Origin of the sequence: Streptomyces sp. JJ36, from assembly GCF_021696945.1 — a bacterium.
Classification (GTDB): domain Bacteria; phylum Actinomycetota; class Actinomycetes; order Streptomycetales; family Streptomycetaceae; genus Streptomyces.
Genome location: NZ_JACYHE010000045.1, coordinates 1 through 47,397, shown reverse-complemented (window position 1 = coordinate 47,397; position 47,397 = coordinate 1). Strand labels below are relative to the sequence as shown.

Below are 47,397 nucleotides of genomic sequence, written 5' to 3'. Positions count from 1 at the left end.
TGAGGGAGCCCGCAGGTCCGCGAGGACCCGGCGACGCCCGGCCCGGCACCGCGGCGCCCCCGCAGACGCCCGGCCCGCGGCGGGCCCCGGACAGCCCGGCCGCCCCGCTGCCCAATCTCCTCCGCCATCTCTTCACCGACCCGCGTGCCCGTGCCGCCTTCCCCGAGTGGGAGCGGGTGGCCGACGCGCAGGTGGCGAGGTTCACGACGGACGTGCTGCCCGGCGACCCGCATGCCGCCGCGCTGGCCGACGAGCTGACGGTGACCGCCGGTGCGCCGTTCGCCCGCCGGTTCGCGGGGGCGCCGGCACTGCCGGACGCCGCGGAGGTCGTCCGTCTGGTGCACCCGGAGGCGGGTGAGCTGCGGCTGGCGCAGGAGCCGCTGGCGCTGCCCGACGGCGACGAGCAGCGGTTGCTCGTCCTGCTGCCGGCCGACGACGCCACCGCGGAGGCGCTGGACGGGCTGCTCCGCCGCGGCCCGGGAACGCTCCGCGTGGTCTCCGGCTGACGCCGCGGCGCCCGCGACGAGGCCCGGGCACCGCCACCGGCCGCCCACGACGCCCGCCCGACCGGGAGGGCCCCCGCCCGGCAGCCCGAGGGCGCACCTCGCCCCGGCTCCCACGCATGTGCCGCGGACGGCACCGGTACGGCGCCCGGGCCGGGGCACCGCGCGCCGCCGCGCGCCCCGCAGCCGGCGGCCCGCCCTGCGGGTGCGGACCCGTCCGCCCGTACAATCGGACCCACTGTGTCCGAGAAACTCCCAGCTACGCCGCCCTCCCCCCGTCCCGGGACGCGCATGTTCGCGCCCGGTGCCGGGCCCGCCCCCGACCCCGCGGGTGCGCACCACGAGCGCCGCATCCGCAGCTTCACCCCCCGCCGCAGTCGCGTCACGGTGGCGCAGCGCGCTGCGCTGCGCCGGCTCTGGCCGCGCTGGGGCGTGGACGTCGACGGGCTGCACGTGCTGGAACTGGAGAAACTCTTCGACACCCTGCCGCCGGACGCGCCCGTCGTCTGCGAGATCGGTTTCGGGATGGGCGAGGCCACCGCGGAGATGGCCGCCGCCGACCCGGACACCGGCATCCTCGCCGTGGACGTGCACACCCCGGGCCAGGGCAACCTGCTGCGTCTCGCGGAGCGGGACGGCCTGACCAACATCCGGGTGGCCAACGGCGACGCGATCATCCTGCTGTGCGAGATGCTCCACCCCGGCGCCCTCTCCGGCCTCCGCGTCTACTTCCCGGACCCCTGGCCGAAGAAGCGGCACCACAAGCGCCGGATCGTGCAGCCCGAGTTCCTGGACCTGGCCGCGCGCGCCCTGAAGCCGGGGGCGCCGCTGCATCTGGCCACCGACTGGGAGCCGTACGCCGAGCACATGCTCGAGGTGCTCACCGCGCACCCGGAGTTCGCCAACACCGCGCCCGGCGGCGGCTTCGCCGAGAAACCGCCGGAGCGGCCCCGTACCCGGTTCGAGGGGCAGGGGCTGCACAAGGGCCACACGGTGCGGGACCTGCTCTTCCGCCGCGTCTAGCAGGCGTACGCCGTCCGGTGCGGGCGCGTACGCGCGGGGCCCGCGCCCCCGTACGCGCGGGTCCGCGCCCGCGCTCGCTCCCCCGTACACCGGCGGCCCACCCCGCAGAGCGCACGCCCGTGCCCGCGGGCGCAGGGCCCGTCCGTACCCGCGGGCGATGCACGCCCGTGCGCGCCGGAGCGCACGCCCCTGCGCCCGGCACAGCCCCCACCCCGCTCCCCCGTCCGGGGGCGGCGAGGAACACCCGTTCCCGGCTAGGGTCGTCGGGTGCAGGACGAGGCAGACCCGCCGGGCACCCCCGCGGTCCCGGCGTACGAACAGCAGCCCCGCTTCCCGGCGATGCCGGCCACCCCGGCCGAGTGGCGGTACCACCCGCCCCGTACGCCGTCCTGGTGGCACCGGCACGGCCGCACCCTCCGCGCCCTGGCCGTCGTCGCCGTGCTGGTCCTGTGCGGCCTGGCGATCCTCGCCCTGGTCCGGGAACAGACCGGCACCCAGGGCCTCTTCGTCGGGCTCGGTCTGGCCGTGCTGCCGGTGCCGCTGCTGCTCGCCGCCTTCCGCTGGCTGGACGGCGTCGAACCCACCCCCTGGCGGAACCACGCCTTCGCCTTCGCCTGGGGCGCCTGCGCGGCCACCCTCGTCGCCCTGCTGGCGAACAGCTTCGCCACCGCCTGGCTGGCCGACTCCGTGCTGTCCGGACGGCCCGGACGGGCGGACACCCTGGGCGCCACGGTCGTCGCCCCCGTCGTGGAGGAGGTGGCGAAGGGCGCCGCGATCCTGCTGCTCTTCGTCTTCCGGCGGGCCGCCTTCACCGGCGTGGTCTCCGGCATCGCGCTCGCGGGCTTCACCGCGACCGGCTTCGCCTTCACCGAGAACGTCCTCTATCTCGGCACCGCCTACGTGGAGGACACCGCCTTCGGCGGGCCCACGGCACTGCACGAGTCGCTGACCGCTCTGACCTTCTTCGTCCGGATCGTGCTCTCCCCGTTCGCGCACCCGCTCTTCACCTCGTTCACCGGCGTGGGCCTCGGCATCGCCGCCGTCCTGGCCCACCGGCGCCGGGTGTGGCGCCCACTGCTGCCCGTGGCCGGGCTGCTCACCGCGGTGCTGCTGCACGCGGTGTGGAACGGCGCGGCCGGCACCCGCGACTCCACCTTCCTCTTCGTCTACGCCCTCTTCATGATCCCGGTCTTCGCCGTGGTGCTCTGGCTGGCCCTCTGGTCCCGGGCGGGCGAGCTGCGCACCATCCGCCGGGTGCTGCCCGCGTACGCCGCCGCCGGCTGGTTCTCCGCACCGGAGCCCTGGGCGCTGGGCTCGATGCGCGCCCGCTCGCTGGCCCGCGCCATGGCCCGCCGGGTGCACGGGGCCGCGGCCGCCCGTACGGTCCTGGAGTACCAGCACTTCGCCACCTCGCTCGCGCTGCTCCGGTCCCGCGCCGACTTCGGCGCCCCCGCACCGGACTTCGCCGCCCGCGAGCAGGAACTCCTCCACCACCTGTGGACGCGCCGCGCCCTGGCCGCGCCGCCCACCCAGAGCGCGGCCCGCGCCCTGGCGCCGCCGGTGCCGCTGGTGCCCTGGTGGGCCGCGCCGGGCCACCGGCCCTGGGGGCCGCCGGGCACGGGCGCCGGGCCCACGCCGTACGCCCCGCCGCCCGTGCCCGGCCCTCGTCCGGGCGGCCCGGCGCCCCCGGGGCACGACCCGTTCCGGCCACCGCCCGGCTGACGCGGGGCCCGTACGCCCGGCGCCGCGCCCGGAGGCGTACGGCGGCGTGCCGAAGGACAGGGTCACGCAGAGCACCCCGGTGACCTGCGCCTCTGTGGGCCTCCTCACTCTGTGGCCCCGGTCACGGGGACGCCGGCTCCGGATGTGTCCTGCATTACCGGAGACACCAGGCATGCCCGTCCCCGCACCGGGTACCGACGCCTGTGACCCCGGCCGACTCGTGATGCGGAAGGAGCAGGTGACGATGCTGATGGCTCACCCCGTGGTCCTCCGGAACCTCATCGAGCAGTACGAGGCGCTGGAGGTGCTGCACGGCGAGAACGGCACCCCGGAGGTCCGGCAGCGCATGGACGACCTGGCCTATAGCCTGTGCGTCGCCACCGGCACCAAGGACATCGACGCCGCGCTGGTAGCCGCCCGTCACCGGCTTCCCGGCGCCCGTCCCCTGGACGACTCGGTCCTTGCGTCCGCGGCCTGACCTTGCCGGCCGTACCGCCGCCCCGCGCGCGGAACGGCCGGGCACGTACCCGAGAAGAGGACGAACCCCGGCATGACCACCACCGACAGACCCCGCCCGGAGCTCCAGGACCGTCCGGGCACGCCGCCGGCCGGTGACGGACCGCAGGCGCCGATCTACGACAGCCTCATCGACGAGCACGGCGACGTGCTCTCCGAGGTGCGCAAGGTGGCCGAGGAACTCCAGCAGGAGGCCGACCGGGCGCTGGACTTCAGCATCGCCCGGTAACGGCCCGCCGCCGCACCGGCGGCCCCCCGGCCGGCCCGCAGACGGGCGGCATCCGGGGCCGTACCGCCGACGCCCCCACCCCCGCGGTGGGGGCGTACGCATGCCCGCGCGCCCCTCCCGGCCCCCAGTCGACCGGCACCGGGCCGGCAGCCACAGCGCACGCCCCGGAGCCCGGTCCGGCGGACACCGGGCGCACCCCGCGACCCCGCGGCCCTCGGGCCCGCAGCGTGCCGTACGCCCGCCTACAGCCCCGTCCCGACCAGCCCACTCCCGCCGAAGGGCTGCCACCCGAGCAGCGCCGACACCAGCAGCACCAGCCCCACGATCACCAGGAACACCAGCAGCGGCCGCGCCCCCTGCCGCGCGCCCCGTATCCGCCCGCGCGCCCGCGCCGAGGCCGCCCTCCCGCGCCCCACCCCCACCAGCCGCCGCTTCCAGTACACGAGCCGGTAGTAGTACTTCACACCCATGCCCCCATTCTCGGCGTCCGCCACGCCCGCCCGGTAGCCACCGGCACAGGCCGGCCCGGGCCGCACCCCCGGCGGGAGAAGGCGGAAATGTACATGCCCGCCACAAGTTCCTTTCTCTACGCTGGTGAACGGCGACTCCGATCCCCGGGGGACGGCGGGAAGGCGGAGAGCTCGTTCGCCGACACACCGGCAAGGGGAGATGGGCGAGGCCGAATACACGGAACTCGCCTCCCGGTACAACGGCGGCCCCTACTGGCTCAGCGACCGCGCTCAGGGCTACGGAGGCCGCTTCTGGCGCGACCTCGACCAGGCAAGGAACGCGTGGCGATGAGCCCGAGCCCCCCGGCGACCACAGCACCGGCGGACCGGAAGGCCCTGCGCTGGGTGTACGGCGTCCCGCTGGTGCTCCTGAACCTCGCGATGGCCGGCTCCTGCTTCTACGCCCTGGCCACCGAGCCCCGGGGCCCCTGGGACGAGGACGCCCTCACCGGGATCGAAGCGATGGCCTTCACCACCCTCGCCCTCGGCGTGCTCCCCCTCGCCCTGACTGCACTCGCCCTCCGCCGCCGCGTCCTGTCCCCCTGGTGGCTGGCCCCGCCCATGGCCCTGGCCCTGCTCGCCCTCGCCCGCTGGATCCACGTCACCCAGCAGTATCCGTAGCGCAGCGCTGCCACCGGCCCCGGTGTTCGATCCGGAAACCGGCACACGGCTGTCGGCAGTGTCTTCTAAGGTCGGCTCCATCCGCACGCTCTGGGGGGAGTCACCATGGTCGCCATGCCGCACGCTGCGCACCCCGCCGCGGGCATCTACGAGCGACTCATCACCGACCGGCTGCGTCAACGCATCGAGGAGATGCGGGAGGAGGGCCGGCGCGTCGCGGTGGAGCCCGTGGGGGCGGAGTCCTCCGCGCACGTGTTGGCCCGGCATGTCAGCGACGCCATCCGCGAGCTGCTGTCGGACATGACCCCTGCGGAGCAGGTGGTGGCCGCCAATCTCGTCCTCACGTCGCTCGGCAGCCTCGACGGGGCCGAGGAGTGGATCGACCTGGTCGCGGACGGCCCCCGACAGCTCGTGGCGGTCGAGGAGGCCGGTCCCACCCCGCAGTACGCCCAGCGCCCCGCAACACCGCTCTCCGAGACCGCGCTGCTCACCAACGCCCCCGAGGACCCCAGCCTGGGCTTCGAACTCCGAGCCGAGCTGGCCACGGCCGACCGGGTCGACCTGCTCTGCGCCTTCGTGAAGTGGCACGGGCTGCGCGTGTTGGAGCGCTCCCTGCAGGCCGCCCACGCCCGGGGCGTCCCCATCCGCGTCCTCACCACCACGTATCTGGGCGCCACCGAGCGGCGCGCGCTGGACCACCTCGTCGAGAAGTACGGCGCCGAGGTCAAGGTCAACTACGAGCTGCGCTCCACCCGCCTGCACGCCAAGGCGTGGCTCTTCCGCCGGGAGAGCGGCTACGACACGGCGTACGTCGGCAGTTCCAACCTCTCCCGGGCGGCCCTCCTCGACGGGCTGGAGTGGAACGTACGCCTCTCCGCCGTCGCCACCCCCGCCGTCCTGCGGAAGTTCGAGGCGACCTTCGACGCCTACTGGAACGACCCGGCCTTCGAACCGTACGACCCCGCGCGGGACGCCGGGCACCTGGACGACGCGCTGCTCCAGGCGGGCGGGAGGAACCGCGACGCCACCCGGGCGATCAGCCTTTCGGGGCTCGATGTGCGTCCGTACCCCCACCAGAAGGACATGCTGGAACGTCTGAAGGTCGAGCGGGAGGTCCACGGGCGGCACCGCAATCTCCTCGTCGCGGCCACCGGCACGGGAAAGACCGTCATGGCCGCGCTGGACTTCAAGGACCTGCGGCGGCAGTCGGGCAGAGACCTCCGTCTCCTCTTCGTCGCCCACCGGCAGGAGATCCTGCACCAGTCGTTGCGCACCTATCGCGAGGTGCTCAACGACGGCGACTTCGGGGAACTGCTGGTCGGAGGGGACATCCCGACGGCGTGGCAGCACGTGTTCGCCAGTGTGCAGTCCCTCAACGCGGAGCGGCTGAGCAGCCTTCCACCGGATCACTTCGACGTCATCGTGATCGACGAGTTCCACCACGGCGTCTCCCGGACGTACCGGCAACTGATCGACCACTTCACTCCCGTGGAACTGCTCGGGCTCACCGCCACCCCCGAGCGCATGGACGGCCGGCACGTACAGGACGTCTACTTCGACGGGCGGATCGCGGCGGAGATGCGCCTCTGGGAAGCACTCTCGAACGACCTCCTCTCGCCCTTCCACTACTTCGGCGTCGCGGACACCACGGACCTGACCGGGCTGACCTGGAAACGCGGCGGCTACGACACCGACGAACTCGACAAGCTCATCACCGGCAACACGGCCCGAGCACGTCTCGTGATCAAGGCGGTCGAGGAGAAGGTCGCCGACCCCGGCTCCATGCGCGCCCTCGGCTTCTGTGTCTCGGTGGCCCACGCGCACTTCATGGCCGACCAGTTCCGGCAGGCCGGTCTCACCGCCGTCGCCCTGGACGGGAGGACACCCGGGGAGGAACGGCGTCGGGCGCTCCGGGACCTCCGGCACGGCGACCTCCAGGTCGTCTTCTCCGTGGACCTCTTCAACGAAGGGCTCGACGTCCCGGACGTCGACACGCTCCTTCTGCTCCGCCCCACCGCCAGCGCCACCGTCTTCCTCCAGCAGCTCGGCCGCGGCCTGCGCCGCACGGAGGACAAGGCCGTACTGACCGTTCTGGACTTCATCGGGCAGCACCGCAAGGAGTTCCGCTTCGAGGAGCGGTTCCGCGCCCTCACCAACCTCACCCGCAGCCGGCTTCTCCGGAGTGCCGAGCACGACTTCCCGCAGCTTCCGCCCGGCTGTCAGATCGTCCTGGACCGGAAGTCCAAGGAACGCATCCTCGAGAACATCCGCACGCAGATCACCGTGACGATCACGCAGCTCGCCGGCGAGGTGCGGAGCTATGCGGAGGCGCGGCTCACCGACTACCTCCGGGAGAGCGGCCGTGAGCTCGCGGAGCTCTACCGGGGTTCCAGCTCGTGGACGGCTCTGCTGCGACGCGCGGCGCTCCTCCCACAGGAAGCACCGGACGGCGAGAAGACGCTGTTGAAACGCATGACCGCGTTCCTCCACGTCGACGATCCGCTACGCGCCGACGCCTACGCCCGCATGCTGCGCGGCGAGGCACCCTCCTACGCCTCCCTCGACGAACAGGGCCAGGCCTACGCCCGCATGCTCTTCTTCACCCTGTGGCCGAACGGCGGCGGCTTCAGCACGTACCAGGAGGGCTTCGACCTGCTCCGCACCCAGCAGGCGTTCCGCGACGAGGCCCTCCAGGTTCTGGACCACGTCATGGAGCACACCGACACGTACACCTTTCCGCTGCTCAACGGCCTGGCCGCGCTCCCGCTGGCCGTGCACGCCCGCTACAGCCGGGAGGAGATCCTCGCCGCACTCGGCCAGGCCCGCCTGGGACACCTGGTGCCCAGCACCTTCGCGCAGGGCGTCACCTGGGCGGAGGACCTGCGCACGGACGGCCTGCTGGTCACGCTGGAGAAGGACGAGAAGGACTTCTCGCCGCAGACCCGGTACCGCGACTACGCCCTCGGGCCCGACCTCTTCCACTGGGAGTCCCAGCGCGCCACCTCCGAGGACTCCCCCACCGGCCGGCGCTACCGGAACCATCGTGCCGAGGGCTCCCACGTGCTGCTCTTCGTCCGCCGCTACAAGACCACGGACATCGGCAGCGCCCACCCGTGGACCCTCCTGGGCCCCGCGGACTACGTCCGCCACGAAGGAAGCAAACCCATGGCCATCACCTGGCGACTCCGCCACGAGCTCCCCGCGGACATGTGGACCTACTCGGCCGTCGTCTCCGGGTGAGGTGCGGCCGCGCCGTCGCCGAGCCCCGTCACCACCGCGCGGACGGCGGGGAGGTCGCCGGGGAGCCAGTCGAGGGTGAGGGCGTCGGCGGGGGTGAGCCAGCGGACGGCGTCGTGGTCCTGGAGGGGCTGCGGCTCGCCGGAGAGCAGGCGGGCGCGGTGGACGTGGAGGACGAGGTCGTCGGTGAGCGGCCAGGCGCCGGGCACCCGGCCGGTCGGCTCGACCTCGATGCCCAGTTCCTCACGGAGTTCGCGGACCAGTGCCGCCTCCGGCGTCTCGCCCGTCTCGACCTTGCCGCCGGGCAGTTCCCAGCGCCCGGCGAGGGCCGGCGGCGCCGTACGACGGGCGGCGAGCAGGCGCCCCGCCTCGCACACCGCCGCCCCCACGACCACCTGGCGTCCCGCTGCGTCTCGCATGCCGCTCACCCTACGGCCGCTCGCGGACGTCCTCCGGCACGGGCGCGGGTACGGGGACCGGTGCGGGGGCGAGCGGCCGGGCGCACCCGGGTTCGACGCGGGAGGCGGCTCCCCGGTCGGGCGGCGGGCCGCACCCGGGTCCGGCGGGGGACGCGGGTTCCGGTGCGGGCCCTGAGGCGGGCACCGGCTCCGCGTCGAGTTCGCACCAGGTCGTCTTGGCGTGCGCGTGCTGGGTGACGCCCCAGCGCGCCGCGAAGGCGTCGAGCAGGGCCAGGCCGCGTCCGGTCTCGTCCTCGCCGGTCGCGCTGAGCAGCGTGGGCAACGCGCGCGGGTCCGGGTCGGTCAGCTCCAGGCGGGGCCGGCCGTCGGTCATGGCGACCCGCAGGGTGATCGGCACGCCCTCGCCGACGTGCCGGACCACGTTGGTCACCAGCTCGCTGACGCAGAGCCGTGCCGTGTCCGCGGTCGCCCGGGACAGCCCCCAGAGGGCCAGCAGGGAGCCGACCCGGCGGCGCAGTTCGGCGAGGGCGGAGGGGTCCGCGAGCAGGTGGACGGTCAGCGGTTCGCGGGGCCGGCCCGGTGGGTCCGCGGCCTGGAGCCCGCGCAGGACGGCGGCCAGCCTGCGGGCGGTGTCCAGGTTGCAGTTCCCGAGGGAGAGCAACGGGTCCGGGCGCCCGGCGGCGTACGTGACGGTGTCGATGCCCAGGGACGGCAGCGTGATGCCGTGCCCGGCGAGGGCGGCGCGCAGCTCCGCCGCCGTCACCGCCACCGGTTCGCGCTCCTGCAGGGGTGTGGGCTGGTTCCGCGGCATGCGGGGTCACCTCTCCGTGTGCTCTGCGTGACGAATCACTCACAGAATCGGCATACGCGACCTAGCGTGAAAGGGGTTGAGGTTCAGCAGCGCGGCGCGCCGAGCGGCCGTGCCGGGGAGAGGGAGGGTGACGGGTGCCACCACGGAAGGATCTCGACGCGGCGGCCAGCGTCTCCGCGTTCTACGGCGCGGAGTTGCGGTGGAAGCGCGAAGCGGCGGGGATGACGTTGCAGGAGCTGACCGAGGGCTGCTTCTACAGCGTGGCGTATCTGAGCCAGATCGAGCTCGGTGAACGGCGCATGCCCCTGGACCTCGCCCGCCACGCCGACCAGGTGCTCCACACGGACGGCTTCTTCGAACGCCGCTGCGAGGACGCCCGCAAGGCCCGCCGCGGCGGCCACGCCGAGTACTTCGCGGACGTGGTGGAGCAGGAGAAGCGGGCGCGCACGATCGAGGAGTGGGCGCCGTCGCTGATTCCCGGGCTGCTGCAGACCGGTCCGTACGCCCGGGCCGTGGTGCGCGCGACCCACCCGCTGGAGCAGCCGGAGGACGTGACCGCCAAGGTCGAGGCGCGCCTGGCGCGGGCGAGCGTCTTCGACGACCCGCGCACGCCCGAGCTGTGGGTGGTCCTGCACGAGTACCTGCTGCGGCACCCGATCGCGGACCGGGAGGTGATGGCGGAGCAGTTCGCCCATATCGCGGACCTGGCGCGCCGTGGCCGGATCCTTGTGCAGGTACTTCCGCTGAACGCCGGGGCGCACCCGTTCATGGTCGGCACCGTGAAGCTGATGACCTTTGCCGACGCACCGCCGGTGGCCTACACGGAGGCGTTGCACAGCGGTCAACTCGTGGACGATCCAACGCTCGTGCAGCAGTACCGGAAGTCCTACGATCTACTCAGGGCGGCCGCACTTTCACCGAGGGCGTCCCTCTCCACGATCGAGGAAGCGGCAGGAGGCCACCGAGATGCTCCGCAACAGTGATGTACTCCCGGACGCTTGGCGCAAGAGCAGCTACAGCAACGGCAGCGGCGGCGACTGCGTCGAGGTCGCCGACGGCGTCCCCGGGCTCGTGCCCGTGCGGGACAGCAAGCAGGCCGGCGGCCCCGTCCTCGCGTTCCCCGAGGAGCAGTGGACCACCTTCCTGGACTTCGTCACGAGGTAACCGGCAACGAGGAGGCCGCGTGGACTGGCGTAAGAGCAGCTACAGCAACGGTGACGGGGGCGACTGCCTCGAAGTGAGTGACGATCTTCCTGAGGTCGTGCCCGTACGGGACAGCAAGCGCGCCGAAGGGCCGGTTCTCACCTTCTCCGCCGAGGCTTGGACCGCTTTCGTGGAAACCGTCAGGGAGTAGTCGGCGGCAAGGGGGCCGCATGGACTGGCGCAGCAGTACCTACAGCAACGGCAGCGGCGGGAACTGCATCGAGGTCGCCGACGGCGTCCCCGGGGCCGTTCCTGTGCGGGACGGCAAGTGCCCGGACGGGCCCGTGCTGGTGTTCCCGGCGGCCCAGTGGCGGGTGTTCGTCGCGGCCGTGCGGCGCGGGGTCGCATAGACGGCCGGGCACAGGCGACGGCCACGGTACGCACCACACCGCCACGTGCTTGTTCCAGGGCAAGCTCCCTGCCGTGCAGCCGGCCAGAATTGCGCCAGGTAGCGCTCCACGCCCTCCGGCACGCACTGAGTGGCCAGCCACGCCACCTCCTCGCGCCCCGCGCTGTAGACGCGCACCCGCCACCTGACACGCGGGGTGCCGAGGTCGATCGAGGAGTCCAGCATGGGGCCGCCGCAAGTCAGCAGTGACAAGTGGCCGGTCTCCGAGTACAGCTCCGTGTCCCCTTGCACGTCCCACTGCTCGTGCTCGGCCGGTGGCTCGTGCTGCCACACCTGTGCGGTGAGCGTCGCGGTGTGGGTATGGCCTGCACTCCGCACGTCCACGCGCCCCTCGTACGGGGTCAGGAACGCGTCGTCGGCGTCCCGCCCATCCGGGTACTCCACCGGTACGAAGTCCTCGTCGGCCTCCTGAAGACAGAAGTGGCGGAACTCCACCCGCACCTCGACGATCTGCTCGCTCTTGAGGTGCGGCATCTCATGCCGGACGCTCACACACCCACCCCCGTCTCGGGGGCGAGTGTACGGCCGACCACCGCAGACTCAGAAGTCCCGGGAACGGCCTTCACCGGAGCGCCACGGCCACAGCTCCCGCGGTGATGCCGAGCCCGCCGATGATGAACACCGTCCCGATAACGCGCATCAGTATCCGCGTTTCCCGCTCACCGCGCGGAGAGGCCCCGGACTGCGCTCTCCAGTCGTTGATGACCTTCGCGCCCCACTTCCTCTCACTCACCAGGAGCCAAGCACCAACGCAGAGGAAGACTACAGCCGACCACGCCAGGACGATCAATTGGCCGCCTGAGGAGAGTTGCTCCTTGGCCATGGCGTTCGGTTCCCCTCCACTCCGCATGTGTCGGCCCCCTCGCGCCGGAGCCGACTTCGGCACGCTCCAACGCGGCACGGCGACCACGGGCTCCGACAGCACCGAGCACTGCGCCTTCAGCACATGCCCGAAGTGGCCCCACAGGGCACGGCACCCGTGAGCTGCCGCCGAATGACAGTTGAGCGCGCCGAACTCCTCTGACCCAACGAATCACCGCAGAGCCACGACGACGCCACCTACGCCACAGGCGAGGCCGACGGTTATCGCAACAACACCCAGAAGGCGCATCAGCAACCGGGTCTCCCGTTCGCTACGGGGCGAGAACCCGAACTTCGCTCTCTCCTTGTTCACGGCCTGGGCGCCCGACTTTCTCTCGTTCACCAGATCCCGAAGACCTACAGTCATGAAGAAGATCGCACCCCCGAACAGCAGGACCAACGGTCCTCCTGAAGAGAGTTCGCCATGCGCCATGCTATTCATGACTCGGGCCAGAAGAGTGCGGCCGGGCCCGGTTCCCGTGGAGCCTGCCACTGGTGGCATCGCCAGCCTCCACTACCTTGCCCTTGTCGGCTGACACACGGCAGCAATTTCTGGGGCGAGGAGGGTTCTCCTCTCTCTCAACCCCAGCAACGACTTCAATGTCGAACTCGCTTCTCACGCACTCGGCCAGGCACCACAGGAGCTCAACCAGTTGCTCGATATTCGGCTTTGCGCAACCGGTACGAATGTAGAACTCGGGGCGGCTAAGCAGGCTTAGCCCCTCTGCCATGACGCCGGCCATACGCCGTACCTCGTCACGGCTGGCCACAATCACGACTTGCTCATCGCGTTCACTGGCACGCATGAAACAGCCCAACTCTCACGCCGCTTGACCGATATATACCCAAAGGGGACACAGAAGACCGCCGCTCAGTGACCTCACACCGGCTTCACCCCATAATCTCCACTGCAAAAGGCACCAAACGCTTCACCCACCTCTCTGTTATCGTTACCTGGCCAAGCCCCCTTCGAGTCTCGCCATGAGTGATTCCATTTCGTCCACATTGAACCCGGCCCTGAGAAAGAACTCTCGCGACCCCATAGAGGAGGTAATAAAGTGCATAAATTCGGGGAACTTCGCTACGACCATGGAGAGTTCTGTGCGAAGTGCAACCGCACCCTCCTCCACAACTTCGGCGACGACAGCTTCCACCTCCCCTTCCACCTCCCCCTCCTCCCCTTCGAGTAGCGATCTCGCGATAACGAAAATGCGAACCTTCGATGATTCCCCAGATCGGTTCCGTATTTCACGCAAATCATCGATAAGTCTTTCCAGAAAAGATACTGGACAGCCTAGCGCTGCGAGCCGCGCTTCATCGTAGTTCGCGAGCTGGTGAGCGGCCTGGAACAGAATCTCAATATCGTCCGTGTCCAGAACGAGTCCACAAGCAACGTGGGCCTCGTCAGACGGCTGGCTGTTATCGGAGTACGTCATCGAACCAGACCTCTCCGCCCTTGGAGATAAAACACCGTGCACCATGGCCATTATCGATGTACGGGGGCTCCTGTCATCGATTTCCGTTTCCTGTGGTGAAGTACCGAATGTTCCAGTGGCCACCTTGTAGTGGACGATCGGGCAGTGAGTGAGGCTACACCTCACCCTCCAACCAACGTTCGAATGGCGCGACCTCCGACAATTCGGAATTGATCGCCTTCAACCCTCTGGCGAAGTCTTCGGCCAATGCGGAGAGCATCGCGACTAGCTCACTTCGTGCAATGCTCTCGTGGTCTGGGTTTGGAACCCAATTGGTCCGCGAATCGCAGTGAATCGCCACAAGATCCCCGCTTGAGCGGAAAGTCAAAGTCCTCTCGATGCCTTGCGAGTAGAGGTCCACCTCGACTTCGCGACGATCGCGCACACCCACCAGAAGCGACGGGAGCTGCTCCATGAAGGCAGACAAGTCATACGCGACATCGAGCGGCCATTCATCACTCCCGAAGCCGCCGATGTGGAACCTACTGCCTCCGGCATCAGAGAGGGCACTGCATGCCTCCATGACGAGGGTCTCATAATCGTCATCCGGATCAAGCCTCGCTGAGGCAGGAGACACAGCACCTGACGGCACAGCCGGATGGAAGGACACAGAGAAGCTCATCTCTCCAGACTCCTAGTTCGGACCGATGATCGGGAAGCTCGTCTTGTACAGCCCATTTGGACTGGGGACGATGGTAGCTGCCCGCGCTTGGACGATACTCCCATCCGGCATAATGACCTGCCCCAATCCTTCCGGAATGCGTACCGACCTTGGCCCGGCTCCCTCGACATGGAGATCCCTCAAGAATTCTGCAGCGGCGTCATTGTCCAGCCACTGACCTTGCTGATTCCCGGTGCTACGAGCTCGATCGGTCAGAGCCTTTGTGTTCTTCGCTCCGGCGCCATGAGTCTTGAATGTATGACCCCACGTTTTCACGCTGTTGGAAGCCCAATTCACGCACCCGCCGCGGTTGTGAACGAGAACCGGAGTCTCGCCCGCGAGGACATAGTACGTGTGGAGGTCCTGGACCGTGAGGTTGTAGGTGTCGAAGAGGGCCGTGTAGGTGCGGACGACGCGGACCGCGACGGTGGTGTCGTCGTCGGTGCGGAGGGTCATGCCGGGATCGAGTTCACCGGCGTCGAGCCACTCCTGCTCCGACTCGGACCAGAAGGGATGGTGCTCGGTGGTGGTGAGCACGTCGCTGCCGCCCTCACCGTCGGCCACGGTCAGGTCGACATACCGCTTGTCGTCCTTGGTGTGGATCGTGGCCGTGACCGTCTTGTCCGCGGTCTCGCCGGTCTCGGGGTCCGTCGCCACGACCTCGTCACCGAGTTCCAGTTCCTCGATGGGCTTGGTCGTGCCGTCGGCGAGAAGCACCTCGGTTCCGGGGACGAAGCTGTTGCGGCAGGTTTTTCTCAACCACGCGGAGAACTTGATGCCCTTGCGTGCGCCCTGAATGCCGTCTCCGACGCCCGGAATGAGGGCGACGAAGCTCATCCCGGCCTCTGCGTAGTTCCCCTCCGTGATGTACATCCCCGCGTTGAGCAGGTCTGCGCCGGCCCCGATGACGGGGGTCATCCCCAGCACGTCGAGGAAGGCGTGCGCGCCGGTTGAATCACCGGGTGTGTACGGCTGCCATTTACTCATTCCAACCTGCACGTCCGGGGTTCTGCGGAAGTGCTGGACGTGGAAAGAGACGCTGACGACGTTCCCGTACCGGTCGTAACGGGTCCCGACCGTCCCCTCGGTCTTGCGCAGGCCCCCGCCGCTCACCTTCTTGTACCCGGTCACGCTCAGCGAGCCGCCGCCCGTCTGGCTCGTGCTCGTGCCGACACTGCCGTCTCCACGGGTCATGGTGCCCTCGCCGCAGGGCACCACGGTCCCGCCGGCGCCGCCGCAGGCCAGCCTCAGGCCGGACGGGTCGCTGTAGAGGACGGGGTTGTTGCGGGCGTAGGCGTAGGCGCCCAGGTTCTGCGGGTCGTAGGGGCTCACGAGTTCGTCGGTGCTCAGGAACCGGCCGAGAGCCGGGTCGTACATCCGCGCGCCGAGGAGAGAGAGCCCGGTGGCGTCGTCCTCCGGCTCACCGAGGAACCCGCGGTCCGTACCGGCGGGCAGCGTGGTGCCGCCACGCTGGTCACCGTAGGGGGTGTAGCGGCGGCGGGTGACGGCTCCGGTGGCGGCGAGCACCGTGAGCTGGGTGGAGGCCTGGCCGTCGCTCATCAGCCAGGTCAGCTCGCCGTCGGGCTCGGTGTCGCTCGCGGTGCGCAGCGCGACCGTGGTGCCCCCGGAGACGTAGGAGCGGGTGGCCCGGGCGGTGCCGCCTGCCGGGACGTGGACCTCGTGACCGCTGACGTAGAGGACGTCCTCGGTGGCGGAGGTACGCATCAGCAAGGCGCCGCCCGCGTCGTAGACGTAGGTGGTCTCCTCTTCGCCGCCGGAGTACTGCTCGGTGATGCCGGTGATGCGGTTCTGCGCGTTCCACTCGAAGGTGGAGGTGACCCCGCCGGCGGTGCGGGAGGTGACCTGGCCGGCAGCGTTGTAGGAGTAGTTGTCGGCCCCGGCGGTCGTGACCGCGTGCGGGTGAGCGGCTCCCGGGGTGTAGCTCGACTCGTCGGCGCTGTACCCGGGGTAGCGGTAGTCGCGGGCGGTGGAGCCGGAGGCGGTGGTGTCGGTGACCGACTGGAGGTTGCCGATCGGGTCGTGCGTGTACACCTTCTGGTAGGGGTCGGGGCCTGCCGTGAAGTCGGCGTTGGGCTCTCCGGTGGTCGCGCACTGCTGCGCCGAGCCGGTCGTCCAGGCGGCGGTGAGGCGGTTGAGGGGGTCGTAGCGGAAGCATTCCCGCTGCCCGGCGACCGCGTCGGTCACGGCGGTGGTGATGCCGGCGTCGTTACGGGTGAAGGTGTCGTCCTGGACGAGGCCGGCGCTTGCGCTGGTGGCGGTCTGGACGGTCCGGAGGGCGCCGGTGCCGTTGGTGTCGTCGTAGGTGTAGGCGCGTGCGGCCGTGGTGCCGGTGGTGGACTCGGTGCCGTAGGTGCGGCCGGTCAGCCGTGCCAGGTTGTCGTAGTCGGTGGCGGCGACGTACGTGGCCAGCGGGCTGCTCAGGGTGGAGACCTGGCCCTGGTCGGTGTACTCGGTGGTGACGGTCTCGGCGGGCAGGCCGCCGAGGGCCGGGTAGTCGACGGCGGTGACGTGGTCGGCCGCGTCGTAGTGCAGGCCGACGGTGTACGTGCCCGCGAGGACCCCGGCTCCGGCGGGGACCGTGAGTTCCTGTCCCAGCGCCCGGCCCCGGGCGTCGTATCCGGTGACGGTGCTGGTCCAGGCGTTGCCGTCGGCGTAGGAGGTGGAGGTGGCGGGCAGGCCCTTGCCGCCGGGGGCGGTGTCGTAGGTGTAGGAGGCCAGCAGGGTGGCGCCCTGCTCGATCCCGGTCAGCCGGTCCATCGCGTCGTAGGTGCGGGTGACGGTGACGTTCTCGGCGTCCGTCGTGGTGGCCACGTTGCCGTTGGCGTCGTAGGTGGCGGAGGAGGAGCCGGCGTCGGGGTCGTCGGTGGTGAGGCGGTCGCCGAGCCAGTTGTAGGTGTACGCGGTGGTGTTGCCCAGCGCGTCGGTGATGGTCTTCAGCTCGCCCTTGCCGGTGTAGCCGTACCGGGTGGTGTGGGTGTCGCCGCCGTCGTGCTCGACGATCCTGGAGGTCTGCCCGTACACGTCGGTGTAGGTGTCGGTGGCTCCGCCGACGGGCGGGGTGACCCGGGTGTGGTCGCCGTGGTACTCCGTCAGGGTGTGCCCGGCGCTCTGGTCGGTGCCGTTCACCATGATCTTCGCTTCGGTGGTGCGGCCCGCCCAGTCGCGGACGACGTCGTGGTAGGAGGGCAGGTCGGAGACGGCGGGGAGCACCATGCCCGAGCCGGCGGTACCGGTGTTGTGGAAGGCGGCGGAGGTGCCGGTGACGTTGCCCGAGGAGTCGTAGCGGGTGGTGGTCACGTCACGGCCGGTGCCGCCCGGGGCCGGGGTCTGGGTCTCGCGGACCCGCCCGAGGCCGTCGAAGTAGGCGTGGGACTCCAGGTAGGTGGAGCCGGACTGCAGGGTCTGGGAGGTGACCCGGGAAGGGCCGTTCGCCGCGTACGGGACGTTGCTGCTGCTGGTCGGGGTGGAGTAGCCGAAGAGCAGGGAGGGGTCGCCGTCCGGGTGGGCGGGTTCCTCGGTGGGCTTCCAGACCTCGGCGGTGCGTCCGGCGGCGTCCAGGTGGATGCGGGTGGTGTTGCCGTTGGCGTCGACGATCTTCCAGGGCGCTCCCCAGTACCGCGAGTACCACGTGGTCCTGGTCATCGGGGTACCGGAGCCGAAGCCGTCCGGGTCGGGCCCGACGACCGCGACGCCGCTCAGCGGCCAGGTGTTGGCAGGGGTGTAGGTGGTGGTGGTCGACCTGCCCTTGCCGTCCCAGGTCTCGGTGATCCGGCCGGCGGGGTCGTACGCGGCCTTGGTCGCGCGGTAGCCGATCGCGTCGGTGTGCCTGCGGATCTCGGTCGGGTTGCCGTCGTAGGGATTGTTCTCGGCGACGGAGGCCGCACCGTCGTAGAGGGTGACGGTGGAGGAGTTCTGGTTCGACGCGGCGCGGTTGGTGCAGCCGGCGGAGTAGGTGCGCACCTGGTCGGGCAGCACCGTCCAGCGCTGCACACCGGCCGCGTTGAGGTCGTCGGTGTTGTAGGCGCGGCCGTAGGTGGTGCAGCGGTTGTCGCCGACGCCGGTCTCGCCCCAGTCGTCGATGCGCAGGGGCAGGCCGAAGGTGGTGCTGGTGCCCGACGTGTCGTCGTACTCGTGCTGGACGACGTGCTCGCGCCAGGTGGACTGGTCGGAGGTGGAGGTGGAGATCTTCGTACGGGTGGTCGTCCGCTTCTCCCGCACGAAACGGGCGTCCGGCAGGCCCACGTACTGGGCGGTGTTGTGCACCCAGTACTCGTGGCGCACCCGCTTCTTGGAGACGGGGGAGCCGCTGCTGTTGTCGCGGTGGCTGGTCTCCAGGGTCCGGCCGGCGAGCCAGGCGTAGTCGGTCCACCGGGTGCCGGTGGAGTCGGTGAGGGTGACGGTGCGGGTGGCGGAGGGGTCGGTCTTGGAGGTGCGGTCGCCGTGCAGGCCGCGGTAGCGCCAGTAGTAGGTGGAGTGCTCGTGGTCGCCGGCTCCGGTGGTGACGCGCGGGTTGCGGTAGCCGCGCCAGTCCGACCAGGTCTCGTCCTCGTCCTTGGTCAGCGGGTCGCCGGTGAATCGCCAGCCGGCGCCGCCGTAGTAGTTGTAGGTGGTGGTGAGTTGCGGTGCGCCGTCCCCGCCGCTGCCCTCACCCACCCGGGGGTCGACGGTGACGTCCTTGACCAGGAACTTCTTGAACCAGCCGGTGGTCGCCTCACCGCCCTCCGGCGTCCACTTCTGCCAGTAACAGTCCTGGGAGTTGTTCGACTGGGAGGGCAGATCGCCGGCGTAGCAGGGGTTGGCGAAGCCGTAGTGGACGGAGACCTTCGAGCCGAGCGCGGTGTAGACGCCGGTGATGCGGCGGAAGCGCAGCTCGTTCGGGCCCACCTGGTTGTCGAGGTTGGTGCCGTTGAAGTTGAGGGTGGGGAGGGTGAGGTCGGGGTCGCTGCCGTAGGCCTTGCGCTGGATGTAGTCGAGCCACAGGGTGCCGTCGACCGGCCCGGACGGGTTCGTCAGGGCGTACTTCATCTGGTACTGCATGACCAGGCTCCACGGCGAGCCGTTGTCGTCGCGGACGTAGGTCTTGATGTCCCAGAGCATGTCCTCGAGGAAGAACGTCGGGTAGTACGTCTTCCCTGCGCAGTGGTAGTCGTCCGCGGTGCCGTCGCAGCGCAGGTCCAGCGGTACGTCCGGGTACGAGCTCGGCGAGGAGGCGATGGTCGGGCAGGCCGGTGGCGGGTTGTCCAGCGGGTTGTCCTCGCTCATCCGCTCCGCGCACCGGTTGACGTGGCTGAACTCGACCTTGGCGGGAAGCTGCCCACTGCCGATCTGGGAGGACCAGCCGTACTGGATCTCGTCCACATAGCCGCCGGAGACGTAGCGGCGGGCCTGGTCCTCGTTGGCGACGGACCGGTAGTGGTTGTACTCCTTGTCGTAGAAGTAGATCGTCTCGACCTCGTTGCCGTCGACCACCCGGTCGACGTTCCAGCGCCAGGCCTGGGTGCAGGGCTCCGGGAACTGGCCGTGGCACGGCTCCCCCGCGTCGTTGCCGACCACCGGTACGGTCCACACCGAGCCGGTGCCCGTCCCGGTGCGCTCGCTGCGGCCCCAGCCGAAGTAGTAGCGGGTGCCGTCCTGGTGGGAGACGACCCAGTACTCGTCGTCGGCACCGTGGCCGCCGAACATCCGCTGCACCCGCCAGCCCGGGTCGTCCTGCACGTGGTACGAGCCGGTGCCGGTGTTGTCCTGGACGAGCGGGGAGGTGACCCCGCCCAGGTTGATGACGTAGACGGCGCCGGAGGGCTCCTCCCCGGTGTTGGGCGAGTCCCAGCACAGGTCAGCGATGGTGGGCAGCCCGTCCTGCGTGCAGTTGCGGTAGCGGCGCTCGATGAAGCCGGTGTTGAGGTCCCAGCCCATGCCGGCCCACGAGGCCTGGTTGTTCGAGCTGGACGTGCGCCCGTCCACGGACTGCGAGTTGTAGCTCAGCGCCACGCCCGGCGCCGAGCCCATCGGCGGCTCCGGTACCTGGATCGGCACCTGGTAGGTGAAGGCGCCCGAGCCGACGGACACGTCCCAGGAGCCCGACTGCCCCAGCGGGGAGGCCCGGTAGTCACCGGTGTCGGAGGAGGAACCGGTGGTCGCGGCGTAGACCGTGCCGTCCGAGGTGGAGGCCGCGGCGGGAGCCGCCGCGCCGAGCTGCGTGGCCACCCCGCCGTCGGTGGCGGTGGAGGCGTCCGGGTCGGCCTCCACCGTCGCGGTGAGCTTCCCGGCGGCGAGGTCGTTGTCGGCCTGCACGAACTCGCGGGCGGCGCAGCCGTCGGCTTCGGGAGTGGTCAGGGCGCAGGCCGGCATCTTCACCAGCCGCAACCGGGAGGCGAAGTCGCCGCCGTAGGCATGGCGGAAGCCGGAGTAGTCCAGCGAGAGCTCCACCGGCCCGGCCTGCCCGACGCCGTCGGTACGGGTGAGGCGGACGCCGAGCCCCACGCCGCCCGCAGGCTCCACGGCGGCACGGTCCAGGACCTCCACCGCCACCTGGTCCGGTGCCAGGAGTTCCGCACCGTCCTCGCTGGAGGAGGTCGTGGGGGACGGTGACGGGGAGGCCGTGGCGGTCGGCGTCTCGGTGGGGGGAGCCGACGTGGTGTCGGAGGGAGATGCGGACGTGGTGTCCGAGGGAGCCGCCGACGGCGACGCCGACGCACCGGCGGCGGACGGCTCGGGCGACGCAGACGCCGGCGGGGAGGACTCCGAGGTGGGCCCGGCGGACGACGAAGCCGTCTCCGCCTCCCGGGTGACCAGTTGGGTCCCGGTGCCGGCCTCGTGCGGCGGGGCCGGGGCGAGGGCGACCACGCCGGCGACCTCGGTGCCGGTGGCCGGCGGGGAGGGTTCCGGCGAGGCCGCCAGCCGGCCCGGCTCCCCCGGGGCGGACTGCGTGAGGTCGACCACCGCACGCCCGGCCTGCGGCCACACCGGCTCGGGGAGCGGCTTCATCGACTTCTCGATGCGCTGGCCGGGTACTTCGCCGTGCGGCTGCCCGGGCACGCTGGGCACGTCCTCGCCACCGTCGAGCGCCACCGCGGGTGCGGCGAAGGAGACCGCCGACAGCAGCGCGGCCAGCATCGCCGACGACAGGGAGACCGCCACGGGCCGCGAACGGGCCGACAGCCGACCGAGCATCGAAGAACCCCACCTCCCGGGCCACTCGGCTCGCCCTCGGCGGGCGGCAGGCAGCCGCTGCGCACATCAGTTCAGCCGCAGCGGGAACGGGCCGGATCGACTCAGTAACGGCCGCAGCGGGCAGGGACTCTATGCAGCCGTGGCGGAGGCGTACAGGGACGCGATTCCGGAACAACCTACGGAAAGTGGCACAGGTGGCCATCACACTTCGGCAACATCCGACCACCGCTTCTCCGTCACGTCGCCACAAACGGAGGCGTAGCGTCCCCCGGCGCGGGGTTGCGCGGAGGTGTCGCAGACGACTTTCAGCCAGCGCCGCGGGTCCGCCGGGGAAGCCTGCGGGTCAGGCGGTGTTCCAGGTGGTGAAGCGCACGGTGACGCTGAGGACGCCGCGGGCGTCGGTGCGGACGGTCTCCACGGTGAGGGCGCTGCGGTTGCCCTCGCTGGTGATGCCGCACAGGGTCGTCCCCGCGCGCAGGGAGGACGCCGGGACGCTCGCGTTCTCCACGCCGCCGGCTCCGCACGTCTCCCAGTCGGCTGCCTCGGAAAGGGTCAGCGAGGCGTGCTTGCCGCCGGTGAACACGGAGTCCCGTACGGGGTCGTCGCTGACCTCGAAGTCCCCCCACTCGTACCCCGTGTCCCACATGGTGGCGTAGCGGCTGTCCGCGTCGACGGCCTCGCCGCGGGGGATGACCGTCCGGGTGGAGGCGAGGGCCCGGGGCTCGTCGCCGTCCCCGGTGCCGGACGCGGCGGACGTACGCGGCCTCGCCGGCGAGGAGCCCTCCGACCCGGAGTCGGTGCCGGGTGCGGGGCCTGCCGCTTCTCCGGAGGGCCGGCCGAGCCACATGCCGAAGAAGACCGCCGCGGTCAGGACGGCGACTCCGGCGACGACCCAGGGCACTTTCGAGCCCGGACCGCCAGGGCGTCCCCCCGCGGGGACAGACGTGTCCCCGGGTGGCAACGGGGGCGTTCCCCCGGGGAGCGGCGGAAGCGCGGGAGACGGGTCGACGTCGGGTGCCGAGGGCGCGGCCTCGCGCCGGGTGATCTCGTGGCGCACGCGGTCCAGTTCGGCGAGCAGCACGGCCCGCCGGTTCAGCAGTGCGGTGTCCTCGCCCGGGAGGTCCTGCTCCGGCGCCCCGGCGGACGCCTCGCCCCGCGCCCGGCGCCGCTCCCGCTCGTGGGCCTCGGCGTGCACCTGCGCCAGCTCGGCCAGCAGGTCGTCCAGGCGCACCTCCAGCTCGTACAGCTCCATCAGGACGGCGCTGCCACCCGCCTCCAGGGCCGCGCGGTACAGGGCGAACGTCAGCCGCCGCACCTCGCCGGTGACCGGCGCCGTGTCGGTGCCGCGCTCGCTGAGCAGGGCATCCAGGAACGCCTTGCGCGGCAGCCGTTCCCCGCTCAGGTACCGGGCGATCGCGGAGTGGCTGAAGCCGTGCTTGCGGGTGAACTGACGCAGGGACAGCCCGCAGCCGTCGAACAAGCCGCGTAAGTGCCGGCCCAGAGCGGCCCTGGGGTCCTCCTGTCCCTCCCCGGCACCGGGCTCGAGCGCGCTGTCGGTCATCTGTCTCCCCCCTGTTCCGGTCCTGCTCCGGCTCGGTGCGGCCGGGGCGTCTCCGTACGGAGCCAGCCTGTCTCACTTACGCACCGTGCGCAGGCACTTCGAGGCTGTTCACCGGGCCCGACCGCCGGGCCCGGAGGCCCGACCGGGACGGCGCGTCGCCGGACCGGCGCGCCGCAGAAGTGAGCGGAGGAGACGACGATGCGCACCACCCGTACCCGCACCCGAACCGGACGCGTCCCGCGTCGGCGGCGGAGCCCGCCGCCCGGGAGGAAGGCATGCGACGTCGGCGACCGGCCCGCCGTAAGGGAACGGGCGCCCCTTGGGGGGCTGCGCCGGTCCGGGGCCCGGGCTCCTTCGCTGGGCGTGCCCGGGGCCCCGGGCACGCCCGGGGCCGGGCACACCCGGGCGGCCCGGGTGCGGGGCGGAAATACCGCGGGGCCGCGGGAGGTTGGATGCTGCGGACCCGCTCGCGCCGACCACTGGAGCCCCCGTGCACCGTTCGTTCCTGTTCCTCCTCGCCAGCTCCCGGCCCGACGGCAACACCGAGCACCTGGCCCGGGCCGCAGCGGAACAGTTGCCGGACGCCGTCGAGCAGCGCTGGCTGGATCTGACCCGGCTCCCCCTGGCCGACTACGTCGACTCCCGGCACGCCGACGCGCCGTGGCCCGAGCAGGAGAACGAGGAGCTGCTGCGCCAAGCGACGCTCGCCGCCAGCGACATCGTGATCGTCTCCCCGCTGTACTGGTACTCGCTGTCGTCCTACGCCAAGCGGTACCTCGACTACTGGTCGAAGTGGCTGTCCACCCCGGACCCGGACTTCCGGGCGAAGATGGCGGGGCGTGCGCTGTGGGGCGTCACGGCGATGGCCCACCGCCAGGAGGTCGTGGCGCAGCCGCTGGTGCTCACGCTGCATCACACCGCCGCGTACATGGGCATGCGCTTCGGCGGCGTGCTGCTCGGCAACGGTTCCCGGCCGGGGCACGTACGCGACGACGCGCAGGCGGCCGCCCGGGCGAAGACCTTCTTCACGCAGGAGCCGCCGCTCGCCCGGTTCCCGTACGAGGAGGGGTGACCGGCGGGCGGCCCCGCCACCCGCCCGGCACACCGACCGGGGCGGGGCGGGTGGCGGGGCCGCCGGTTCCGGTCAGCCGAACTGGCCGGGTACGTAGTCGCCGGCGGGCTGCCGGACGAGGACGTTCATCCGGTTGTAGGTGTTGATGAGGGCGATCAGCGAGACCAGCGCGCCGAGTTGCTCCTCGTCGTAGTGTTCCGCGGCCCGGGCCCACGCCTCGTCCGTGACCCCGCCGGCCGCGTCCGCGGTGCGGGTGCCCTCTTCCGTCAGCTCCAGGGCGGCGCGCTCGGCCTCGGTGAAGACGGTGGCCTCCCGCCACGCCGCGACGAGGTGGAGGCGGACCGCCGACTCGCCGGCCGCGGCGGCGTCCTTGGTGTGCATGTCGGTGCAGAACCCGCACCCGTTGATCTGGCTCGCGCGGATCTTCACCAGCTCCTGCGTCGCGGCGGGCAGCGTCGCGTCGGAGAGGGTCTGGCCCGCCGCGACGATGTGCTTCAGGAACTTCCCGGTGACGGGGTTGGCGAAGAGGTTCAGTCGGGCTTCCATCGCGGGCTCCTCTGCCGTTGTCGGTGACGTCACCCCTACGACGGCACGGACCGGCCCGATGTGACACGGCCGCACGTGACGTGCGTCTCCCCTGCCGCGCCACGGGCCAAAACGGGAGCGGGGCGTCGAGGCGGCGGGCGGGCGGGGAGCCGGGTGCCCTACTGGCTGTGGAGCTGGATCAGGTTGCCGCAGGTGTCGTCCAGGACCGCGGTGGTGACCGGGCCCATGTCCGCCGGCTCCTGGGTGAAGTGCACCCCGCGCTCGCGCAGCCGTGCGTACTCCGCGCGCACGTCGTCCACGCCGAACGAGGTGACCGGGATGCCGTCCCCGGCCAGCCCCTCCTTGTACTGCTTGGCGGCCGGGTGGTCGTCCGGCTCCAGGACCAGTTCGGTCCCGTCGGGGTCCTCGGGCGAGACCACGGTGAGCCACCGGGCCTCGCCGAGCGGGATCTCGTTCTTCTTCACGAACCCCAGCTTCTCCGTGTAGAAGCGCAGGGCCTTGTCCTGATCGTCCACGTGGACGCTCGACAGCTCGATCCTCATGGCCCGGTCTCCTCTTCGGGGGGCTTGAGCCATCGGGCGACGATGCGCTCAAGCGGTGCGGTGTTCAGGTCGTGGAACTTGTAGCGCCCCTGCCTGCGGCTACGGACCAGCTCGGCAGCCTCCAGAACGGCGAGGTGCTGGCTGATCGCCTGGCGCGACAGCCCCAGCCCGTGCTTGGTCGCGAGGCGCGCACAGATCTCGAACAGGGACTGCCCGTCCCGCTCCGCCAGCTCGTCGAGGATGCGCCGGCGGGTGGGGTCGGCCAGTGCCTTGAAGACATCCTCCGGCACGACCCCACCATAGGCAAGTCATGACTTGCCTATCAAGTGCCACCAGGCGTCTTTCTGAGTCCTGTCGTGCAGGAAGACCACACCGTGGTAGCGGCCGCCCGAGCAGTACGGGCGCAGGGGCGGCGCGAAGAAACCCTCCGGGTCCGTGACCGGGCTGCCGCCCGCGGAGACGCACTCGCGCCAGGTCAGGCCGATGCGCCGGCCCTCCGGCCGGAGCACCAGGCGGCCGCCGTGCTCCCCGCCGTCGCAGCGGTACGCCCGGAGGACGGCCCGGGCGGGGAGCCGGCCGCCGCCCTTGGTGCACTGCGCGGGCGTGATCATCGGCTCCGCCGTGTACGAGGCCACGGGGAGGGCGGCATAGCGGCCGCCCTCACAGACGGTACGGGCCCCGAGGGCCACGGCCACCCGCCCGCCGGCCTGCTCACACTGCTCTGCCGTGACGAAGCGGGGCTGGGGGGCGGCTGCGGCCTGCGGAGCGGCCGCGCCCACGGCCGCGAGAGCCGTGAGGACGGCGGCGGCCAGGGCGGCGGGGGCGGTGACGAGGGTGCGACGGGTGCGGGGGGTGCTGCTGTCCCCGGGGGCGGCGCCGGGCGCGGGAGCGGATCCGGTGCCGGGGGTAGGGGCGGGGCCCGGGCTGTGCCCCGGGCGGGAGCGGTGCGGGGATATCCGGGTGTGCGGCACGGGGCTGCCTTCCTGTGGATCTCGCGAACGGTTCGGCCACGCGCAGATGTACCCGGGGAGCCGGGCGGGGTCGCGGAACGTCGCCCGAACAGGGGCTGGGGCGGGCCCGGCTGCCGGAGGGAGCCGACCCGGCCGGGGCGCCCTGGCCGCCGCCGTCCGGGCGCGGGCGCGGGCGCGCGTACGGTGCCGCGGCCCGGGCACGGGCGCGCGTACGGTGGAGCGCGTACCGCCCGGCGCGTGGCGGCCGGCGCCCGCGCCCGTTCCCGCACCGGCGACCCGAGAGGCGGCCCCTCCGTGACGACCCCCGCCCCGCACCCCCGTTCCCTGGAGGCCCTCGGCCTGGCCGTGGCGGCCGCCCTGGAGCCGCTCACGTACCCCGGGCTCCCGGTCACCGCCCCCGCCCTGCTCAACGGCCGGGAGCTGTGGGAGCTGGAGCCGGTGGCCGGCGATCTCGGCGACTGGCCGGTACGGATGCCGGACGGGTCCGGCGACCCCCTCCCGCTGGACCGGGTGCTGCGGAACCTCGGGGCGGCCGGGCCGGGCGGCCGGGTGCCGGTGCTGGCCGTCGGTTCGAACGCCTCGCCGGGCCAGATGGCGTACAAGCTGGCCCACGCCGGTCTCTCCGGCGTGCTGCCGATGGTGCCGGTACGGGTGGGCGGCATCGGCGTGGGCCTCTCCGGGCACATCAGCCCCCGCGGGTACGTCTCCGCCTCCCCGTACACGGACCCGGAGGCCGAGACGCCCCTGGTGGTCACCTGGCCCGACCCGGAGCAGCTCGCGGCCGTCGACGCGACGGAACTGCCGAACTACGTACGGGCGCTGCTCCCCGCCGCCGACTTCCCCGTGACGCTCCCCTCGGGGCGACGGCTCGACGGGGCGTACGTCTACGCGAACGCGCGGGGCGTGCTCGGCCGCCCGGACGGCACCCGGCGCCCGGCCGGGCCGCAGCGCGCGGTGCTCCGCGGGTTGCTGGCGGAGTCGCCGCCGCTGCGGGAGCTGCTGGGCCCGGGGCCCGGGGACTGGGTACGGCGGGCGGCCGCCGACGCGGGCGTACGGGCGCGGGGGACGGAGCTCTTCGCCGAGGAGGGGTGGCTGCTGCCGGAGCCGGGGCTCGTCCGGTACGCGGGCACCGGGTAGCCGGGCGTTCCCGGGGGTGGGCGCTCCCCGCGGACCACCACCGGAGCACGAGGCGGGTGCCCCGGTCGGCCGTCGCCGGGGCCACCGGCCCGCGAGCAGGGACCCGCGGCCCGGCTCGCGTGCGGGCCGCCCGCGGCGGACGGCGGCGCCTCGCGGGCCCCGGGCCCGGGTGCCAGACTGGAGGAGGATCTGTCGTAGGGGGCGGGCACGCGGGAAGAGGGCCTGCGTCATGAGTACGTCCGGCGACCCGGCGAGGGACAGGCAGGCCCGGGAGGCCCGGGCCCGGCGGTCCCGGGTGATCGGCGAACTCCCGGTCACGGAGTGCCGCCTTGACGTGCGGGGCGGCACCACCCCGGTGCTGGAGGGCGGCAGCGGGCCGCCCCTGGTGCTGCTGCACGGCCCCACGGCGGCCGGCTGCCTCGCCTGGTCCGCGGTGCTGCCGCGGCTGGCCGCCTCGCACCGGGTGGTGGTACCGGACCTCCCGGGGCTCGGTGAGGCGGAGCCGCTGCCCCGGGTGAACTACGCGCAGTTCGCCGACTGGTTGGCGGCGCTGCTGCCGCTGACCTGCGGGGACGAGCGCCCGACCCTGGTGGCGCACTCGTTGCCGGCCGGACTGGCGGTGCGGTTCGCCGCCCGGCGGGGCGACTTCCTGCGCCGGCTGGTGCTGGTGGACGTACCCGCGATCGGGCACTGGCGGCCGCCGCCGGCCCTGCTGCTCGCGGCGCTGCGCTTCACCGGCCGGCCGTCGGAGCACAGCCTGCGGCAGTTCGAACGCTGGCCCTTCCACGACCCCGTACGCGTACGCCGGGAAGGCGGCGAACGCCTGGCGGCCGAGCGGGCGTACCTGACGGCGCGGGCGGAGGTGCCCTACGTCAAGCGGACGATGCGGCAGTTTCTGCGGGCCGGTACGAGCCGGCTCGACATGGAGGAGCTGCACGGCATCGACATGCCCGTGGGGCTGGTGTGGGGAGCAGAGGACCGGATGGCGCCGGTGCGGTACGCGCGGGCGGCACAGGCGCGCTTCGGCTGGCCGCTGCACACGATCGCGGAGTGCGGCCATGTGCCGATGACGGAGCGTCCGGAGGCCTTTCTGAGCGCCTTCGCCCAGGTGACGCACGAGCCCGGGGGCGGGGCGGTGGCCGCCTGAACGCGCTGGTCCAGGCGGTCCGGGCTCAGCGGCACGGGGGTCTGTCCGCACCGGACGCGCGGCTCCCCGGGGTGGCGCACGGCGTGCAGCCCGGTGACGGCGCCCCGGCCATGGCTCCCCTCCGCCGGCCGTACGGGCCCGGACCGGGCGTCCCGGGGCGCGGGTACGGGCGGCCCCGGTTCTCCGGCGGCGCGTTCGCGCCGTGGCGGGGCGCTGCGCCGCCGGGGGCGCCGGCGCCTTCGTACGCTCGGGCACATGGTGGGAGAGAAGGCGATGGTGGACGAGTCGGTCCTGGTGTCGGCTCCGGCCGCGATCGTCTGGCAGGCACTCGTCACGACGCGGGGGCGCGCCGGCTGGTGGCCGTACCTCGAACTGGACGCCCGCCCCGGCGGGCGGTTCGAGGAGCGGTGGCGGGACGCGTCCGGTGCGGAGACCGTGACCCGGGGCGAGGTGGTCGGACTGGAACCCGAGCAGCGTCTCGCCCTGGAGTGGGCCGACGAAGGCTGGCCCGCCGCCACCCGGGTGGAGCTGCGCCTGCGGGAAACGGGCGTCGGCACGGTCGTACGGGTGCTGCACTCCGGGTGGGAGGCGCTGCCGGACGGCACGGGACTGGTGGAGGCGCACCGCCAGGGGTGGCGGCAGCACCTCTGCGACCTGCGGGCCTACGCCGAGGGCTAGCCGAGGGGGCAGGGGCCGCGGGGCGGGAGGGGCCGGCGGGTGCGGGAGGCGTGCGCCGACGTGCGGCCTGCGGCGCGCCGCCCGGGACATGCGGGACCCGCGGCGGAAACGCGAGAACCGGTCCGCGAGCCCCGCACCGGGGCGAGAGCACCGGCGTCGCCCTCCGCACCGTGCCGGGGCGCCGTGACCCCGTCCGCTCCGCCCGGCGGTGCGGGTGCCGTACGGGCGACGCGCGGGTCAGGAGCGGGTGCGGGGGAGGAAGGGGACCAGCCGGTCCCAGCGGGAGACCTCGCACCCGTCGGTGCGCCGGAACTCGGCGTCCACCGGACGCCCGCCCCAGGTGCCGGTGACGTGTGCGGTGGCCGGGCCGCCGTACTGGAGGGTGCAGTGGGCGTCCTCCGGCACCTCGGCGAAGGGTTCCCGTCCCCAGACCGTGGCCCGGTCCAGGGCCTCGCAGGCGGCCTGCCGCTCCGGGTGGTCGCCGCCCGCGGGGTGGCAGGTCAGCGCGTACGTGCCGTCCCGGCCGGGGACGCCGGAGTCGGTGACCGTGACGGTGAGCCGGTCCTGTGGCGGCCGGGGCGGCACGGCGCCCGCGGCGGGCGTGGCGGCGAGCGACGCGACGACGGCGGCGAGGGACGCCGACACGGCGGAGGCGCCGGAGAGAAGGGTGCGGCGGCGGGCACGCCGGGCGCGCGGCGGCAACGGGGCGAGCGGGGCGGTCGGAGTCATGAGGGCTCCCGGGTGCGGAGGGTGGCGGGTGGCTGGGCCGCACCGCCCACGGGCGCATACGGCCCCCTGCACCGGGTAACGCCGGGCCGGCCGGGGAGTTGCGGGGCTCCCCCGGCCGAACAGCCGAACGGCCGCAGGGAGGTGCGGCGTACGGGTGACCGGCGGCGCTCGGCCTTGCGGGGGGGGCACGTCCCGGGCGGTACCGGCGGCGCTGCGGGAGGACTACCGGCGACGGCGGCCGCTCCGTGGAAAGCTGGAGGGGGAGACGGGGCCCGCGGGCCCCTGCCGGACGCGGAGAGGGGTCACGGGTGGACGACGAGAGAGTGCCGCAGGACGCGCTGCTGGCCCTGCTGGCCGACACGGACCGCGGCGTGCTGGCGACGCTGAAGCGGGACGGGCGCCCCCAGTTGTCGAACGTCAACCACACCTACGATCCCGGACGCCGCCTCCTCCGGGTCTCCGTGACGGCCGGCCGCGCCAAGACCCGGAACCTCCTGCGGGACCCCCGGGCGAGTTACCACGTGACCACCCCCGACGGCTGGGCGTGGACGGTCGCCGAGGGGGACGCGGAACTGACGCCGGTCGCCGAGGACCCGTACGACGCGGTGGTCGAGGAGCTCATCGAGGTGTACCGGGCGGTCCAGGGCGAGCATCCCGACTGGAGCGACTATCGCGCGGCGATGGTCGCCGACCGGCGCATGGTGCTCCGGGTGTGGGTGCGGCGCGCGTACGGGCAGCCGCGCCGCTGACGTACGGGCGGCGGTTGCCGGCGTACGGGCCGACTGGCCCCGGCCCGCGCGCACGCCGCCGTGCGCCCGCGCCGGTGGGCGCCGTACGGAGAAGGACCGGCGGCCCTGATGTCGGGGGGTGTCCACCAGGGCCGCCGGGGTGTGTGCGGGACCGGCCGTGCGCGCGGACGGCCGTGCTCCCGGTGGCCGCCGCCCCGTCCCCTCCTGCTTGCCGGGACTGCGGTGGGGGGATGGAACACAGGCCACGGGCGGTACGGGGCGGCGGCTCGGTCCCTTGCGGGATGTGGGGGGCCGGTCGATCGTCGGTGTCGGTCGTCGGTGCGTGGCTGCCTCCGGGGCCGGGAGCGCCCGGAGGGACGGTCACGGGGCGTGCGGGTCCCGGCCCCGCGGCCGGCTGCGGCGGTGTCAGACGCCGAGCCCCTTGCCGCGCAGCCAGGCGAGCGGGTCGACGGGGTCGCCGCCACCGGGCCGGACCTCCAGGTGCAGGTGGGGGCCGGTGGAGTTGCCGGTGGAGCCGACGTTGCCGATGACGTCCTTGGTGGTGACCTCGGCACCGGCCGAGACGTTCATCGAGGAGAGGTGGCAGTACCAGATCTCGGTGCCGTCCTCGAGCTCCAGCACGATGCGGTAGCCGTACGAACCGGCCCAGCCCGCCTCCTTGACGGTGCCGGAGTGGACCGCCAGCACCGGGGTGCCGGTCTGGGCGGCGAAGTCCTGGCCGGTGTGGTTGTTCTCCCACATGCCGCCCGCGGCGCCGTAGCCGGAGGTGAGGGTGTAGGAGGAGAGGGGCAGCGAGTAGCTGCGGGCGAGGCGTTCCAGCCGCTCCTGCTCGGCCTTGCGGGCGGCCTCCCGCCGCTTCCGCTCCTCCTCGGCCTTCCGTTCGGCCTCGGCCTTGGCCGCGGCCGCCGCGGCTTCCTCGGCCGCCTTGTCCGCGGCGGCCTCGGTGGCCTGCTGCCGGGCGGTCTGGTCGGCGTCGTTCTGCTGCTGCGCGGCCTGGGCGAGGATGCGGGCGCGGAGCGCCTCTCCCGCGTCGCCGGACTGCGACGGGTCGCCGGTGCCGCTGAACCCGGCCTGGGTGAGGGGGGCCTGAGCGGGTGCGGCGGTGTCGCCGGAGTCGCCCGCGGCGCCGCCGCCCATGCCGGGAAGGTCGCCGGGGAGCTCGTCCGCGACGGCGTCCGCCAGCGAGGGCAGGTCGGGCATGGATATCGCGGTCGGCGACTTGTCCTTGGCGCTGGCCATGCCGCCCGCGCCCACCGCCGCGATCATGCCGACGCCGAGCACGGCGCTGCTGCGGGCCATGCCGCCGCGCTGCTTGGCGACGCGGTGGCGGCCGCGCACCGGGCGCAGGGAGTCCTCGGTCGGGTTCCACTCGGTGAACCCGTCCTCCTGGGCGGGGCCGTAGGCCGGGGCGAAGTGGGGTTCGGCCGGGGCGGCGTCGCCGAGGTCGCCGCTGTGGCCGAGGCCGGAACCGGAGGTGAGGCCGGCTCCGGAGGTGCAGGCGGTGGCGGAGACGGGCGTCTCGAACTGCGCGGTGTCGAACTGGCCGGTGCCGAACTGGCCGAACGCACCCGTGTCGGACTGGCCGGTGCCGAACTGGCCCGTGTCGAACTGGCCGAACTGCGCGGTGTCGTACTGACCGGTGCCCCACGTGTCCCACGCGCCGGCGTGTCCGGAGCCGGCGTCCGCCGCGCCGTGGAGCCCCTGGCCCCCGTAGGTCCCGGTCCCGTGGAAGTCGTACGCGCCCTGGTGGCCGTGTGGTGCGGCGAAGGCGGCGCCGCCGTCGTCACCGCAGTCCCCGTAGCCGGGGTACGTGCCGTGGTCCGCGTACGGAGCCGCGTCCTGCGGGCCTGCGGGGGCGACGGGACCGGAGCCGGAACCGTGCTGGTCCTCGTAGAGCGAGTCGTACGAGGCCTCGGGGGCATGCCTCTTCAACGCCACGAGTGGCGCTCTCCTTCCTTCCTTCACGCCGACCGGGTTAGCTGACGGGTTCGGAGCAGGAAGGTCTCCTACGGCAAGTCCCCTGCGGGACCGGCCGATTCACCCCACGATGGTGGTTCCCCGGCTCCCTCGGTGCAGTGGTTATCGAGTTGTCGTGGTGTGACACACGATGTGCACGTGCGGGATTAGGCGACGGCGCACGGTGCCGACTTCTGTGACGGCTGTGACGACCGCGCTGCGTTATCGAACGTTAATAGACCCGCAGCCGAGATTCCAAGCGCTTCCCTGGTTTTTGTCGAGGCTTGAGCATGGACTTACCAGCCAGTTCGGGCAATGAGGACGCAGGCGTCGCCGGGCGCGTTCGGGCGCTCACAGCGTGCTGTGCGGGAAGGAGCCGGTCAGGGGCCGGGAGTGAGGATGCGCACCCGCTGCCAGGCGGGCCGGCCTTGCTGCGCGGGAGCGGCGTTCTCCGCCCGGCCGCCCTCCTCGCCCGGGCCGGGGACGGTACGGGCCGCAGCGCCCGGCGAACCGCCGGAGCCCGCGGACCCGGTGGCCCGCCCGCCGTCGTGCTCCCGGGTGGCCCCGGCGCCGTACCCGGTGGAGTCGGCGTGCCCGCCGTGGCCGGTCTGCTCGCCGGGGGCGGCCTGCCCGGTCTGCTCGCCTGGGGCGCCGTGCCCGGCGTGGGCGCCGCCGCCCGTGCTCCCCGGATCCCCGTACGGCGCGCCGTAGCCGGAACCGGCACCGGCCGGGTCCTCGTGCGCGGGGTCCGCGGAGCCGTGAGCCGCAGAGCCGTGAGCCGCAGAGCCGTGAGCCGCAGGACCGTGTCCGGGGAATCCGTACGGGGAGGAGCCGTACCCGGCAGTGCCGTACCCCGGCGGGCCGTACGCCGGGGAGCCGTACCCGGAGGTCCCGTACGCCGGGGAGCCGTACGCGGCGTCACCGCATCCCCGGCCGCCGTGCCCCCGGGGGTTCGCGGGCTCGGCGTGGTCGCGGGCGGGCCCGTATGCGGAGCCGTATGCGCCCTCGGCGTACGGCGTGCCGCCGCCGTACGCGTCCCCGGAGCCGTACCGGGGCCCGGAGGCGTAGGGGTGTCCGGCCTCGTCCCCGGGGCGGGCGGTGAAGCCGAGGCCGGTGCCGGGGGCGCCGCCCGGGCCGGCCCGGCCCGGCGCCCGCGGCACGGTGCGCCCGTGACCGGTCCACTCGCGGACGAGCGCTTCGTAGATGGGTGTGGGTGCGCCTCCCGACGGGGGCGCGGGCGGGCGGGGAACCGTTTCACCCGGCCATGCCGCAGCGGTCCAGTGCTTCAGCGTCACTGCCATGCCCGGCCAACGAGTCGCCACCGGGGCCGGTCACCCGCCCGGATCAGCGGCGTCACCCACACGGCGGCGCGCCGTCCCCTTCACTCGTCCATCGCAACGCCTCCGCCTGCGGTGCGCCGGGCAGCGCGCCTGACGTGCGCCTCCGGCGCGCTCACAGATGCCGCGCGCCCGCACATCGGGCGCCCGCCCGCAGACCGTACGGGCGTTCGTCGGCAGGCGCGTGCGGGCTCGGGCCGGTTGGCTCGGGGGAGCGGACCTGTCCCCGACCCCGCGCGGCGCAGCAGCGCGCCGCACCGCTCCACGGAGGTATCGCCCATGCGTCCCACACATCCCCGGCGTACGCGCCCCGCACCGGCCGCTTCCGGCGCTCCGTCGCGCATATGCCTGGGCCGCCTGCTGACCGGAGCGGCCCTCTCGGTCGCCGCCACGGGGCTCGCCACGACCTCCGCCGCCGCCGGCGACTTCGGCAACATCCGGGTGGCGCCGGACCCGGCGCCACCGGGGAGCACGGTCCGGCTGTCGACGAACGCCTGCGGTGACGACGGTGCCACCGCCACCGTCGACGCCTCCTCGCTCGGCGTCGGCGAGCTGACGCTGAACGCTCCCGATCCGGCGAAGCCCCAGCTTCTGCGGGCGGAGTTCACCGTCCCGGGCAACGCCAAGCCCGGCAACTACGGCATCGGCGGCTCCTGCGACAACGGCAACGAGCTCACCGGCACCGTCGTCGTGGGCAAGGGTGCGCCGAAGGCCGGGAAGGGGGACGCCGGACACGACGGGAACGCCGGGAAACCCGTGCCGAAGGACCGGCCCGCCCCCGCCGACCCGGGCCACCGGGAGCCCGGCCACCAGCAGGACCCGGACGGGAAGGAGCCGCCGCAGGACCACCAGCGGCACGTCCCGGACGCCGGGGACGGGCACCAGCCGCCGCAGGACCAGGACCCGCAGCAACACGACCCGCGGGACCACGACCCCCGCGACCACGAGATGCGGGACCACCCCGTGCAGGGCCACGACCAGCGGCACCACGACGGCCGGCATCAGGACATGCGGCACCACGACGGGTACGGCCACGCCGGCCGGGACCACCACGGGCACGACGGCGAGCACGGGCCCATGCCCCGCGGCCGGGTGCACGCGGGCACCGGCGGGAGCGGCGGCGTCGACACCGCCCAGCTCGCCGGAGGCTCGCTGGCCCTCGTCGCGGCGGCGGGCGGCGCGTTCTACCTGCGCCGTCGTCACGTGACGCGGGGTCACTGACCGGCGTCCAGGGAGCCGTCCGCTGCGGCAGCGGCCTCCCGGAGCTCGCCGGCCCCCGGCGGGGACGGTGCGCGGGCGACACCCCAGGCGGCGTCGTCCGCGCACCGGGGCGTCCCGGCGTACGGACGGGCGTACGAACGCCCCGACGGAGGCCCCACGGAGGCCCCCACGGACAGACCCACGGACGGTCCCGCGCACCCATGGTCCCGTGCCCCGGAGCCCCGCGGCGGGCTGCGCGGCGGGACGGCGACACAGCGAACACGGAAGGGAGGCTGACGAGGTGCCGCAGAGCACCCGGTCCCGCGGCGTCGAGACCGTCGTCGCCACCGGCACGGCGGCGGCGCTGTGCGCGGGGGTGTGGCTGCTGGACCACGGGACGGACCGGCACACCCCGCCCCGCCCTCCGGCCGCCCATGCCGTCACCACCGATCCCCGCCCCTCGGCGGAGTCCGTGCCCGAGCTCTCACCCGTCCCGATGTCCGGCCGGCCGGAGCGCGTTCGCGTTCCCGCGATCGGGGTGGACGCGCCGCTCACCGGGCTGGGACTCACCGGGGACGGCGCGCTGGAGGCGCCGCCGCGGGACGAGGGGGAGGCGGCGGGCTGGTACGAGGACGGCACGGTCCCCGGCGACGTGGGGACGGCGCTGGTCGCGGGGCACGTGGACACCGCCGAAGGCCCGGCGGTCTTCTACCGCCTCGGCGCGCTGAAGGAGGGGGCCACGGTCCTGATCGACCGGCAGGACGGGCTCACCGCGACCTTCGTGGTGGACGCCGTCGAGGTCTACGAGGGGCCGGACTTCCCGGACCAGCGGGTGTACGGCCCTGCGGCGCGGCCGGAGATCCGGCTGATCACCTGCGGGGGCAGCTTCGACCCCGAAGCGGGGGGCTACCAGGGGAACGTGGTGGTCTTCGCCCACCTGACGGGTATCGGACGGACCGCGGAGGACGACGCGCCATGAGAGCGCTCTCTTGACGGGTCCACCTCAACGTGGTCGACTCGCCGGAGGCCACGAATAGTACGGACCAGAGCCCCCGGAACGGCTCGGAGCGCGGCGCCCCCACGCGCGCCGCCACGGCGAGACGGACCGCGCGCCCCGGCCCGTACCGGCCCGCGCGTCACCCCCGACAGCGCCCCCCACACGCGCAGATGAGGTGAGTCCATGTTCTCGCGGTCCCCCCGGTCCCCCCAGTCCCCCCGGTCCTCCGGGGCATCCGAACCCTCCGGCTCCGCCCGCCGTTCCGGCACCCCTTCCCGCTCCCGGCCGGGCCTCCGCGGCCGCCGCAGAGCGTCGCTGCTCGCCGCCGGTCTGACCGCAGCCCTCGGCCTGGCCGCCCTGGGCGCCACGCCCGCCACCGGCTCCCCGGCCGGAGCCCCCGCCGCGGAACCCGCGGCGGCGGAGGCGGCCGCCCCCATGGCCGTCACCTTCGAGGACACCTTCGACGGCCCGGCCGGCGCCGCCGTCGACGGCTCCAAGTGGCAGCTCGAGACCGGCGACAACGTCAACAACCACGAACGCCAGTACTACACACCGGGCAACGCCAACGCCGCCCTGGACGGCGACGGCCACCTGGTGATCACCGCACGCAAGGAGAACCCGGGCGACTACCAGTGCTGGTACGGCCGGTGCGAGTACACCTCCGCCCGGCTCAACACCGCGGGCCGCTTCACCCAGACGTACGGCCATGTGGAGGCCCGGCTCAAGGTCCCGCGCGGGCAGGGCATGTGGCCCGCCTTCTGGATGCTCGGCCACGACATCGGCGACGTCGGCTGGCCGGCCAGCGGCGAGATCGACGTGATGGAGAACGTCGGCTTTGAGCCGAGCACCGTGCACGGCACCCTGCACGGCCCGGGCTACTCCGGCTCCGAGGGCATCGGCGCCGGCTACACCCTCCCGAACGGCGAGGAGTTCGCCGACGGCTTCCACACCTTCGCCGTCGACTGGGCGCCCGACCGCATCACCTGGTCCGTCGACGGGCAGGTCTACCAGACCCGGACGCCCGCCGACCTCGGCGGCGACCCCTGGGTCTTCGACAAGCCCTTCTTCCTCATCCTCAACCTGGCGGTCGGCGGCTACTGGCCCGGCGACCCGGACTCCAGCACCGTCTTCCCGCAGCAGCTCGTGGTCGACCACGTGCGCGTCACCAGCGGCGACTCCGGCGGGGGCGGCAGCACCGGGCCGATCACCGGCCTGGCCGGGAAGTGCGTCGACGTGGCCGGGGCGGACACCGCGAACGGCACGCCCGTGCAGCTCTACGACTGCAACGGCACCGCGGCCCAGCAGTGGACCGTCGCCGGCGACGGCACCCTGCGGGCGCTCGGCAAGTGCCTGGACGTGGACGCGGGCGGCACGGCCGACGGCACCAGGGTGCAGCTCTGGGAGTGCAACGGCACCGCCGCCCAGCAGTGGGTGGTGAGCGGTGCGAACGACATCGTCAACCCGCAGGCCGACAAGTGCCTCGACGTGACGGGCAACGACTCCGCCAACGGCACCCCGCTGCAGATCTGGACCTGCACCGGAGCCGCCAACCAGAAGTGGAACGCGCCGTCCTGAGCCGGCACCGGCCCGGGCCGCGCAGGTCCGGGCCGCTGCCGGGGCCCCCGTCACCGCGGGGCCCCGGCAGCGGCCGCTGCGGCTCCGCGCGCGCCCGTCCGGGCCCGTCGCGGTGCGCCCGGCCCCGTGTTCGCGTCCCCGCCGGCCCCCGCCGGCGGGGACGCCCCTTCCGACCTGCGCCGTCCCGGCGTCTCCCCCGGGTCGGCACAGGATCCTTACACCGCCCGGGTTCCACCGGTGGGCCGGGGGCCCATAGCCTTCCCGCGCCATGGACTATTGCCCCCCGTGCCGGCGGTACCTGAACGGCGCCCTGGCCTGCCCGGGCTGCGGCACACCCGCCGATTTCCTGCCGGCCGCACCGGCCCGGCCCGTCCTCCCCGGCGACGGCCCGCCGCCCGCACCGGGCGCCGGCGCTCCGGGACCCGTCTACGTGCCGCAGGAGGCCCGCCCCCGCGGACCGTACGGGCAGGAACCGTACGGGCAGCCGGACCCGTACGCGCCCGGCGGGCCGCACGCCGCCCGGCAGCCGCAGCACCCCCACCCGCCGCAGGGATACGGCCTGCCCCGGACCCCGGGCCGGCCGGACCCGTACGGGCCCGCCGCCGGTGACCGCCCCGCACCGCCGCCCGGACCGGGGCCCGGACCGGCGTCCCCCGCGGAGGGCGCACCGGCGCCCGGTGCCGCTGCGGGCCCCGGTGCCCCGGACGAGCCCGCGGCGGAAGCCCGCCCGGAGGACGACCCCCACCACGAGGCCCCCGCCACGCACCCCGAGGGACGCTCCGGACGCGGACACGGACGCGGACGCCGGGCGCGGCGCGGCCGGGGCCGCCGGGTGGTGGTGCTGGCGGCCTGCCTGGGGGTGGCCCTGCTGGGGGTGAGCGTGGCCGAGATCGGGGCCCCGGGCTCTCTCCCTTGGGACGGACCGCTCTCCTCGGGCCCCGAGGACGTCGAGGACCAGGCCGCCGGGCAGGACGGTGCTGCGGGGCAGGACGCCGGGGACGGAGACGGCGTGGGCGTGGGCCAGGGCCGGCTGCCCTCGGGCGCGCCGGGCGCGTCCGAGGAGGCCTCGCCCTCCGCGAGCGAGAGCGGGAAGGACGAGAAGAAGCCGGAGGACGAGGCGTCGGACGACGCCTCGGGCGACCCGTCGGAGGAACCGTCCGGCGAGGCGTCGCCGGAGCCCACCAGCGAGACGGGCACCATCCGGCCGGACCCGGGCGACACCGCACCCGAGCCGACCCGGCCGCCGCCCACCTCGGAGCCCGAGCCCACCCAGCCCTCCGATCCCCCACCGGACCAGGGCGACGATCCACCCCAGGACGACGAGGACGACTGCTTCCTCTGGTGGTGCTCCTGACCCGCCGGGCCTCCCGCGTCCCCGCCGTCCGCCGTCGCCGTACGCCACCCGCCGTACCCCTGTCGCCGGCCCGGCCTCTCCGCCCGCTCAGCACCCGGGGCCGATGGGCCCCGGGGCCGGTTCAGCCGCGTGCCGGGTCGAGGAGCACTCCCGGGTTGAGGATGCCGTGCGGGTCGAGCGCTGTCTTCGCGGCGCGCAGCGCCAGCGCGAAGGGCTCCGGGCGCTGCCGGTCGTAGGCCGGGCGGTGGTCCCGGCCGACCGCGTGGTGGTGCGTGACGGTGGCCCGGTGCCGGAGCAGGGTCTCCAGGGCGGCTGCCTTGACCTCGTCCCACATGGCGGCCTCCCGGCCGGGCCGGCCGGGGGCGAGCACGGTGAAGTAGAGCGCGGGGCCGTCCGGATAGACGTGCGTGACGCGGCAGTTCAGCGTGGCGGGCGCCCCGGTGACGCGGCGTACGGCGGCGCCCACCTCCTCCCGTACGGCGGCGTGCAGCGCGGCGGCGCGGTCCCAGGTGCAGGCGGTCTCGAAGGTCTCGGTGAGCACGCTCATCCGGGCCAGCGCGTCGCGGAGGTAGGGCATCCGCAGGAAGGCCCGCCGCCACGCGTCCACCGCGCCGTCCCCGGGCCCCCCTTCCTCCCCGGCGTCCCCGGCGGTCCCGCCCTCTCCGCCCGGTGCCGGGGCGTGCCGGGTGCGCGGCGTGCCGCCGTGGTCCCGGGCGACGGCGACGAGTTCGGCGAGCCGCCCCTCGACCGGGTGGTGGGCGGATTCGGCGCCGAGCACCAGCACGCTCTCGTCGTCCCGGCCCGGTGCGGACGCCCCGGCGAGGGCCGCCTCCCCGGGGTCGAGCAGCCGGCAGTTCGCCGGGTGCAGCCCGGACTGCGCGATGGCCCGTACGGCCTCCAGCCCGGCCTCGAAGCCGCCGGGCCCGGCGAAGCCGAGCGCCGCGGACGCCTTGTGCCGGGGGCGGTCCTGGAGCCGCATCCAGGCCTCGGTGATGACCCCGAGGGTGCCCTCGGAGCCGAGGAAGAGCCGGTCCGGGGAGGGGCCGGCGCCCGAGGCGGGCAGCCGCCAGGACTCGTTGACCCCGGCGGGGGTGACCACCCGCAGCGACTCCGTCAGGTCGTCGATGTGCGTCCAGAGGGTGGCGTAGTGGCCGCCGGCGCGGGTGGCCAGCCAGCCGCCGAGGGTGGAGAACTCGAAGCTCTGCGGGAAATGACGCAGGGTCAGCCCGTGGGGGCGCAACTGGTCCTCCAGGTCCGGGCCGAGCACGCCGCCCTGGACGCGGGCCGCCCGGCTGGTCCGGTCGATCTCCAGCACCCGGTCGAGGGCGGTGAGGTCGAGGGAGAGCACCGCGGCGTGGTCGTCGGCGCGGTACTCGACGCCGCCGGTGACCGAGCTCCCGCCGCCGTAGGGGATCACGGCGACGTCGTGGGTACCGGCCCAGTCGAGCAGGTCGGCCACCTCGGACTCGGTCTGCGGGTAGGCCACGAGGTCGGGTGCGGCTGCGAGTTCGCCGTGCAGGGCGCGTACGACGTCGCGGTACGCCTTGCCGTAGGTGTGCGCGGCGCGGTCGTACGGCGCCGTGGAGACCCGGTGGGCGAGGGCGCCGGGGGGCGCCAGGCGGGGCGGTGAGAGGTCCAGCCGGGCCGGTTCGGGCACGGGAAGCGGGCGCTCGGGGGCGTCCGTCCGCTCCGTGAAACCGGGGAGCTGCGCGGCGAGCGCCACGCACTCCGCGTCGGGCAGCGCGCGGTCCGCGTGCCCCCAGCCCCACCAGGAGCGCCGGGGGCGCTCGGCGGGGTCGTACGTGCCGTCTGCCGCCATGGCCATGGGCTGCGGTCCCTTCTCGTACGGACGGTGTGCACGCCCCGACGTGAAGTTACCGCAGGGTAGAGGGGCGGCGGGCCGCTTTACGGAATCCGGCCCGCTGTCCAGCGCCACGGACGGGCCCCGCCCCACGGACCGCGCCACGGACGGCCCCGCTCTCCACGGGGGACGGCGCCCCAGCGCGCGTCCGGCGACGGCCGCTCAGGTGGAGCCGGGCCCCGCGGCGCTCCCCGGCCGCGCCGCCCTCACTCCGCCGCGCGGTCGTAGGTGAGGAAGGCGGCGCCGCTCCGGAGCACGAGGTGCTCGGTGAGCTCCCACCGGCGCGGCTCGAAGGCCGCGCCGCCGCCGAAGAGGGGGATGCCGGTGCCGAGGGTCAGCGGCCCCACCTTGAGGACGAGCCGGTCGATCTCCGGCAGCAGGGCGCCCGCCAGCTCGCCGCCCCCGATCAGCCAGAGGTCCCGGCCGTCCTCCTGCTTGAGCTTCCGCACGGTCTCCACCGGGTCGTCCGCGACCAGTTCCACGGCCGGGTCCGGGCTCTCCGTCAGGGTCCGGGAGAACACCAGGTGGCGCAGGTGCGGGTAGGCGTCGGTGAGCCCGGCCCGGAGACCGATCTCGTAGGTGCGGCGCCCCTCCAGGACGGTGTCGAAGCGCGTCCCCCCGGCGGTGACGGAGAGCGCCTCCCGCGCCGGGGCGGGCAGGGTCTCCGGGTATTCCGCGACGATGTGCCGGAGGTAGTCCTCCGGGACCGGCCAGAAGCCGTCCGGGCCGCTCGGGTCGCCGCCGTCCGGGCCGGCGAGGAAGCCGTCGAGCGTGGTGGCGATGTAGTAGACGAGCTTGCGCATGCGTGGGCCTCCCCCGTTGGTCTGTTCGCCGGCGCATGCGTGCGGGCGGGCCCGTGCAGGCCGGCACGACCGCGCGGACGCGGCGCTCGCCGGCCGCCGGACGATCCTCGCACGCCCCCGCCCCGGGCGTCGCGCGCTTTCCCGCGGCCCGGCGCCACGGGCGTCCCGCGCCCGGACGGCCCAGGTACGCCGCCGCCTGGCTGCCGACAGGCGTAACAGGCCCGCACAGATCCGCCGGACGGTGCTAGTCCCAGTGGGAGTCGCCGCGGGCGGGGCCCACCGGGCAGTGGGGGATGCAGTCGGGGCAGGCGTACACCGCGGCGCGGACCTGGATCGCCGCCTCGGTGCTGCGGGCGCAGAGGCAGCAGGTGCGGGCGAGGGCCGGCCGCGCCCCGGCCGCGTGGCGCCCCGGTGTCCCCGGTGCTCCCGGCGCCCCCGCGGTCTCCGGCGCCGGGGGGCCGGAGAGCGCCGACAGCAGCGCGGCGTACAGCCGTTCGGCGCAGGTCCAGTAGCGGTCCCGGGTCGGCGTCACCCGCCAGTGCAGCCCGGGGCCCTGCGCGCGCTGCTGCGGCGGAATCGCCACATGGCAGCCGTCCCCGAGGACCCGCGCGTGGTCCAGCTGCCAGTGGTCCGCGGTGCCGGGCCGGACGAGGAGGTAGACGATGTCCCCGTACCCGTCGTCGATCACGGCGCCCGCGTCCTCGCCGAGCTGCCCGAGGACCCGTTCGCCGAGCCGGCGGGGGATGCGTACGGCGTCCCACCACCGCCCCGCCGGTAACGTCCGTACCTCTGCCGTGTGCGGCTGCACCCAGTGCCGATTCCTGCTCGTGGTCATGGAGCTCACCGGCTCTCCCCTCGTTTCCCCGTCGCCGTTCTCGTACTTCCCTCGTGGTCCACGTGCTATCCGCGCATCCCGTGATCCGGGGCGGCTCCGTCCGCCGGCGCGCTGACGCAGTACCCCTCCCGCGCGAAGGTACGGCGGAACGCCCACTCCCACTTACGCGTACGCGTAGGGAAGTTGTCCTCGCACGCAGCGTGTGCGGAGCGCTCTCGTGCCCGGCCACCGGGCGGCCTAGCGTGCGAAGGGCCAGGCGCTGTACAGGAGTTCGGATCTCAGGAGGCTCAGATGGGGGTTCGGCCCCGCACGGTGATCGACCCGGCCGGCCGCGACATCCACGGGGAGGCGGCCCGCATCCGCGCGAGAGGGCCGGCGACCCGGGTCGAACTGCCCGGCGGGGTGGAGGCCTGGGCGGTCAGCAGCCCGGAGCTGCTGAAGCGGCTGCTCACCGATCCCCGGGTCTCGAAGGACCCGCGGCAGCACTGGCCGGAGTGGATCGAGGGCCGGATCTCCCCGGAGTGGCCGCTCTACACCTGGGTCGCGGTGCGGAACATGTTCACCGCCTACGGGACCGAGCACCGGCGGCTGCGGACGCTCGTCGCCAAGGCGTTCACCGCGCGCCGGACGGAGGCCCTGCGGCCGCGCATCGAGGAGATCACCGCCCGCCTGCTGGACGGCCTCGCCGAGGCCGGGCGGGACGGCGCCGTGGTGGACCTGCGGGAGGGCTTCGCCTACCCGCTGCCCATCCGGGTGATCAGCGAGCTCTTCGGGGTGCCGGAGGAGCAGCGGGCGGAGCTGCGGACCATCGTGGACAGCATCTTCCACACCTCCGCGGACCCGGAGGAGGTCACCGCCACCTACGCCCGGCTGTACGAGGTCCTCGGCGCGCTGGTGACGGCGAAGCGGAAGACCCCGGGCGACGACATGACCAGCGGGCTCATCGCCGCCCGCGACGACGAGGGCGACACCCGGCTGAGCGAGCAGGAACTGCTCGACACCCTGGTGCTCATGATCAGCGCCGGGCACGAGACCACGGTGAACCTCATCGACAACGCGATCCACGCGATGCTCACCCGTCCCGGACAGCTCGCGCTGGTGCGGGAGGGCCGCGCCGGCTGGGACGACGTGATCGAGGAGACGCTGCGGGTGGACGCGCCGGTGGCCAGCCTGCCGCTGCGGTACGCGGTGGAGGACATCCCGCTGGACGCCGCCGCGGACACCGCCGCGGACGGGGACACGGCGGAGGACGCCGGCGCGGACGGCACGGTGATCCGCCGGGGCGAGGCGATCCTCGCCGCGTACGCCGCCGCCGGCCGCTGCCCCGCCCGGTACGGACCGGACGCCGACCGGTTCGACGTGCTCCGCGAGGACAAGGAGCACCTGGCGTTCGGGCACGGCGTGCACTACTGCCTCGGGGCCCCGCTGGGCCGGCTGGAGGCCCGTATCGCCCTGCCGGCGCTCTTCGACCGCTTCCCCGGACTGGAACTGGCGGTGCCGGAGGAGGAGCTGCAGCCGGTGGAGTCCTTCATCTCCAACGGCCACCGGCACCTGCCCGCCCGCCTGGGGTGAACCACCCGGGAGCCACCGGGAGCCGCCCGGGGGCCACGCGGCCGGGCACCGCGTCACCGGTCCGCGCTGCTGCCTGAGCGCTGCCGCGGCCGGGCGTCACCGCCGCTCGCCGGGGAGCGGATCGGGTGCCGCGCCGGCGGCCTCGTCCCGCGTCTCGCCGCGCCACCAGGAACGCAGCGCGGACCAGGCGCGGCGTGCGCCCTGCACGGCCCGTACGGACGGCGCGGTACGGGTGAGCGGCGGCTCCGCGTCGTCCGCGCCCCCGGCGGCACCGGCCTCCGGGAGGCCCCCGGCGCCCGTACCCGCAGGGACCGCCGGGCCCTCCCCGGGCGACGCCGCGGCCGTCCCGGAGCCCGGCCCGGCGGCGTCCGCCGCGGTGGCGGCCGGCGGGAAACGCACCGGCAGCGCGGCGAGGGCCCGGTGGAACGGGCCCGGGCGCCACTCCAGTTCACCGACCGGCACCGCGAGCTCCAGGTCCGGCAGGCGGTCCAGCAGCCGTTCCACCGCCACCGCGGCGATCAGCCGGGCCTGGCCCTGCGCCGGGCAGGTGTGCGGCCCGGCGCTCCAGGCCAGATGGGCCCGGTTCCCGGCCCGCTGCTCCGCGGCGAGTGCCGGGTCGGTGTTCGCGGCGGCGAAGCTGACGACATGGGGCACGCCCGCACGCAGCACCGTGTCCCCGTACGGCACGTCGTGGACGGGGAAGTGCACGCCGTAGTTGGCCATCGGCGGGTCCGTCCACAACACCTCGTCGAGGGCGTCCTCGACCGCCAGGCTGCCACCGGAGAGATCCCCCGCGAAGCGGTCGTCGGAGAGCAGCAGCCGCAGGCTGTTGGCGATGAGGTTCTGCTCCGGCTCGGTGCCGGCGCCCATGAGCAGGACGAGCGTGTGCAGCAGTTCCTCGTCGGTGAGCCCGGCGGGGTGGGCCATCAGCCAGGAGGTCACGTCCGCGCCCGGCCGGTCCCGCTTGAGCGCGATGAGCCGGGTGATGGTGTCGGTGAGCAGGTCGTTGGCCTTCTCGGCGTCCACGCCCTCGAAGATGCCGGACATGCCCTCGACCAGCCGGTCGCCGTAGTCGGGCGGGCAGCCGAACAGCCGGTTGAACACCAGCAGCGGCAGCACCTGCGCGTACTCGCCGAGCAGGTCCGCCTCGCCGCGGGAGGCGAACCCGTCGATGAGCCGGTCGGCGCTGCGGGCGACCCCGGCGGAGAGCGCGTTGGGGTCGACCCGCCCGAGGCTGTCGGTGATGGCCTCCCGGTACCTGCGGTGCTCCTCGCCGTCGGTGAGCAGGGCGTTGGGCCGGTACCCCATCATCGGGACGACCGGGGAGTCCGGGGGCACCGTGCCGTCGGCCAGCGCCCGCCAGCGCCGCGGGTCCTTGGAGAAGGTCTCCGGGGTGCGCAGCACGTGCAGCGCGGCCTCGTAGCCGAGGACGAGGGTGGCGTGCACGCCCGGGGCGAGTTCGACGGGAGCGGTGGGCCCGGTGGCGCGCAGCCGCCGGTAGACGGCGCCCGGGTCGGCGGCGAATCCGGGCCCGTAAATCGGCTCGGCACCGGTGTGCGCCGGGCAGCCGGGCGGCGGCGCGGCACCGCCGGGCGCGGCGCCCTCGGGGGCGGCCTTCTCGGAGGTGGCGCCTTCGGTGGGTCCGGGGGAAGCGGGGGTGGAGGTCACGTGTGCTCCAGGGGACGGGGGTCGCCGATGCGGGTCTGGAGGTACTCGACGAGGGCGATCAGCGCCCGGGTGGAGGAGATCCGGTCGCGGGCGTCGCACCGTACGAGCGGCGTCTCGGGCAGCAGGTCCAGCGCCTCCCGGACCTCCTCGAGGGCGAACTCCGGTGACCCGTCGAACTGGTTGACGGCCACCGCGTACGGGATGCCCAGCTCCTCCAGCACCCCCATCACCTCGAAGGACTGGTCGAGGCGGCGGGTGTCCGCGAGGACCAGCGCGCCCAGCGCGCCCCGGGTCATGTCCTTCCACAGCCGGGTGAAGCGCTGCTGCCCCGGCGCGCCGAAGAGATAGAGCACCAGCCGCTCGCTGAGGGTGAGCCGGCCGAAGTCCATGGCCACCGTGGTGGTGGTCTTGTCCTCGGTCCCCGCGAGATCGTCGACGAGGGCACCGGCCTGCGTCATGATCTCCTCGGTGTGCAGGGGGCGGATCTCGGACAGCGCACCCACCAGCGTCGTCTTCCCGACCGCGAAGTGCCCCACGACGAGCAGCTTCGCCGCGCTCTGCACGCTGCGCCGGAGATAGGCGTCCGCGGCGAGGCCGGGGGAACGGTCAGAGGAGGGAGCGGAGCCCATCGAGGACCTCCTGGAGTATGCGTGCGTCGGACGGCATGGCGGACGGGACGGGCGCGCGGGTGGCGAGGTGGCCGCTGTCCATCAGGTCGGCGACGAGCACCTTGACGACGCTGACCGGCAGCGCCAGATGCCCGGCCACCTCGGCGACCGACAGGGCTCCGGGCCGGCACAGCTCCACCAGCCGCCGCTTCTCCGGGCTCAGCCCGGTGAGGGGCAGGTCGTCCCCGGCAGTCAGCAGGGTGACGAGGTCCAGCGTGTTGCGGGTCGGATGGGCACGCCCGTCGGTGACGACGTACGGCCGCACCAGCCCGCCGTCGGGGCGGCGCCGGGGCGGGCTCATGCCGGGCTGCCGGTGTCCTGCCGCGCCGGGCTGGTCAGCTCCTTGCCGAGCCGGTCGACCAGCTTGTGCATGCGGTAGGTGACCGCCTCCATGTCCACGTTCTCGGTGGTGGACACGGCGAGATGGGCGCCCTCGCCGGCGGCGACGAGGAAGACGTAGCCGTGCGCGAACTCGATGAGGGTCTGCCGCCACGGCGTGTCCTCGCGCCCGCAGAACTCGGCCGTGCTGCGGCTGATGGACTGCACGCCGGAGAGCCCGGCGGCCAGCCGCTCGGCGTCGTCCCGGTCGATGTCCGCGGAATGGGCCCGGAGCATGCCGTCCGCGGAGAGCAGGATCGCGTGCCGGGCCTCCGGCACCTTGAGGACCTCATCGAGCATCCAGCCCAGCTCGTTGGTCATGGGCTCGATCATCCTGGGGTGTTTCCTTCCTCCTGGGGCGTTCCCGTCGGGGCGCCGCGGCCGGGGGTGGGGGTGCCGGCGTCGGGGACGCCGGGGGCGCCGCGGCCGGTGCGGGTGCCGCGGGCGAAGGCGCCCATACGCTGCGCGGCCTCCTCGGCCGTGCGGTCGGGGGGCTGCTCCGCCGCGGCGGCCGCGGGTCGCGCGTCCGGCGCGGGGGCCGGTCGTGCGGCCGCCTGGTGCTGCGGGGACCGGCGGCGCCGCTTGGGCAGCCCGCCGGCAGTGGTCTCCGGCGCGGGAGCGCCGGGCTCTGCGGCCGGACGGCCGGCGGCCGCGGACAGATCGGAAGAGCA

43 protein-coding genes, 3 pseudogenes and 1 riboswitch are annotated in these 47,397 nt (G+C 73.8%); of the genes and pseudogenes, 22 read left to right on the top strand and 24 right to left on the bottom strand.

Annotated elements, in window-relative coordinates; all coding sequences use genetic code 11:
- The 5 genes and pseudogenes from HOY81_RS17565 to HOY81_RS17545 all read left to right on the top strand — a co-directional run.
- Positions 1–506: pseudogene (locus tag HOY81_RS17565) on the top strand (transcriptional regulator); the annotation flags it as partial.
- A 288-nt stretch (positions 507–794) separates the two neighbouring features.
- Positions 795–1,526: a tRNA (guanosine(46)-N7)-methyltransferase TrmB gene (gene trmB / locus HOY81_RS17560; protein ID WP_237321383.1), complete on the top strand. Its 732-nt coding sequence runs from the start codon at positions 795–797 to the stop codon at positions 1,524–1,526.
- Positions 1,527–1,793: 267 nt separating this feature from the next.
- Positions 1,794–3,248, top strand: coding sequence for a PrsW family intramembrane metalloprotease (locus HOY81_RS17555; protein ID WP_237321380.1), 1,455 nt, complete (start codon positions 1,794–1,796; stop codon positions 3,246–3,248).
- 244 nt (positions 3,249–3,492) lie between these two features.
- Positions 3,493–3,726 carry a DUF5133 domain-containing protein gene (locus HOY81_RS17550; RefSeq protein WP_237321382.1) on the top strand — a complete coding sequence of 78 codons (234 nt, stop codon included), beginning with the start codon at positions 3,493–3,495 and terminating at the stop codon, positions 3,724–3,726.
- A 72-nt stretch (positions 3,727–3,798) separates the two neighbouring features.
- Positions 3,799–3,993 carry a hypothetical protein gene (locus tag HOY81_RS17545; RefSeq protein WP_237321384.1) on the top strand — a complete coding sequence of 65 codons (195 nt, stop codon included), beginning with the start codon at positions 3,799–3,801 and terminating at the stop codon, positions 3,991–3,993.
- A gap of 242 nt (positions 3,994–4,235) precedes the next feature.
- Here the strand turns inward: HOY81_RS17545 and HOY81_RS17540 are convergent, their stop codons facing one another.
- Positions 4,236–4,463, bottom strand: a complete 228-nt coding sequence (locus tag HOY81_RS17540) for a hypothetical protein (RefSeq protein ID WP_237321379.1) — start codon at positions 4,461–4,463, stop codon at positions 4,236–4,238.
- Positions 4,464–4,662: 199 nt separating this feature from the next.
- On the opposite strand from HOY81_RS17540, the gene HOY81_RS27455 reads away from it, so the two are divergent.
- The 3 genes from HOY81_RS27455 (at position 4,663) to HOY81_RS17530 (ending at position 8,363) form a co-directional block, all read left to right on the top strand.
- Positions 4,663–4,794, top strand: coding sequence for a hypothetical protein (locus tag HOY81_RS27455; RefSeq protein ID WP_272892946.1), 132 nt, complete (start codon positions 4,663–4,665; stop codon positions 4,792–4,794).
- Positions 4,791–5,123 carry a hypothetical protein gene (locus HOY81_RS17535; RefSeq protein WP_237321378.1) on the top strand — a complete coding sequence of 111 codons (333 nt, stop codon included), beginning with the start codon at positions 4,791–4,793 and terminating at the stop codon, positions 5,121–5,123. Before HOY81_RS27455 ends, HOY81_RS17535 begins: the two co-directional genes overlap by 4 nt.
- A 105-nt stretch (positions 5,124–5,228) precedes the next feature.
- A complete protein-coding gene (locus HOY81_RS17530) occupies positions 5,229–8,363 on the top strand; it encodes a DUF3427 domain-containing protein (protein WP_272892945.1) in 3,135 nt (1,044 codons plus the stop codon).
- On the opposite strand, the gene HOY81_RS17525 is transcribed toward HOY81_RS17530, so the two are convergent.
- Together HOY81_RS17525 and HOY81_RS17520 are read right to left on the bottom strand one after the other, a co-directional pair.
- A complete protein-coding gene (locus HOY81_RS17525) occupies positions 8,339–8,779 on the bottom strand; it encodes a (deoxy)nucleoside triphosphate pyrophosphohydrolase (protein ID WP_237321376.1) in 441 nt (146 codons plus the stop codon). The genes HOY81_RS17530 and HOY81_RS17525 overlap by 25 nt on opposite strands.
- A gap of 10 nt (positions 8,780–8,789) precedes the next feature.
- Positions 8,790–9,590 carry an ATP-binding protein gene (locus HOY81_RS17520; protein WP_237321375.1) on the bottom strand — a complete coding sequence of 267 codons (801 nt, stop codon included), beginning with the start codon at positions 9,588–9,590 and terminating at the stop codon, positions 8,790–8,792.
- A gap of 134 nt (positions 9,591–9,724) precedes the next feature.
- Here HOY81_RS17520 and HOY81_RS17515 point away from each other — a divergent pair, with 134 nt between their 5' ends.
- The 4 genes from HOY81_RS17515 to HOY81_RS17500 are packed head-to-tail and all read left to right on the top strand — an operon-like array spanning position 9,725 to position 11,143.
- The gene (locus HOY81_RS17515) at positions 9,725–10,573 is read left to right on the top strand and encodes a helix-turn-helix transcriptional regulator (RefSeq protein ID WP_237321374.1); all 849 of its coding nucleotides are present in this window, start codon (positions 9,725–9,727) and stop codon (positions 10,571–10,573) included.
- The gene (locus HOY81_RS17510) at positions 10,557–10,754 is read left to right on the top strand and encodes a DUF397 domain-containing protein (protein WP_237321373.1); all 198 of its coding nucleotides are present in this window, start codon (positions 10,557–10,559) and stop codon (positions 10,752–10,754) included. Before HOY81_RS17515 ends, HOY81_RS17510 begins: the two co-directional genes overlap by 17 nt.
- A 19-nt stretch (positions 10,755–10,773) precedes the next feature.
- Positions 10,774–10,944: a DUF397 domain-containing protein gene (locus HOY81_RS17505; RefSeq protein WP_237321372.1), complete on the top strand. Its 171-nt coding sequence runs from the start codon at positions 10,774–10,776 to the stop codon at positions 10,942–10,944.
- Between the two features lie 19 nt (positions 10,945–10,963).
- Positions 10,964–11,143: a DUF397 domain-containing protein gene (locus HOY81_RS17500; protein ID WP_237321371.1), complete on the top strand. Its 180-nt coding sequence runs from the start codon at positions 10,964–10,966 to the stop codon at positions 11,141–11,143.
- Between the two features lie 621 nt (positions 11,144–11,764).
- Here HOY81_RS17500 and HOY81_RS17495 read toward each other — a convergent pair.
- The 6 genes from HOY81_RS17495 to HOY81_RS17470 all read right to left on the bottom strand — a co-directional run bounded on the left by HOY81_RS17495 (position 11,765) and on the right by HOY81_RS17470 (position 22,951).
- The gene (locus HOY81_RS17495; RefSeq protein ID WP_237321370.1) at positions 11,765–12,025 is read right to left on the bottom strand and encodes a hypothetical protein; all 261 of its coding nucleotides are present in this window, start codon (positions 12,023–12,025) and stop codon (positions 11,765–11,767) included.
- Positions 12,026–12,235: 210 nt separating this feature from the next.
- Positions 12,236–12,463, bottom strand: coding sequence for a hypothetical protein (locus HOY81_RS17490; protein WP_237321369.1), 228 nt, complete (start codon positions 12,461–12,463; stop codon positions 12,236–12,238).
- Between the two features lie 550 nt (positions 12,464–13,013).
- Positions 13,014–13,499, bottom strand: coding sequence for a hypothetical protein (locus HOY81_RS17485; RefSeq protein ID WP_237321368.1), 486 nt, complete (start codon positions 13,497–13,499; stop codon positions 13,014–13,016).
- Positions 13,500–13,653: 154 nt separating this feature from the next.
- A complete protein-coding gene (locus tag HOY81_RS17480; RefSeq protein ID WP_237321367.1) occupies positions 13,654–14,160 on the bottom strand; it encodes a hypothetical protein in 507 nt (168 codons plus the stop codon).
- A 12-nt stretch (positions 14,161–14,172) separates the two neighbouring features.
- Positions 14,173–21,390, bottom strand: coding sequence for a polymorphic toxin-type HINT domain-containing protein (locus tag HOY81_RS17475; RefSeq protein WP_237321366.1), 7,218 nt, complete (start codon positions 21,388–21,390; stop codon positions 14,173–14,175).
- A 343-nt stretch (positions 21,391–21,733) separates the two neighbouring features.
- Complete coding sequence (locus HOY81_RS17470; protein WP_237321365.1) at positions 21,734–22,951, bottom strand: helix-turn-helix transcriptional regulator; 1,218 nt, start codon at positions 22,949–22,951, stop codon at positions 21,734–21,736.
- Between the two features lie 490 nt (positions 22,952–23,441).
- Between HOY81_RS17470 and HOY81_RS17465 the strand changes: the two genes are divergently transcribed.
- Entirely contained in the window at positions 23,442–24,023 is a 582-nt protein-coding gene (locus tag HOY81_RS17465) for an NAD(P)H-dependent oxidoreductase (RefSeq protein ID WP_237321364.1), read from the top strand.
- A gap of 72 nt (positions 24,024–24,095) precedes the next feature.
- Here HOY81_RS17465 and HOY81_RS17460 read toward each other — a convergent pair whose 3' ends face one another.
- The 4 genes from HOY81_RS17460 to HOY81_RS17445 form a co-directional block, all read right to left on the bottom strand.
- On the bottom strand, positions 24,096–24,569 hold the full coding sequence (locus HOY81_RS17460; protein WP_237321363.1) for a carboxymuconolactone decarboxylase family protein: 474 nt from the start codon (positions 24,567–24,569) through the stop codon (positions 24,096–24,098).
- A gap of 158 nt (positions 24,570–24,727) precedes the next feature.
- Positions 24,728–25,111 carry a VOC family protein gene (locus tag HOY81_RS17455; RefSeq protein WP_237321362.1) on the bottom strand — a complete coding sequence of 128 codons (384 nt, stop codon included), beginning with the start codon at positions 25,109–25,111 and terminating at the stop codon, positions 24,728–24,730.
- On the bottom strand, positions 25,108–25,401 hold the full coding sequence (locus tag HOY81_RS17450) for a helix-turn-helix transcriptional regulator (protein WP_237321361.1): 294 nt from the start codon (positions 25,399–25,401) through the stop codon (positions 25,108–25,110). Before HOY81_RS17450 ends, HOY81_RS17455 begins: the two co-directional genes overlap by 4 nt.
- An 18-nt stretch (positions 25,402–25,419) precedes the next feature.
- Positions 25,420–26,082 carry a hypothetical protein gene (locus HOY81_RS17445; protein ID WP_237321360.1) on the bottom strand — a complete coding sequence of 221 codons (663 nt, stop codon included), beginning with the start codon at positions 26,080–26,082 and terminating at the stop codon, positions 25,420–25,422.
- Between the two features lie 294 nt (positions 26,083–26,376).
- Between HOY81_RS17445 and HOY81_RS17440 the strand changes: the two genes are divergently transcribed.
- The 3 genes from HOY81_RS17440 (at position 26,377) to HOY81_RS17430 (ending at position 29,044) form a co-directional block, all read left to right on the top strand.
- The gene (locus HOY81_RS17440; protein WP_237321359.1) at positions 26,377–27,219 is read left to right on the top strand and encodes a hypothetical protein; all 843 of its coding nucleotides are present in this window, start codon (positions 26,377–26,379) and stop codon (positions 27,217–27,219) included.
- 229 nt (positions 27,220–27,448) lie between these two features.
- On the top strand, positions 27,449–28,366 hold the full coding sequence (locus HOY81_RS17435; RefSeq protein ID WP_237321358.1) for an alpha/beta fold hydrolase: 918 nt from the start codon (positions 27,449–27,451) through the stop codon (positions 28,364–28,366).
- Positions 28,367–28,621: 255 nt separating this feature from the next.
- Positions 28,622–29,044, top strand: a complete 423-nt coding sequence (locus HOY81_RS17430; RefSeq protein WP_237321357.1) for an SRPBCC domain-containing protein — start codon at positions 28,622–28,624, stop codon at positions 29,042–29,044.
- Positions 29,045–29,281: 237 nt separating this feature from the next.
- Here HOY81_RS17430 and HOY81_RS17425 read toward each other — a convergent pair whose 3' ends face one another.
- A complete protein-coding gene (locus HOY81_RS17425) occupies positions 29,282–29,773 on the bottom strand; it encodes an SSI family serine proteinase inhibitor (RefSeq protein WP_237321356.1) in 492 nt (163 codons plus the stop codon).
- 308 nt (positions 29,774–30,081) lie between these two features.
- Between HOY81_RS17425 and HOY81_RS17420 the strand changes: the two genes are divergently transcribed.
- Complete coding sequence (locus HOY81_RS17420) at positions 30,082–30,522, top strand: PPOX class F420-dependent oxidoreductase (RefSeq protein WP_237321355.1); 441 nt, start codon at positions 30,082–30,084, stop codon at positions 30,520–30,522.
- A gap of 405 nt (positions 30,523–30,927) precedes the next feature.
- Here the strand turns inward: HOY81_RS17420 and HOY81_RS17415 are convergent.
- A pseudogene (locus HOY81_RS17415) lies at positions 30,928–31,893 on the bottom strand (M23 family metallopeptidase); the annotation flags it as partial.
- A 578-nt stretch (positions 31,894–32,471) separates the two neighbouring features.
- Positions 32,472–32,613, bottom strand: a riboswitch (cyclic di-AMP (ydaO/yuaA leader).
- A 245-nt stretch (positions 32,614–32,858) separates the two neighbouring features.
- Entirely contained in the window at positions 32,859–33,638 is a 780-nt protein-coding gene (locus tag HOY81_RS17410; protein ID WP_237321354.1) for a hypothetical protein, read from the bottom strand.
- A gap of 456 nt (positions 33,639–34,094) precedes the next feature.
- On the opposite strand from HOY81_RS17410, the gene HOY81_RS17405 reads away from it, so the two are divergent.
- The 4 genes from HOY81_RS17405 (at position 34,095) to HOY81_RS17390 (ending at position 38,941) form a co-directional block, all read left to right on the top strand.
- A complete protein-coding gene (locus HOY81_RS17405; RefSeq protein WP_237321353.1) occupies positions 34,095–35,036 on the top strand; it encodes a hypothetical protein in 942 nt (313 codons plus the stop codon).
- Between the two features lie 280 nt (positions 35,037–35,316).
- The gene (locus tag HOY81_RS17400; protein ID WP_237321352.1) at positions 35,317–35,994 is read left to right on the top strand and encodes a class F sortase; all 678 of its coding nucleotides are present in this window, start codon (positions 35,317–35,319) and stop codon (positions 35,992–35,994) included.
- Between the two features lie 201 nt (positions 35,995–36,195).
- Complete coding sequence (locus tag HOY81_RS17395) at positions 36,196–37,587, top strand: glycoside hydrolase family 16 protein (RefSeq protein WP_237321351.1); 1,392 nt, start codon at positions 36,196–36,198, stop codon at positions 37,585–37,587.
- A gap of 268 nt (positions 37,588–37,855) precedes the next feature.
- Complete coding sequence (locus HOY81_RS17390; RefSeq protein ID WP_237321350.1) at positions 37,856–38,941, top strand: hypothetical protein; 1,086 nt, start codon at positions 37,856–37,858, stop codon at positions 38,939–38,941.
- Positions 38,942–39,062: 121 nt separating this feature from the next.
- On the opposite strand, the gene HOY81_RS17385 is transcribed toward HOY81_RS17390, so the two are convergent.
- From HOY81_RS17385 to HOY81_RS17375, 3 genes are all read right to left on the bottom strand, one after another.
- The gene (locus HOY81_RS17385) at positions 39,063–40,766 is read right to left on the bottom strand and encodes an FAD-binding oxidoreductase (protein WP_237321349.1); all 1,704 of its coding nucleotides are present in this window, start codon (positions 40,764–40,766) and stop codon (positions 39,063–39,065) included.
- 242 nt (positions 40,767–41,008) lie between these two features.
- The gene (locus tag HOY81_RS17380) at positions 41,009–41,605 is read right to left on the bottom strand and encodes a dihydrofolate reductase family protein (protein ID WP_237321348.1); all 597 of its coding nucleotides are present in this window, start codon (positions 41,603–41,605) and stop codon (positions 41,009–41,011) included.
- 244 nt (positions 41,606–41,849) lie between these two features.
- Positions 41,850–42,449 (bottom strand): hypothetical protein, encoded by a 600-nt coding sequence (locus HOY81_RS17375; protein ID WP_237321347.1) that lies wholly within the window; start codon positions 42,447–42,449, stop codon positions 41,850–41,852.
- A 282-nt stretch (positions 42,450–42,731) separates the two neighbouring features.
- Between HOY81_RS17375 and HOY81_RS17370 the strand changes: the two genes are divergently transcribed.
- Positions 42,732–44,012, top strand: coding sequence for a cytochrome P450 (locus HOY81_RS17370; protein WP_237321346.1), 1,281 nt, complete (start codon positions 42,732–42,734; stop codon positions 44,010–44,012).
- Positions 44,013–44,108: 96 nt separating this feature from the next.
- Here the strand turns inward: HOY81_RS17370 and HOY81_RS17365 are convergent, their stop codons facing one another.
- From HOY81_RS17365 to HOY81_RS17345, 5 genes and pseudogenes are all read right to left on the bottom strand, one after another.
- The gene (locus HOY81_RS17365; RefSeq protein ID WP_237321381.1) at positions 44,109–45,551 is read right to left on the bottom strand and encodes a cytochrome P450; all 1,443 of its coding nucleotides are present in this window, start codon (positions 45,549–45,551) and stop codon (positions 44,109–44,111) included.
- Between the two features lie 125 nt (positions 45,552–45,676).
- Entirely contained in the window at positions 45,677–46,309 is a 633-nt protein-coding gene (locus tag HOY81_RS17360) for an ATP/GTP-binding protein (protein WP_237321345.1), read from the bottom strand.
- Positions 46,287–46,649, bottom strand: coding sequence for a DUF742 domain-containing protein (locus HOY81_RS17355; protein WP_237321344.1), 363 nt, complete (start codon positions 46,647–46,649; stop codon positions 46,287–46,289). The genes HOY81_RS17360 and HOY81_RS17355 overlap by 23 nt, the downstream gene beginning before the upstream one ends.
- The gene (locus tag HOY81_RS17350; RefSeq protein WP_237321343.1) at positions 46,646–47,059 is read right to left on the bottom strand and encodes a roadblock/LC7 domain-containing protein; all 414 of its coding nucleotides are present in this window, start codon (positions 47,057–47,059) and stop codon (positions 46,646–46,648) included. Before HOY81_RS17350 ends, HOY81_RS17355 begins: the two co-directional genes overlap by 4 nt.
- Positions 47,056–47,397 (bottom strand): annotated as a pseudogene (locus tag HOY81_RS17345) (hypothetical protein); the annotation flags it as partial. The pseudogene HOY81_RS17345 and the gene HOY81_RS17350, both read right to left, overlap by 4 nt.

Excerpts from the sequence above, each read along its gene's own strand:
- HOY81_RS27455 (WP_272892946.1), top strand. The coding sequence starts at position 4,663 with ATGGGCGAGGCCGAATACACGGAACTCGCCTCCCGGTACAACGGCGGC.
- HOY81_RS17485 (WP_237321368.1), bottom strand. The coding sequence starts at position 13,499 with ATGACGTACTCCGATAACAGCCAGCCGTCTGACGAGGCCCACGTTGCT.
- HOY81_RS17480 (WP_237321367.1), bottom strand. The coding sequence starts at position 14,160 with ATGAGCTTCTCTGTGTCCTTCCATCCGGCTGTGCCGTCAGGTGCTGTG.
- HOY81_RS17390 (WP_237321350.1), top strand. The coding sequence starts at position 37,856 with ATGGACTATTGCCCCCCGTGCCGGCGGTACCTGAACGGCGCCCTGGCC.
- HOY81_RS17520 (WP_237321375.1), bottom strand. The coding sequence starts at position 9,590 with ATGCCGCGGAACCAGCCCACACCCCTGCAGGAGCGCGAACCGGTGGCG.
- HOY81_RS17495 (WP_237321370.1), bottom strand. The coding sequence starts at position 12,025 with ATGGCCAAGGAGCAACTCTCCTCAGGCGGCCAATTGATCGTCCTGGCG.
- HOY81_RS17535 (WP_237321378.1), top strand. The coding sequence starts at position 4,791 with ATGAGCCCGAGCCCCCCGGCGACCACAGCACCGGCGGACCGGAAGGCC.
- HOY81_RS17545 (WP_237321384.1), top strand. The coding sequence starts at position 3,799 with ATGACCACCACCGACAGACCCCGCCCGGAGCTCCAGGACCGTCCGGGC.
- HOY81_RS17430 (WP_237321357.1), top strand. The coding sequence starts at position 28,622 with ATGGTGGGAGAGAAGGCGATGGTGGACGAGTCGGTCCTGGTGTCGGCT.
- HOY81_RS17360 (WP_237321345.1), bottom strand. The coding sequence starts at position 46,309 with ATGGGCTCCGCTCCCTCCTCTGACCGTTCCCCCGGCCTCGCCGCGGAC.
- HOY81_RS17540 (WP_237321379.1), bottom strand. The coding sequence starts at position 4,463 with ATGGGTGTGAAGTACTACTACCGGCTCGTGTACTGGAAGCGGCGGCTG.
- HOY81_RS17405 (WP_237321353.1), top strand. The coding sequence starts at position 34,095 with ATGCGTCCCACACATCCCCGGCGTACGCGCCCCGCACCGGCCGCTTCC.
- HOY81_RS17460 (WP_237321363.1), bottom strand. The coding sequence starts at position 24,569 with ATGGAAGCCCGACTGAACCTCTTCGCCAACCCCGTCACCGGGAAGTTC.
- HOY81_RS17385 (WP_237321349.1), bottom strand. The coding sequence starts at position 40,766 with ATGGCCATGGCGGCAGACGGCACGTACGACCCCGCCGAGCGCCCCCGG.
- HOY81_RS17355 (WP_237321344.1), bottom strand. The coding sequence starts at position 46,649 with ATGAGCCCGCCCCGGCGCCGCCCCGACGGCGGGCTGGTGCGGCCGTAC.
- HOY81_RS17435 (WP_237321358.1), top strand. The coding sequence starts at position 27,449 with ATGAGTACGTCCGGCGACCCGGCGAGGGACAGGCAGGCCCGGGAGGCC.
- HOY81_RS17550 (WP_237321382.1), top strand. The coding sequence starts at position 3,493 with ATGCTGATGGCTCACCCCGTGGTCCTCCGGAACCTCATCGAGCAGTAC.
- HOY81_RS17455 (WP_237321362.1), bottom strand. The coding sequence starts at position 25,111 with ATGAGGATCGAGCTGTCGAGCGTCCACGTGGACGATCAGGACAAGGCC.
- HOY81_RS17525 (WP_237321376.1), bottom strand. The coding sequence starts at position 8,779 with ATGCGAGACGCAGCGGGACGCCAGGTGGTCGTGGGGGCGGCGGTGTGC.
- HOY81_RS17395 (WP_237321351.1), top strand. The coding sequence starts at position 36,196 with ATGTTCTCGCGGTCCCCCCGGTCCCCCCAGTCCCCCCGGTCCTCCGGG.
- trmB (WP_237321383.1), top strand. The coding sequence starts at position 795 with ATGTTCGCGCCCGGTGCCGGGCCCGCCCCCGACCCCGCGGGTGCGCAC.
- HOY81_RS17475 (WP_237321366.1), bottom strand. The coding sequence starts at position 21,390 with ATGCTCGGTCGGCTGTCGGCCCGTTCGCGGCCCGTGGCGGTCTCCCTG.
- HOY81_RS17350 (WP_237321343.1), bottom strand. The coding sequence starts at position 47,059 with ATGATCGAGCCCATGACCAACGAGCTGGGCTGGATGCTCGATGAGGTC.
- HOY81_RS17470 (WP_237321365.1), bottom strand. The coding sequence starts at position 22,951 with ATGACCGACAGCGCGCTCGAGCCCGGTGCCGGGGAGGGACAGGAGGAC.
- HOY81_RS17510 (WP_237321373.1), top strand. The coding sequence starts at position 10,557 with ATGCTCCGCAACAGTGATGTACTCCCGGACGCTTGGCGCAAGAGCAGC.
- HOY81_RS17530 (WP_272892945.1), top strand. The coding sequence starts at position 5,229 with ATGGTCGCCATGCCGCACGCTGCGCACCCCGCCGCGGGCATCTACGAG.
- HOY81_RS17425 (WP_237321356.1), bottom strand. The coding sequence starts at position 29,773 with ATGACTCCGACCGCCCCGCTCGCCCCGTTGCCGCCGCGCGCCCGGCGT.
- HOY81_RS17380 (WP_237321348.1), bottom strand. The coding sequence starts at position 41,605 with ATGCGCAAGCTCGTCTACTACATCGCCACCACGCTCGACGGCTTCCTC.
- HOY81_RS17500 (WP_237321371.1), top strand. The coding sequence starts at position 10,964 with ATGGACTGGCGCAGCAGTACCTACAGCAACGGCAGCGGCGGGAACTGC.
- HOY81_RS17370 (WP_237321346.1), top strand. The coding sequence starts at position 42,732 with ATGGGGGTTCGGCCCCGCACGGTGATCGACCCGGCCGGCCGCGACATC.